Genomic DNA, 57,671 nt, shown 5'->3' with positions numbered 1-57,671 from the left:
GATGCGGCCGTTCGGCACCACCATCTTCGCCGAGATGTCGGCGCTGGCGGTCCGCACCGGCGCGGTCAATCTCGGCCAGGGCTTCCCGGACACGGACGGCCCGGCCGAGATGCTGGCCGCGGCGGTCGAGGCGCTGCGCGGCGGGCAGAACCAGTACCCGCCGGGGCCGGGCATCCCCGCGCTGCGTGCCGCGATCGCCGCGCACCAGCGCCGGTTCTGGGGGCTCGACTACGACCCGGACGGCGAGGTGCTGGTCACCGCCGGGGCGACCGAGGCGGTCGCCGCCGCGATCCTCGGCCTGGCCGAACCGGGTGGCGAGGTGGTCTGCTTCGAGCCGTACTACGACTCGTACGCCGCGTCGATCGCGCTGGCCGGCGCGGTCCGTCGACCGGTGACACTGCGTCCCGGCCCCGACGGGCGGTACGCCTTCGACCCGGCCGAACTGCGGGCCGCGTTCGGGCCGCGTACCCGGCTGGTGCTGCTCAACTCGCCGCACAACCCGACCGGCAAGGTCTTCGCCGCCGACGAACTCGCCCTGATCGCCGAGTTGTGCCAGGAGTACGACGCGTACGCGGTCACCGACGAGGTCTACGAGCATCTCGTCTTCACCGACGCCGGCGTGCCGCACGTTCCGCTGGCCACCCTGCCCGGGATGCGGGAGCGGACGCTGCGGATCTCGTCGGCCGGCAAGACCTTCTCCTGCACCGGCTGGAAGATCGGCTGGGCCAGCGGCCCGGCGCCGCTGGTCGCCGCGACGCTGCGGGTGAAGCAGTTCCTCACCTATGTCAACGGGGCGCCGCTGCAACCGGCGGTCGCGGTCGCGCTGGCCCTGCCGGACAGCTACTACCAGGGCTTCCTGGCCGACCTGCAGGTACGCCGGGACCAGCTGGTCGCCGGGCTGACCGACGCCGGGTTCGGGGTGCTGAGCCCACAGGGGACGTACTTCGTCACCGCCGACATCACCCCGCTCGGCGCGGACGACGGGCTGGAGTTCTGCCGCCGGCTGCCGCAGCGGTGCGGGGTGGTGGCGGTGCCGACCCAGGTCTTCTACGACCGCACCGAGGCCGGGCGCCGCCTGGTCCGGTTCGCCTTCTGCAAGCGTCCCGAGGTGCTGGCCGAGGCCGTCTCCCGGCTGCGCGGGCTGGCAACCGCGACCGCCTGATCCCCGCCGGGGCCGCTGGCCGACCGACACCCCGGTCAGCCGGTCGTCCCGGTTCAGGCGCTGTCGGCGAGGTCGGCACCGGAACCGTTCCGGCCTGTCGGCTCGCCGCCCGTACGGTGGGCCGGGCGGGCCGGGGCGCGGATCCGGTCCCCGTCGAGCAGCGCGGCCTCGGCGTCGTCGAGGAAGGCCAGGTCCGCCGCCACGTGTCGACCGGCGGCGGAGAGCAGCAGGCCGACCACCGGATCCGTCGCCTCCCGGCGCAGCGTGCCGAGATTGCGCAGCTCCCGCAGCAGGTGACCACGCTGGTTGGCGAGCACGGTACGCAGCACCCCGGCCGAATTGGACCGGGCGGCGGCGGTGAGTTTCAGGAAGAAGTCGTCGCGGAACCCGCCGCTGCGGGGACTCGGCTCGGCCAGCCACCGGTCCAGCTCGGCCCGGCCGGCCGGGGTGATCTCGTAGACCACCCGGTCCGGCTTGACCGGCTGCGCCTGCCGCTCGGCGCGGACCAGCTCGTCCCGGGAGAGCCGGTCGAGGATCTGGTAGAGGTGGCCGATGTTCAACGGTCCCCACTGTGGACCGACCGCCGCCTCGAAGGCGCCCTTCAGCTCGTAACCGTGGCTGCGTCCCTCGACGAGCAGCGCGAGCACCGCGTGCTGGATTGCCATAACGCTCCCATCTGGCCGCATCCACGGCCTCTTGCATTGTGACAATGTATGGCGGAGAGTGTCTTCGGCGGCCGAGGAAGATTCTGCGACAGCCGAGGAGAACTGGTGTGTTCGGATTCATCTGGCGACACCTGCGGGCCCGACTCCGGCGGTCGCTCGCCCTGCTCGCCGGCGTGCTCGTCGCGACCACCGGCTTTGTGGTGCTGACCAACGCCACCACCTCCGCCCACCTGCGGCTCACCGAGCAGGTTCAGTACGAGACCCGCGCCGCGTACGACATCCTGGTCCGGCCGAACGGCACCCAGACCACGCTCGAGACGCAGCGCCGGGTGGTCCGCCCCAACTACCTCTCCGGTCTCTACGGCGGCATCAGTCTCGCCCAGTACGAACAGATCCGGCAGACCCCCGGCGTCGACGTCGCGGCGCCGGTGGCGATGCTGGGCTACACGATCCACCCGATGTTCGCGTACTTCGACCTCACCGACGCGGTGGACCCGACCGCCGATCGTCAGGTGATCCGGGTCGACCCCACCTTCCTGGGCGAACGCGGCCTGTCCAAGACCGCCGCCAAGCCCCGGTACGTCTACCTGACCCGCAACCGGCTCGCCTATCCGATGGTGGAGGACGGCGGCTTCGGGGCGGACACCCTCTACACCGACGGCGAACGTTACCCGCTGAACGCCTGCACCAACGGCTACATCTCGCCCCGGGAGATCTTCCCGGACGGGCACACCGAACCGGTCTGCAACACGCTGGCCGAGGCCACCACCACCCGTACCGCCCCGGAAACCGACGTCAGCGAGGTGCATGCGGTCCGCCTGCTGCCGGACGGCCGGTTCGAGAACCCGCCGTACAACCCGACCCTCCCGGACTCCGCAGAACCCGCCGTCGACGAACGGCTGGTGCTACCGGTCCGCTGGCTCGTCCCGTTCCTGCTCGCCGCCGTCGAGCCGGAGGCCGAGGACAAGCTCGTCGGCCTCGCCGACGCGGTGGTCGACGGCCGGCCGCTGACCGCCCAGGACGTGACCGTCGAGGACACGCTGCTCGGCAACACCGTGCAGAACCTCCCGGTGCTGGCCGCCAGCCGCCCGTACGTCGACGGCACGGTCAGCGCCACCTACACCCGGTTGCGCCCGGACCGGGTCGCCGGCCTGCAACAGACCGAACTGCTCAGCACGCTCGGCGCCCTGCAGGGCGGCGAACCGACTGGTAGCGGCAGCGTGGAACTGGTCGAGAGATACCAGGAGGACATCCGGACCGCGATCGAGCGGGAGACGACCCTGTGGGGCTGGCTGAGCCCGCTGGTCCAGGCCGGACCCGTCGACCACGACCAACTGCCGGACGGCAGCCTGCGTCCCCGACCCACCGAGGGAGACCCGACGGTCTATCGCAACGACGGGTCCAGCACCGTCCTGGTGCCCTGGCTCACCGGCGACCTCGCCTTCCGGTCGATGCGTCGGCTCGCCGTGCCCGATCCCAACGGCCCGAGCCTCCTCGAACCCATGGCCTGGGCACCGGTGGGCATGTTCGACCCCGAACGGCTGACCGACTTCAGCACCCTCTCCGAGGTCCCGTTGGAGACGTACGCGGTGCCGTCGGCGGTCGGCGCCGACCAGGACAGCCGGGACGCGCTCGGCGACCGGCCGATGCTGCCGAGTGGCAACCCCGGTGGTTACCTCTCCAGCCCTCCCCTGCTGCTGACCAGCCTCGCCGGCGCGTCGAAGCTGCTCGAGAGCCGCAAGGACCAACAGGCGGCGGCCCCGATCAGCGCGATCCGGGTCCGGGTCGCCGGGGTGGACGGCTACACCGAGGGGGCGGAACAGCAGGTCCGGCAGGTCGCCGCCCAGCTCGCCGAACGTACCGGGCTGGACGTGGACGTCACCTTCGGCTCGTCCCCGGCTCCGCAGACCGTCGAACTGCCCGCCGGGTCGTTCGGCCGGCCGGAACTGCGGCTGACCGAGGGCTGGTCCTCGATCGGCGTGGCGTCGGTCATCGTCCAGGCCGTCGACCGCAAGAGCGTCGTGCTCTTCCTGCTGGTCCTGGTCGTCTGCACGCTGTTCCTGGCCAACGCGGTCTCCGCCGCCGTCCGGGACCGTCGCGGCGAACTGGCGGTGCTCGCCTGCCTCGGTTGGCCGGCCCGACGGATCGCCGCGGCGATCCTCGGCGAGGTCGCGTTGATCGGGCTCGCCGCCGGGCTGCTGGCGCTGCTCCTCGCCGCCCCGCTCGGCGCCGTCCTCGACGTCGACGTCGGCTGGCGGCGGGCGCTGCTCGCCGTACCGGTGGCGTTGCTGGTCGCGGTCGTGGCCGGTGCGGGTCCGGCGCTGCGGGCCGCGCGGGCCCACCCGGCCGCCGCCCTCCGCCCGGCGGTCACCCCGGTGCGCCGGGCCCGACGGGTACGTGGCGTACTCGGACTCGCCGTGGCCAACCTGGTCCGGGTGCCGGGACGGGCCCTGCTCGGCGCGACGGCCCTCGGCATCGGCGTCGCCGCGCTGACCGTGCTCGCCGCGATCAACCACGCGTTCCGGGACACCGTGCTGGGCAGCCTGCTCGGCGACACCGTCTCGGCGACCGTCCGGACCACCGACCTGGTCGCCGCGATCGCCACCGTGCTGCTCGGCGCGGCGGCCGTCGCCGACGTGCTGTACCTGAACATCCGCGACCGGTCGGCCGAGCTCGCGGCCCTGCGGGCCACCGGCTGGACCGAGGCCGCGCTGACCCGGCTCGCCGCGTACGAGGGGATCGGGATCGGCCTGCTCGGCGCGGCGGTCGGTGGCGCGCTCGGGCTCGCCGGCGCCGCCGTGCTGATCGGTGACCTGACCGGCGGGGTCCTGCTCACCGGGGCGGGCACCGCCGCCGCCGGGGCGCTGGTCGCCTGCCTCGCGGCGCTCGTCCCGGCGGCGCTGCTGCGCCGCATCCCCACCGGCCAACTGCTCGCGGAGGAGTGACCATGGCGAACACCGGGGTCCCGATCACGATCACCGGCCTGACCAAGACGTTCCGGAGTGGCGACCTCCCGATCGTCGCGCTCGACAACCTGTCGCTCGCGGTCGCCGCCGGTTCGGTGGTGGGGCTGACCGGACCGAGCGGCTCCGGGAAGTCGACCCTGCTGCACCTGGTCGGCGCGATGGAGGCGGCCGACGAGGGCACGGTTGTCGTCGGCGGCCAGGAGATCACCAGGCTCTCCCGGCGGGCCCTCGCCGGATACCGCCGGAGCGTGGGATTCGTCTTCCAGCGCTACCACCTGCTGCCCGCGCTCACCGCGCTGGACAACGTGGTCGCGCCGGTGCTGCCGTACCGGGTCGGGTTCGACCGGGTCGCCCGCGCCCGCGAACTGCTCGACGCCGTCGGCCTGGCCGGCCGGGAACAGGCGCTGCCGGCCCAGCTCTCCGGCGGTCAGCAACAGCGGGTCGCGGTGGCCCGGGCGCTGATCGGCGAGCCGGCGCTGCTGCTCGCCGACGAGCCGACCGGCAACCTCGACTCGACCACCGGCGCGGAGATCATCGACCTGCTGCTCCGGCTGCACGACGAGCGGGGGATGACGATCGTGCTCGCCACCCACGAGCAGCACGTGGCGGCCCGGTGCGACCGGCTGGTCCGGCTGCGCGACGGGCGGATCGCCGAGGAACTCGACCTCACCGGCGGCGACGACCCGGCCGAAACCCTGCACCGGGCGACCCAGCTCCGGCTCTGACCGCTCGTGGGAGGTCAGAGCCGGAGCGCCGTCAGACCCGGCGGGGCGCCGTCAGCAGGGGCTGGCGGCACGGACCTCGGCGGCGATCCGCTCGGCGATCTCCTGGGCGAGATCCAGGGTCAGTGCCTCGACCATCACCCGGACCAGTGGTTCGGTCCCGGAGGGGCGGAGCAGCACCCGACCGGTCTCGCCCAGTTCCGCCTCGGCCCGCGCGACCTCGTCGAGCACCCCCTGCGCCCCGGCGCCCACGGTCCGGTCCCCGACCGGCACGTTGATCAGGACCTGCGGCAGCTTCGTCACCACCGACGCCAGCTCGGCCAGGGACCGGCCGGTCGCCGCCACCCGGGACATCAGGTGCAGCCCGGTCAGGATCCCGTCGCCGGTGGTGGCGTACGCGGGCAGCACCAGGTGGCCGCTCTGCTCGCCGCCGAGCGCCAGCCCGGACGCCCGGAGCTCCTCCAGCACGTACCGGTCGCCGACCTTGGTCTCGACCAGCCGGATGCCGGCCGCGGACATGGCGAGGCGGAGGCCGAGGTTGCTCATCACCGTCGCGACCAGGGTGTCCCGGGTCAGCGTGCCGGCCTCCCGCATGGCGAGGGCGAGGATCGCCATGATCTGGTCGCCGTCGACCTCGTCGCCGTCGGCGGTGATCGCGACACACCGGTCCGCGTCGCCGTCGTGCGCGATGCCGAGGTCCGCCCCGTGCTCCTGCACCGCGGCGCGGAGCGCGTCGAGGTGGTTCGACCCGCACTCGTCGTTGATGTTGAGACCGTCCGGTTCCGCGTGGATCGCGATCACCTCGGCGCCGGCCTCCCGGTACGCCACCGGCGCGACCTCCGAGGCGGCGCCGTTCGCGCAGTCGACCACGATCTTGAGCCCGTCGAGGCGGTGCGGCACCGTCCCGACCAGGTGCTGTACGTAGTGCTCGGCACCGTCCAGCAGGTCGTGCACCCGGCCGATGGCGGCCCCGGTCGGCCGGGTCCAGCCGGCTGTGTCGTTCGCCTCGACGGCCGCCTCGATCCGCAGTTCGATCTCGTCGGGGAGCTTGTGCCCGCCGGCGGCGAAGAGCTTGATCCCGTTGTCCGGCATCGGGTTGTGCGAGGCGGAGAGCATCACCCCGAAGTCCGCCTTGGCCTCGCTGACCAGGAAGGCCACCCCGGGGGTCGGCAGCACGCCGACCCGGACCACGTTGGCGCCCGCGCTGGTCAGTCCGGCGACCACCGCCGCCTCCAGCATCTCGCCGCTGGCCCGGGTGTCCCGGCCCACCACCGCGAGCGGCGGATGGCTGCGGTCGGACTCGGCGAGGGTGTGCGCGGCGGCGACCGCCACCGCGAGCGCCAGCTCGGGAGTCAGGTCGGCGTTAGCGCGTCCGCGTACGCCGTCGGTGCCGAACAGCCGCCCCATGGTTGAAACCTCCGTCAGAGCGCACCCGTGGAAAAGACCTGGAAAGACCTGGAAAGCCCGAACGGCCGGTACCGCCACCGCAGAAAGGGGGGCGGTACCGGCCGTCCGGTCAGTAGTACAAAGGTGTGAAGCTGGTGATCAACGCTTCGAGTACTGGGGCGCCTTGCGGGCCTTCTTGAGACCGTACTTCTTGCTCTCCTTGACCCGGGCGTCCCGGGTGAGGAAGCCGGCCTTCTTGAGGGCGGGGCGGTCGTCCGGGTCGTTCGTGATCAGGGCCCGGGCGATGGCGAGCCGCAGCGCACCGGCCTGGCCGGTGATGCCGCCGCCACGGAGGTTGGCGATCACGTCGAAGGCCTCGGCCTTCTCGGCGGTCACCAGCGGCTCCTTGATCAGCTGCTGGTGGACCTTGCTGGGGAAGTACGCCTCCAGCTCACGGCCGTTGCAGGTGATCTTGCCGCTGCCGGGGACGATCCGGACCCGGACAATCGCCTCCTTGCGGCGGCCCACGGTCTGGATCGGGCGGTCGCCGCGCGGGGCCCGGACCACCGGGGCGGGCACCGGAGCGTCGGCGGTCGCGATGGTGTCGGTCATGCTGTTTCCTTCGCCCGCGCTCACTGCGCGATCTGCTTGATCTCGAACGGCACCGGCTGCTGCGCGGCGTGCGGGTGCTCGGCACCGGCGTAGACCTTCAGCTTCTTGATCAGCTGACGGCCGAGCTTGTTGTGCGGCAGCATGCCCTTGACGGCCAGCTCGATGGCCCGGTCGGGACGCTTGGCCAGCAGCTCCTCGTAGCGGACCTGCTTCAGACCGCCCGGGTAGCCGGAGTGCCGGTAGGCGATCTTCTGCTGACGCTTGTTACCGGTCAGCGCCACCTTGCCCGCGTTGACGATGACGACGAAGTCACCGGTGTCGACGTGCGGCGCGAAGGTCGGCTTGTGCTTGCCCCGCAGCAGCGTGGCGGCGTGGGTGGCCAGTCGGCCCAGCACGACGTCAGAGGCGTCGATGACGTGCCACTGACGCTCAATTTCACCCGGCTTCGGGCTGTACGTACGCACAGGTCTACCTTGTCTCGTCGTCGGTCTGGGGTCACGCACCGGTCGCCAGGCGCGTACGAACGACCAAGCGTACCTGAGGTACGTCCGCACCACCTGCTCGGGGCACGTCCGCTCTTGTCGGCACGCTTTCGGCTGTCACGTGAAAAATTGCTTGTCACACAACAGCAGGCAACGATACCCGGTCGCCGGCCTCGGGGTCAAAACGACCCCGGGCCAGCCGGTCCGGCGCCGGGCCCAGCTCACGGGCAGTCCGGAACCAGCCCTTTCCGGCGCCACGGACACCCGGCACGCGGTCGGCCGAGATCGAGCGCGGGACGACTCCGGCCGCCCCTCTCGTCACACCCCCGGCAGGGCGTGTCGGCGGGCCGGCCGGAGGTAGACCACCCAGGTGACCGCGAAGCAGAGGGCGTACCAGACGATGAAGGCGAGGTACGCCGCGTCGGCGGTCTGGTAGGCCAGGAACGACTGCCGGAAGGCGATGTTGACCAGCACACCGCCGAAGGCGCCGACCGCGCCGGCGATCCCGATCAACGCTCCGGAGAGCCGCCACGCCTGCCGCTGCGCGGTGGCCGCGTCGAGCCGGCCCGACGAGACCGCCAGCCCCGCCTTGGCCCGGAAGATCGCCGGGATCATCTTGTACGTCGACCCGTTGCCCACCCCGGAGAAGACGAAGAGCCCGATGAAGCCGATCAGGTAGAGCGGCAACGACCGCTCGCCGGAGGCGAAGTACACCAGCGCCGCACCGGCGGCCATCGCGGCGAAGTTCCAGAGGGTGACCCGGGCCCCGCCGAACCGGTCGGCCAGCCAGCCGCCGACCGGGCGGATCAACGAGCCGACCAGCGGCCCGAGGAAGGTCAGGTACGCCGCGTCGATCGGAGTGGCGAACTGCTCCCTGAACTGCACCTGGAGCACCTGACCGAAGGCGAAGCCGAACCCGATGAAGGAGCCGAAGGTGCCGATGTACAGCACCGACATGATCCAGGTGTGCGGGTCACGGGCGGCCTCCCGCATCGCGCGCTTCTCGTTGCGGACCCCGGTGATGTTGTCCATGTACCGGGCCGAGGCGAGCGCGGCGAGCACGATCAACGGGAGGTAGACAGCCGGCACCAGCCTCGGGTACGCGGCGCCCGCGGTCGCCAGCACCGCCAACCCGACCAGCTGTACCGCGGCGACCCCGATGTTGCCGCCGCCGGCGTTCAGCCCGAGCGCCCAGCCCTTGAGTCGTTGCGGGTAGAAGAGGTTGATGTTCGCCATCGACGAGGCGAAGTTGCCGCCGCCGACCCCGGCGAGGCAGGCCAGCACCATCAGCGTGCCGTACGACACGCCCGGCTCGATCAGGATCGTCATCGGCACCGCCGGCAGGAGCAGCAGCAGGGCGCTGACGATCGTCCAGTTCCGCCCCCCGAACCGGGCCACGGCCAGGGTGTACGGCAGCCGCAGGGCCGCGCCGAGCGCGGTCGGTACCGCGGTGAGCAGGAACTTGCCGGCCGGGTCGATGCCGTACTCGGGGCCGAGGAAGAGCACCATCACCGACCAGAGACTCCAGACGGAGAAGCCGATGTGCTCCGAGGTGATCGAAACGATCAGGTTGCGCCGGGCGATCGGCGCCCCGGTGGTACGCCAGAAGTCCGGGTCCTCCGGACGCCAGTCGTCGAGTTGGTGCCGGCGACCCGGTGGGCTGGCCTCGGTGGGATGCACCGCCGGGGCGGTGGCCGTACTGTCGGTGCCGCCGGGAGCGGCCGTCGTGCCCGTACGGGCGGCGGTGTCGGTCATGCCGCCCGAACGTAGGAGTCGGCGGTTTCCCGACCGTTCGCGTCACGGGTCGGGCCGGCAACGGTCCGCGCACGACCCGTCCGGCCAGGTGGTGAGACGGGCCCGCCCGACGACCTCAGTCCAGTTCGCGCCGGCCGCCGAAGACGGCGAACCGCCACGCCTTGTAGAAACAGTCGACGCCGACGAAACCGGCCTCGCCCAGCCAGCGGCACTGGTCCGGCACCGGGGCCGGCCGGTCGTGCGCCATCCGCTGCCGGGCGCCGGCGATCTCCTCCTCGGTGGCGCCGAGCGCGGTGATCTGCGCCTGCCACACCTCGTCGTAGCGCAGGTCGAGGTCGGGGGTCGGGCCGGCGACCTGGTCGGCGTTGACGAAGACGCCGCCGGGCACCAGGACCTGCCGGATCCGCCGGTACAGGTCGCGCTTGGTGACGTCGTCCAGGTGGTGGATGGCCAGGGCCGAGACGACCGCGTCGTACGGCCCGCCGGGCAGCGGCCCGGCCAGGTCGGCGACGACCGTCGTGTACGGCATGCCGCGCCGGACGAGGTGCCCCTCGGCGACCGCGAGCATCGCCGGCGCCGCGTCGAGCAGGGTCGACCGGATTCCGGGCACCGCACCGGCGAGCAGCAGGGTGAGTAGTCCGGTGCCGGCGCCGAGGTCGAGCACCGTCGGGACACGTCCGGAGGCGAGCGCGCGGCGCAGCGGCGGGGCGGCCACCTCCACCGCCGTGCCGTAGAAGTCGTCGAAGCAGGGCAGCAGCCGACGCCGGGATTCGTCGTACGTGCCGGCCGCCGCGTCGAAGAGGGAGGCCACCGCCATCACGCTTCTCCTGACAGGTGGAAGATCGGTCCCAGATACCGAAGCCGATCTTAGTCCCGGCCGGGGTCGGCGCCACCATCGTGCCACCGGGATACCGGCCGACCGGCTGCCCCGGCTCTGTGTGAGCGGCTCTTGACAGGCCCGAAACACACGGGACCCGGCAGTGAAACCGGCCGCCGGCACGCTTCCGGACATGACAGACGGTGCACGAGCTGCGACGCATTCGGGTGATGTGTCCCAGGACGTCGCCACGCACTGCCCGTACTGTGCCCTGCAGTGTGGCATGACGCTGCGCGCCGCCGGGCCCGGCGGCCGGGTCGAGGTACTGCCCCGGCAGTTCCCCACCAACCGCGGCGGGCTCTGTCAGAAGGGCTGGACCGCCGCCGAACTCCTCGACCACCCGGACCGGCTCACCACCCCGCTGCTACGGGACCGTCCCGGCGCCGAGCTGCGCCCGGCGAGCTGGGCCGAGGCACTGGACCGGATCGAAGGCGGGATCCGCGGCGTACAGCAGACGTACGGCCGGGACGCGGTGGCGGTCTTCGGCGGCGGCGGCCTCACCAACGAGAAGGCGTACGCGCTCGGCAAGTTCGCCCGGGTGGCGCTCGGCACCCGGAACATCGACTACAACGGACGGTTCTGCATGTCCTCGGCGGCGGCCGCCGGGATGCGGGCCTTCGGCGTCGACCGGGGGCTGCCCTTTCCACTGGCCGACCTCGGCACCGCCGACACCCTGCTGCTGGTCGGCGCCAACGTCGCCGAGACGATGCCGCCGCTGGTCCGCTACCTGGTGGAGCAGCGGCAGCGCGGCGGCACCCTGATCGTGGTCGACCCCCGGGCCACCGCGACCGCCCGGCAGGCCGACCTGCACCTGCAGCCCACCCCGGGCACCGACCTCGCGGTCGGCAACGCGCTGCTGCACATCGCCCTGGCCGAGGGCCTGCTCGACAAGGACTACATCGCCGCCCGGACCACCGGATTCGACGAGGTCCGCCGGGTCGCGGCCGGCTACTGGCCGGCCCGGGTCGAGCAGCTCTCCGGGGTGCCGGTGGCCGACCTGGAGGCGGCGGCCCGGGCGCTCGGCACCGCCGAACGGGCGGTCATCCTGACCGCGCGCGGCGCCGAGCAGCACGCCAAGGGCGTCGACACCGTCAGCGCCTTCATCAACCTGGCCCTGGCGCTCGGGCTGCCCGGCCGCCCCGGTTCCGGGTACGGCTGCCTCACCGGCCAGGGCAACGGCCAGGGTGGCCGGGAGCACGGGCAGAAGGCCGACCAGCTTCCCGGCTACCGACGGATCGACGACCCGGCGGCCCGGGAGCACGTCGCCGGCGTCTGGGGGGTCGCGCCGGAGGCGCTGCCCGGGCCGGGTGTGTCGGCGTACGAGCTGCTGGACGCGCTCGGCACCGCCGACGGCCCGAAGGCGCTGCTGGTCTTCGGCTCCAACCCGGTGGTCTCGGCGCCCCGGGCAGCCCGGGTCACCGACCGGCTACGCGCCCTCGACCTGCTGGTCGTCGCCGACTTCGTCCGCTCCGAGACCGCCGAGCTCGCCGACGTGGTGCTGCCCACCGCGCAGTGGGCCGAGGAGGACGGCACGATGACCAACCTGGAGGGCCGGGTGCTGCGCCGCCGGGCGCTGCGTCCGCCGCCGCCGGGGGTCCGGACCGACCTGGCGATCCTCGCCGAGCTGGCGGACCGGCTCGATCCGCCCTCGACGGTCGGTGCCGGGCCCCGGTTCCCGACCGAGCCGGACGAGGTCTTCGCCGAACTGCGCCGGGCGTCGGCGGGCGGGATCGCCGACTACTCGGGGATCAGCTGGGACCGGATCGACGCCGAGCAGGGGGTCTTCTGGCCCTGTGCCGCACAGGACCGGCCGGGCACGCCGCGCATGTTCACCGACCGGTTCCCCACCCCGGACGGCCGGGCCCGGTTCGTGCCGGTGGAACACCGGCCGGTCGCCGAGGAGGTGTGCCCGGACTATCCGGTGTACCTCACCACCGGCCGGGTGCTGGCGCAGTACCAGTCGGGGGCGCAGACCCGGCGGATCGACCCGCTGCGTCGGGCCGCGCCGAACGCCTTCGTGGAGCTGCACCCCGACCTGGCGGCCCGGCTCGGCGTCGACGACGGCGACGAGGTACGGGTGACCAGCCGGCGCGGCGAGATGCGGGCCCCGGCGCGGTTGAGTCCGACGATCCGCCCGGACACCGTCTTCGCCCCGTTCCACTGGGCGGGTACGGCCCGGATCAACTCGGTGACCAGCGACGCCCTCGACCCGGTCTCCCGGATGCCGGAGTTCAAGGTCTGCGCGGTCCGGGTCGAGAAGGTCTGAACGAGGTCGGGGCGCAACGGCGGTGGGGGCGCGACAGAAGCGGGGTCCACGAGGGCGTGGACCAGGGGTGTGGAGGACGGACGGGAACGAGCGAGAGGCGAGCAGCGTGGGCAACCCAGGCAACCGGATCGTCATCGTCGGACACGGCATGGCCGGCGCCCGGCTGGCGGCCGAGCTACCGGCCCGGTCGCCGGACGTGAAGGTGACCGTCCTCGGCGCCGAGCCGCACCGGGCCTACAACCGGATCATGCTGTCCAGCCTGCTGGCCGGCAAGGTCGACGAGGCGGGTGTGGAGCTGGCCGAGGCGGCCGGGCACGGGATCGACGTACGACCGGGGGTCGAGGTGACCTCGATCGACCGGGCCGCCCGGACGGTCCGCACCGACCGGGGTGACGTGCTCGGCTACGACCACCTGGTGCTCGCCACCGGTGGCCGGGCGCTGATCCCGCCGCTGGCCGGTCTGGACCCGGACCGGCTGCCGGAGCGGATCGCGGTCTTCCGTACCCTCGGCGACTGCCGCCGGATCCTCGCGATCGCCGACGCCGCCCGCCGGGCGGTGGTGCTCGGCGGCGGGCTGCTCGGTCTGGAGGCGGCCCGGGGCCTGGCCACCCGGGGTCTGGACGTACAGGTGGTGCACCCGGTCGGCCACCTGATGGAACGGCAACTGGATCCGGCCGCCGGGGCGGTGCTGGCCCGGACCCTGGCCGGGCTCGGCGTCACCACCCACCTGGAGGTGGCGGCGACCGCGGTCGAGACCCGCGGCAACGAGGTGGTGCTCACCCTCTCCGACGGCCGGCAGATCAGCACCGACCTGCTGGTCCTCTCCTGCGGGATCCGTCCGGACGTGGCGTTGGCCCGGTCCGCCGGGCTGACCGTGAACCGGGGTGTGGTGGTCGACGACCGGCTGCGGACCAGCGACCCGGACATCTCGGCGATCGGCGACTGCGCCGAACACGACGGCATGGTGGGCGGCCTGGTCGCTCCGGCCTGGGAACAGGCCCGGGTGCTGTCCCGGGTGCTGACCGGGGACAACCCCGGCGAGCGCTACCGGCCCCGGCCGCCGGTGACCCGGCTGAAGGCGGCCGGGATCGACCTCGCCGCGATGGGCGACCCCGGGTTCGGCGGTGGCGCCGACGTCGAGGAGCTCAGCTTCTCCGATCCGAGCCGGGGGACGTACGCCCGGTTGCGGATCGTCGGCGAGCGGCTGACCGGCGCGATCATGCTCGGCGACAACCCGGCGGTCGGCACCGTGATCCAGCTCTTCGACCGGGGTACGCCGGTGCCGCTGGACCGCCGGACCCTGCTGCTGGGCCGCAGCCGCGACGCGGCGGCTCCGGCCGCCGTCGAGTCTCCGGCGCTGATGCCGGACGCGGCGACGGTCTGTCAGTGCAACACCGTGCGCAAGGGTGCGCTGGTGCGCTCCTGGCGCGCCGGGGCCCGGTCCATGGACGAGCTGGTCGCCGCCACCCGGGCGACCACGGGCTGCGGCAGCTGCCGGGACGCCGTCGAGGGGATCCTCGGCTGGCTTTCCACAGTAGACACGCCGGACGCGGCGGAGGAGGTGGCGGCCTGATGGGGACGTCGGAGCGGGTTGTCGTCATCGGCAACGGCATGGTGGGACAACGGTTCGTCGAGGCACTGCGGGCCCGGGACACCGCCGGCCGCTGGCAGGTCACCGTACTCGGCGAGGAGGGTCGACCGGCGTACGACCGGGTGCGGCTCTCGGCGTTCTTCGACGGGGTCAGCGCCGAGGAACTCAGCCTGCACCGGCCCGACGGCGGGGTCGACCTGCGGCTGGGCGAGCCGGTCACCACCATCGACCGGGAGCGTCGGGTGGTCCGGACCGGAGCCGGCGAGTACCCGTACGACGCGGTGGTGCTGGCGACCGGCTCGTACCCGTTCGTGCCGCCGATCGACGGCGCGTACGTCGACGCCGGGCCGGACGCACTCGGCCCGACGCCGGCGCTGCGTCCCGGGGTCTTCGTCTACCGCACCCTGGACGACCTGGCCGCGATCCGCGACTTCGCCAAGGGCCGGCGGACCGGGGTGGTGATCGGCGGTGGCCTGCTCGGCCTGGAGGCGGCGAACGCGCTGCGGCTGCTCGGGCTCAACACCCACGTGGTCGAGTTCGCCCCCCGGCTGATGCCGGTCCAGGTCGACGAGGCCGGCGGTGCGATGCTGCGCCGGTACGTCGAGGAGCTCGGCGTCGTCCCGCACCTCGGGGTGGCCACCACCGCGATCCGGTCCCGCCCGGACGGCGGGCTGGCCGGGCTGACCCTCTCCGACGGCGGCTGGCTGCCTGCCGACCTGGTGGTGGTGGCCGCCGGCATCCGTCCCCGGGACGAACTCGCCCGGGCCGCCGGGCTGGACCTCGGCGACCGCGGCGGGGTACGGGTCGACGACACCTGCCGCAGCGCCACCGACGAACGGATCTGGGCGGTCGGCGAGTGCGCCGCCGTCGACGGGGTCTGCTACGGCCTGGTCGCGCCCGGCTACGCGATGGCCGAGGTGGTGGCCGACCGGCTGGTCGGCGGTACGGCGAGTTTCCCCGGCGCCGACACCTCGACGAAGTTGAAACTGCTCGGGGTAGACGTCGCCGCGTTCGGCGACGCGCACGGGCAGACCCCGGGCTGCCTCGACGTCACGTTCGTCGACCCGGCCACCCGGGTGTACGCCAAACTGGTCCTCTCCGACGACGCGAAGACCCTGCTCGGCGGGGTGCTGGTCGGGGACGTGACGGCGTACCCGACGCTGCGGGCCAGCGTCGGCGGTGCGCTGCCCGGCGCCCCGCTCGCGCTGCTCGCCCCGGCCGGGGACGGCGCCGGGACCGGGGCCGGGATCGCCGCGCTGCCCGGCACCGCCCAGGTCTGCTCCTGCAACGGGGTGACCAAGGACCAGCTGGTCGGGGCGATCGCCGAGGGCTGTGCGGACGTACCGGCGCTGAAGGAGTGCACCCGGGCCGGGACGAGCTGCGGTTCCTGCGTACCGATGCTGAAGCAGCTGCTGGCGGTCTCCGGGGTACAGCTCAGCAAGGCGCTCTGCGAGCACTTCGACCACAGCCGGCAGGAGCTGTTCGACATCATCCGGGTCCGCGGCATCACGACCTTCTCGCAACTGGTCGCCGAGCACGGGCGCGGCCGGGGCTGCGACATCTGCAAGCCGGCGGTCGCCTCGATCCTGGCCTCGCTCGGCAACGGCTACGTGCTCGACGGCGAGCAGGCGACGCTGCAGGACACCAACGACCACTTCCTGGCCAACATCCAGCGGGACGGGACGTACTCGGTGGTGCCGCGGATCCCGGGCGGGGAGATCACCCCGGAGAAGCTGATCGTGATCGGCGAGGTGGCCCGGGACTTCAACCTCTACACGAAGATCACCGGCGGGCAGCGGATCGACCTGTTCGGCGCCCGGGTCGAGCAGCTGCCGAAGATCTGGAGGCGACTGGTCGACGCCGGTTTCGAGTCCGGCCACGCGTACGGCAAGGCGCTGCGCACGGTCAAGTCCTGCGTCGGCTCCACCTGGTGCCGGTACGGAGTGCAGGACTCGGTCGGGCTCGCCATCGCGCTGGAACTGCGCTACCGGGGACTCCGCGCCCCACACAAGATCAAGTCTGCGGTCTCCGGCTGCGCCCGGGAGTGCGCCGAGGCCCGGAGCAAGGACTTCGGGGTGATCGCCACCGAGGGCGGCTGGAACCTCTACCTCGGCGGCAACGGCGGCTTCCGACCCCGGCACGCCGAACTCTTCGCCACCGACCTGTCCACCGAGGAACTCGTCCGCTACGTCGACCGGTTCCTGATGTTCTACATCCGCACCGCCGACCGGTTGCAGCGGACCGCCGCCTGGGTCGAGGCGATGGACGGCGGGCTGGACCACCTGCGGGCGGTCATCGTCGACGACTCGATCGGACTCTGCGCCGACCTCGACGCCGCGATGGCCCGGCACGTCGGGTCGTACGCCGACGAGTGGCGGGAAACCCTCGCCGACCCGGACCGGCTGCGCCGGTTCACGTCCTTCGTCAACGCGCCGGACGTACCGGACCCGTCGATCACGTTCGAGGTGGAACGGGGACAGCCCGTTCCGGCCCTGGGAGAACGCCGACCGGTGGCGCTCGGCCTCCCGACGAGCATGGGGGTACCGAATTGACCCGGGACACCACGATCAACGACGGCCGTCGGTGGACGCCGATCTGCCCGTACTCCCGGTTGGAGCCGGAACGCGGGGCGGCGGCGCTGGTCGACGGCGAGCAGGTCGCCGTCTTCCGGACCTACGACGACCAGCTCTTCGCCATCGGCCAGCGGGATCCGATCGCCGGCGCCCACGTGATGTCCCGGGGCATCGTCGGCAGCCGGGGCGACATTCCGACCGTCGCCTCCCCGCTGCACAAGCAGGTCTACGACCTGCGGACCGGCGAGTGCCTCGACGTGCCCGGCGTCCGGGTGCCGACCTACCCGGTGCGCTGCCGCGACGGCCTGGTCGAGGTGGCCACCGGGCCGGCCCCGACGCCGGATGCCACCCGCGGCGACACCGGGCCACCGGTGGCGGCCGGGGCCGGTCGGTCCGGCCAGCGCCCCGGAGAGCGCTGATGGCCGACGAACTCTCCGGGTTCACCATCGGGGTGACCGCGGACCGGCGTCGCGACGAACTCACCGCGATGCTGGAACGACGCGGCGCCCGGGTGGTGCTCGCCCCGGCCCTGCGGATCGTGCCGCTGGCCGACGACACCGAACTGCGCGCCGCGACCCGAGCCTGCCTGGACAACCCACCGGACATCCTGATGGCCAACACCGGCATCGGGATGCGCGGCTGGCTGGAGGCGGCCGAGGGCTGGGGGCTCGCCGAACCGCTGCGCTCGGTGCTCTCACACGCCTACATCGTCAGCCGGGGGCCGAAGGCGCGCGGCGCGATCCGGGCCGCCGGCCTGCACGACGAGTGGTCACCCGCCTCGGAGAGCTGCGACGAGGTGATCGAACACCTCCGGCAACGCGGGGTACGCGGCCAGCTCATCGCCATGCAGCTGCACGGCGAGCGGCAGCCGGAGTGCACCGCCGCCCTGGAGGACGCCGGCGCCACGGTGATCGAGGTGCCGGTCTACCGGTGGGCGCCGCCGACCGACCCGGCACCGCTGCACCGGCTGATCGACCTGATCGCCGGACGGCTGGTCGACGCGGTCACCTTCACCTCCGCGCCGGCGGTCACCGCGCTGCTCCGGGCCGCCGGGCCGAGCAGCGACGCGGTGCTGGACGCGCTGCGCACCGACGTACTGGCCGCCTGCGTCGGGCCGGTCACCGCGGCCCCGCTGCGCCGGCACGGCGTACCGGTGGTCGCGCCGACCCGGGCCCGGCTCGGCGCCCTGGTCCGCACCATCGTGGACGAACTGCCGCCCCGGGCGGTCAGCGTCAAGGTCGCCGGACACCTGCTGACCCTGCGCGGGCACGCGGCGATCCTGGACGGTGAACTGCGCCCGCTGGCCCCCGCGCCGATGGCGGTGCTGCGGGCGCTGGCCAGTACCCCCGGCCGGGTGATGTCCCGGGCCGCCCTGCTGCGCACCCTGCCCCGGGGCGCCGACGAACACGCCGTGGAGATGGCGGTGGCCCGGCTGCGGGCCGGACTCCGTACGCCCGGTCTGGTGCAGACCGTGGTCAAACGCGGCTACCGGCTGCCGGTCGACTGAGCCGGGTAGCCGCTGCGGTGGCACGGCCGGCCGGGGCCGCCCGACCGCGCGACCTCACGCCGGTCGTACGCCCTTGACGGGCCGTCGCCCGGTTGGCAGTGTGGTGCCCAGTGCATCGACAGATCTCTGTCCGTTGCCTCCACGGTCCTGTGCCACGTCCCGACCGGCCTCTCCCCGCCGAGGAGAACCATGATCACGCGTCTGCGCGCGCTGGCGGCCGCCGTACTGGCCACCGCCCTGGTCGCCACCGTCGGCTGCTCCGACTCCGGACCGGAGCCCGGCGGCGGGAGCGACGGACCCGACCGGGTGACGTACCTGACCGGGTTCGGCACCGGCGGCCATGACGCGTTCGCCTGGGTGGCGAAGGAGAAGGGCTTCTACCGGGACGCCGGACTCGACGTCGAGATCCAACTGGGTGCGCCGGCCACCAACGCCCAGGGGCTCATCTCCGGCCAGGCCCAGTTCACCTACAGCGACGTGACCCAGCTGATGATCCAGGCCGGCGCCCGCCGGATCACCGACCTGCGGATCATCGCCGCCGTGCACCAGAGCACCCTGGTCGCCATCCTCGCCCCCGAGGGCTCGGGCGTCCGCACGCCGAAGGACCTGGCGGGGAAAAAGGTCGGGGTGGCGGCCGGTTCGATCACCAGCACGCTGCTGCCGGCGTACGGCCGGCTCGCCGGCTTCGACGCCAACACGCTGGAGTTCGCCGAGGCGACCCCGCAGAACCTGGTGGGCCTGCTCGCCAGCGGCCAGGTCGACGTCCTCAGCACCTTCGTCATCACCCAAAACACCGTCGAGACGGTGACCGGGAAGAAGATGGTCGTCCTGCCGGTCGCCGACCACCTGCCGGACCTGCTCGGCACCGGGCTCACCACCACCGCCGACTACGCCCGGCAGAACCCGGACCTCGTCCGGCGGTTCCGGGAGGCGTCGATGGCGGGTCTGCGGTACACGATCGAGCACCCGGACGAGGCCGCGAAGATCATGAAGGCCAACAACCCGGCCGTCAACGAGCAGGGGGCCGCCGCCGAGATCCGGCTGATGACCCCGTACGTCACCGCGGCGCCGGGTGGCGTGGTCGGCGCCATCGACCCGCAGCGGGCCGCCCGGGCCGTCACCGTCCTGCAGCAGGCCGGACTGGTTCCGCCCACCCTCACCCCGGAGCAGGTCATCGACTTCTCCCTCGTACCGAAGGCCTGACCCCCCGCGTGCGGACCCGGCCGGGGCAGCCGCGGTGACCGACCGGCCGGCGCTCTCCCCCGGCGCCCGGATCGGACTCCCGATCGTCGGCGTGCTGACCACGATCGGCCTCTGGTGGCTCACCACGATCCTTCTCGACATCGAGCCCCTCTTCCTGCCGGCACCGCCGGACGTGCTCGACGCCTTCGCCTCGAACGCCGGCTACCTCGCCGAGGAGACCTGGTCGACGCTCTGGGCGACGCTGACCGGGTTCGGCCTCGCCGCGCTCGGCGGCCTGCTCGCCGGCATGCTGCTGACCAGCTCACGAGTGCTGGAACAGGCGACCCTGCCGATGATCGTGGCGTTCAACGCGGTCCCCAAGGTCTCCCTCATCCCGCTGCTCGTCCTCTGGATGGGGTACGGCGCGAAGCCGCGGATCACCCTGGTCGTGCTGGTCGCGTTCTTCCCGGTCATGGTCTCGACCATGGCCGGGCTGACCTCGACCCCGACCGAACTGATCGAACTGACCCGGTCCCTGGACGCGTCACGGCTGCGGACCTATCGGACGGTGCGCCTGCCGTGGGCGCTGCCCCAGGTCTTCGTCGGGTTGAAGGTGGCGATGACCCTGGCCCTGATCGGGGCGGTGGTGGCCGAGATCCAGAGTCCGAACGCCGGCCTTGGCGCGATCATCCTGACCACCCAGCAGTCCGCGGACACCCCGCTGGCGTTCGCCGCGATCGGTCTGCTGGCGATCCTCGGGGTCAGCCTCTTCTACCTGGTGGTCGCCGCCGAACGGCTGGCCGTGCCGTGGGCCCGTCAGGTCACCGCGTGACCGGGCCGGTGCGCGCCGTTCAGACCGGGCCCCGGCGCACGCCGCTCAGACCAGGCCGGCGCCGCCGTTGAGGTTGAGGTTGACCGCGTTGGCGGCCGGGTTCTCCAGCAGGAAGACGGCGGCGTGGGTGACGTCCGCCATCGTGGTGAGCCGTCCGGTCGCGGTCCGGGCCCGGTACGTCTCGTGCAGCTGCGCCGGCTGCCCCGCCCAGAACGGGCTGTCGGCGACGATGCTCGGGTGCAGGGCGTTGACCCGCACCGGGGCAAGTTCGGCGGCCAGCACGTTCACCAGGCCGACCACTCCGGCGTTGACCGTGGAGACGGTCGCCGAGCCGGGGAAGGGACGGTCCTTCGAGCCGCCACCGAAGAGCAGGATCGACCCGTTCCGGACGATCCTGCCGTGCAGCGTGTGCGCCACCTCGGGGTAGCCGACCAGTTTCACCGTGACCAGGCTGACCGCCCGGTCGACCTGGTAGTCCACGACCCGGTTGACGTCCCGGACGAAGGCCGCGAGGACCAGGTGCCGGACCGGGCCGATCCCGGCCAGCGCGTCGGCGATCGTCGTCGGTTGGGCCAGGTCGACGGCAACGCCGGTGGTCCGGCCGCCGATCTCGGCCGCCACCGCCACGGTCCGGGCCGAATCCCGCCCGGTGACGACCACCTCGTCGCCCCGCGCCGCGTAGTGCTCGGCCAGGTGGCGCCCCAGGCCGGAGGTACCGCCCACGACCACGACAGCGCCGTCGCCCGAGCCACCTGACACCACCATCCGCCGCCCCTCTCGCCGTCACCGACCGGACCATCCGGGTCCCGACGTCCACCCGGCCGTAACGGTCGGGCGCCCGTTTCCCGTCCACCGGGGCACCCGGGTCCTCGACCGTCTCCCGTGGGCGACAGTCGGGCAGGCCTTCTCCGGGGTACGGCGTTGCCGCCGTACCCCGGAGCGGCACGAGGATCAGCCGACCGGGGTCGGACGCCCCCGGCCGTGCTCCGCGCGCAGCGTCGCCATGGCGTGCTGCACCACGTTCACCAGCACGTGCTTGACCGACTCCCGGTGCCGGGCGTCGCACATCACCATCGGCACGTGCGGCGAGATGGCCAGCGCCTCCCGGATCTCCTCCGCCTCGTACTGCGGGGCGCCGTCGAAGCAGTTCAACGCCACCACGTACGGGAGGTTCCGGTTCTCGAAGTAGTCCAGCGGCGCGAACGCGTCGGTGATCCGCCGGGTGTCGACAAGCACCGCCGCACCGACCGCGCCCCGGATGATCTCGTCCCACATGAACCAGAACCGGGTCTGTCCGGGCGTACCGAACAGATAGAGGATCAGGTCCTGGGCCATGGTGATCCGGCCGAAGTCCATGGCGACCGTGGTGGTCTCCTTGCCCGGCACCTTCGAGGGGTCGTCGATGCCGACCCCGGCCGCGGTCATCACCGCCTCGGTGGTCAGCGGGGTAATCTCCGAGACGGCGCCGACCAGCGTCGTCTTACCGACCCCGAACCCGCCGGCGATAACGATCTTGGCGGAGGTGATACCTCCCCCGCCGCCACCGCCGGGGCGTGACCGGGCCTGGTCATAGCCTGCGAAGTCCACTTAGCACCCTCTCAAGCAGTTCCATCCGCTCCTCGTACGCCTCCGACGGCGGAGCGGCACTGTGCAACGTCAGCAGGCTGTCCGCCACCATGTCGGCGACCAGAACCCGGGCGACACCCAACGGCAACCGGGCGTACGCGGCGATCTCCGCCAGCGACTGTGCCCGGCCCTCGCAGATCGTGGCGATGCGGTGCTTGTCGTGCCCGGCGAACCGGGACTCGACAACCGCGGCCGGACTCGCCGAGAGCACCGCCTCCAGAGCGATGTCCTGACGAGGCTCGGTACGACCGCGGGTGACCGCGTACGGGCGGACAAGAGCACCCCGCGGATCGTCACGTCGTCCCTCCATATCGCGGTCACCTCCTCGGATCTGTTACGCGGTCGCACCGGTCATTCCTGTCGAGCCGTACTAGGGACGCGTGACAGCCTCACGCGGCAGCGGCACCAGCGCCGCACCCACCCGCTCGACGAGCAGGGCCATCTCGTATCCCACCTGACCGACGTCACAGCTCCGGGCCGCCAGCACGGCCATCGAGGAGCCGTCGCTGATCGACATCAGGAACAGGTATCCGCTGTCCATCTCGATGACGGTCTGCAGCACACCGCCGGCGCTGAACATCCGCGACGCGCCGTCGGTCAGGCTGACCACCCCGGAGGTGATCGCCGCGAGCTGGTCCGCCCGGTCCGCGGGCAGGTCGCGGGACGAGGCGAGGAGCAGACCGTCCGCCGAGACCGCCACCACGTGGGCGATCCCCGCGACGCTGTCGGCAAAGTTGGTGAGCAGCCAACTCATGTCCTGCATCGCTGCTGGCCTGTTCATCCGCTGGTCTCCTTGGTTGAGGTGATGCCGTTCTGGTCCACCCCGGCCGTCCGGCCGCGCTGGACGCCCCGGTGGTAGGCCGACAGCAGACCGCGTACCTCGTCGGGGGTTCGCCGGGTCCGCTCTCGACCGGACTTGGTCTCGACGCCGCCGGGCACCAACTGTGCCTGCGGTACCCGCTTCGGCAGACCGGAGCGGGTGGTGCCGCCGGTGGAGGGCTCCGCCGCCCGGCTGGCCAGGGCCCAGCCCTCGTCGGCGGCGGTCCGCCAGGCACCGGCCGGCGGGCCGGCCGGCGCTGCCGCCGGAGCCGGGGCCGCCGCCGGAGCTGCCGCCGGGACCGGCGGCGGGCTGTACGGGGCCGGCGGCGGTGCCGACTGGCCCGGGGTACGGGCGGTCAGCGGTGCCCGTCCCGGAGTGGCGGTGCTCGCCGGAGCCGGCGCGGCCGCCGGCTTCTGCTGGTAGCCGCCCGGCGGGACGGTGAAGATCGCGGTCGCGTCCGATCCGTGGGAACGGAACCAGACCGCCTCCATCTCCCGGAAGATCGGCGAATCGCCGGTGTCCTCCAGCCGGGGCGCGACACTGCTCGCCGCGCTGGCCGCCGGCGCCCCCGCGACCGGCATCCCGGCGACCGGACCGGCCGGCAGGTGGGAGGCGGGTGCCGGGGCCGGCGGGTGACCGGCGAGCGAGGTCGGGTTGCCCGGGCTGCGCTGCGGCAGCGAGCCGACCGTCGGGTAGGCCACCGTCGGGGAGCTGAACCCGCCGCTGGCGGCGAGTCCCGGGTGCGGCGGCGGCGGACTCTGCGGCGACGGCACCATCGTCTGGTACGTCGGCATCGGCGCACCGGGGAGCTGGGTCGCGGTCAGCTGCGTCGGCGGCTGCGTCGGCGGCATACCCGCGTTGACCGGCAGCGGCCGGGACGGCTCCGGGGTCGACGGCGTGGTCTGCCACTGCGGCTGGGCCGGTGCCGCGCTGCGCCAGTTGTCGGTCAGGGTCGCGGCGCGGGACGCACCGGCCGGCGCCATCGGCTCCGACCAGCTTCCGCTCGACGCCGCTGACGTCGGGGCGGCCGACGGCCCGGGCTCGACGGCGAGCGGCTGCCGCGGCCGGCCGAGGATCTGCTCCCGACCCCGGGGCTTGGGCAGCACGATCGCGCTGGCCGGCAGTGTGACCTGTGCCACGGTGCCGCCGTCCACGTTGCGTCGCAGGTCGACCCGGATGCCGTGCCGGTGGGCGAGCCGACCGACGACGGCCAGACCCATCAGCCGGAAGGCCGCGACGTCGACCGCCGGCGGCTCCGACAGCCGACGGTTCAGCGCGTCCATCTGCTCCTCGCTGAGCCCGAGGCCCCGATCCTCCACCTGGACCAGCACGTAGTCCCGGATCCGGCGGGCGTCGGCGACGACGGTGGTGTGCGGGGGCGAGAAGCGGGTCGCGTTGTCGAGCAGCTCGGCGACGAGCCGGACCACGTCGTTGACCGCGTGCGCCGCGACCGAGATGTCCGTGTCGACGGTGCCGAACTCGATCCGGTTGTAGAGCTCGACCTCGGACTGCGCGGCCCGGAGCGCGTCGATCAGCAGGGCGTCCTCACGCCGGGGAGCGGTGGAGTCGGCGCCGGCCAGCACGAGCAGGTTCTCGTCGTTGCGGCGCATCCGAGTGGCCAGGTGGTCGAGTTCGAAGAGCTGGGCCAGCCGCTTCGGGTCCTCCTCGCCCCGCTCGATCGCGTCCAGCTCGCCGATCATCCGGTCGACCAGCGTCTGGCTTCGCCGGGCCAGGCTGAGGAACATCGCCGAGACGCTGGTCCGCAGGGCGGCCTGCTCGGCCGCGATCCGGACCGCCTCCTTGTGTACGACGTTGAAGGCGAGCGCGACCTGGCCGACCTCGTCCTTGTTGTTGAGCCGGATCGGGTCCCGGACCTGCCGGACGATCTCCTCGACACCGCCGTCGCCGACGTTGCCGACGTCACGCAGCCGCTTGACCGCCTCGGGCAGGTCGTGGTTTGCCACCGAGAGCGCGCCCTCCCGCAGCCGGCGCAGCGACTGGTTGAGCGAACGGGCGAGGATCACGGCGAGCGCCAGCGCGACGATGAGCGTCAGCAGCACGATGACCGACTCGACGATGGCCTGCTGGACCACTTCGGACCGGGCGGCGTCGGCCTGGTCGAGCAGGTCCGACTCCAGTCGCGTCTCGGCCCAGCGCATCAGGTCGTTGATCGCGCCGATCGCGATCGCCGCGTCGTTCGCGGAGAGCGGGGCGCGCTGGCCGACCGACCGGGTCAGGTCCTGGGTGACCTGGTCGACGAGCAGCGCCGCGTCGCCGGTGACCGCGCCGTTGAAGACCGCGGACTGCCGGGCGTTGGCGGACGCCGCGAAGGTCAGCAGCGCCTCCTGCTGGCTGGTCTGGGTGGCCACGAAGGCCGAGAACTGTTCCTCGTCGAGCTGCCCACCGCTGAGCGCGCTGAAGACGACCGCCTCCTCCTCGGCGACGGCCTTCTTGGCCTGCGCGAGGGCGGAGAGGGTACGCAGGCTGTCACCGACCGCGCTCTCACCGGAGAGCTGACCGAGGGCGTCACCGTACAAGACGAGCGCGTCGACGATGACGCCGTACCGCAGGACGGGCTCGGCGGCCGGCATCTCCCGCCGGTCCAGCACCTCCTGGCGGGTGCCGTTCAGCGTCGCCAGCCGGTCGTCGATGACCTCTAGCTGGGCCTCGACCGAGTCGGGTACGTCGCTGACCTCGGCCCGCCGGCTGTTGTAGGCGGCGATCCGCTCGTCCGTGTTCCGGACCGCGGTGTTGTAGGCGTCGGCGTTCGGCTTCGCGCTGGCCAGCAGCCGGGCCGCCGCCATCCGCTCGTGGTGCACGTCCTGGGTGAGCGCCGACACGTCGGTGGAGAGTTCGGTCAGTGACCGCACGACGGTGGCGTCGTAGGCGCCGCGTCCGATGTCGACGAGCCGGATCGACGCCAGCGCGATGACCGCGGCGACCGGTACGACAAGGATCAGCGCGAGTTTGGACCGGATCCGGGTGTCCCGGAGCCGGGGAAACCACCGCCGACGCGGTGCGGTCCCCTCCCGCGTTTTATTGGCGGGCAGGGTCGTAGGTCCGGTGCTCACGACATCGCCTCCGTCGTTTCTGTACGTGACCCGTCGACCGATGCCTGCAGCAGCGGATCGAGCCGCACGCGGCACGGCCGCGATTTCATCAGAAGAAGGCCGCTTTGTGAAGCGACGGTAGGGTAGCGAACGGACACCATAGCGCGTCCACTACCCTCGGACCGAGCGTATCGACAAACTGGCAAGCCTCTGATCAGGGCATGTATCGCCAGAGTGGTCGTTCGTATCTGTAAAGTTACGCCCCACCCGTACCCCCTCTTATCACTATGTGAGACCCGTCATCCCGAAACCAGCCCGGACTATCCCGCGCTTGACCCGGGAGCCCGGCATTGGCAAGGTTTTGCGGGTTTGAAGGCTTCGCGCGCACCGTACGGCATACCCGTCCTCACATCCATTGTGGAGGACGCTGTCGGCGACGCGGCCCGGCCCCCCACCCGCGCCGCATTCTTGGAGGACTGAGTTGAGGCCCATCCGCTCCGCGATACCCGCGCTACTCGCGTCGGTCATCATGGCGACCTCGCTGGCCGGATGCCAGTTCGGTGACGCCGAACAGGAGACCGGCGAAATCCTGATCGGCGCCGACCTGGAACTGTCCGGTGCGGCCGCACAGGTTGGCAAGGCCTACCAGCGTGCGCTGGAACTCAAGGTCGAACAGGTGAACAAGTCCGGTGTACTCGGTGGCCGGAAGCTCCGGCTGGACGTCCGGGACAACCGTTTCGACCAGAAGGTGTCGGAAAGCAACATCGGCGACTTCACCAGCAACCCGGCGGTCAACGCCATCATCATGGGCAGCTGCAACGAATGTGCCATCAGCGCGGCGAAAACCGTCAACGACAAGCGCGTACCGACCATCGCCCTGGCCCCCGCCAGCGAGGTCGCCGCCCCGGCCGTCGACCGCCGCTACATGTTCAAGCTGGGCCCCAACGCCCAGGACAACGCCGCCGCCCTGGTCTCCGAACTGACGACCCGCAAGGCCGAGCAGGTCGCCCTGCTGCACACCGACGACAAGTACGGACAGGAGGGACTGCGCACCCTCACCACCGAACTCGAGAAGGCCGACATCACCCTCGTCCGGGCCCGGGCCGTCCAGCCCACCGACACCGACGTCAGCCAGGCGGTCCGCGCCCTGCTCACCCCCGACCCCGACACGGTGATCGTCTGGACCCCGGCCGAGCAGGCCACCCTGGCCAGCGCCAGCCTGGCCGAGGCGAAGTTCACCGGCGACGTCTTCTTCGACGGGGTGGCCGCCGGTGACCTCTTCCTGGGCAGCGGTCCCCGCTCGGCGGAGAACACCACGATGGTCTTCACCCAGACCATGGCGATCGACGACGTGATCGCGACCACCCCGGCGAAGGCCGCCCGCAAGCAGTGGTTCCTGGACTACACCGCGCGGTTCGGCGGCTACTACGGCTACTCGTCGTTCGCCGCGGACGCCGTACAGCTGGTCGTGGACGCGATCCTCCGGGCCAGCGACCACGACGGCACGCCGAGTCGGGACACCGTCCGCGGTCTGCTGGAAACCTCGGAGACCGACGGACTCTCCGGCCCGATCCGGATGACCCCGGAGAACCACTCCGGGCTGATGCCGCAGGCACTCACCCTGCTGGTGGCCCGGGGCGGACGCTGGCGACTGGCCGGTTGACCGGTCGACGGGCGGGGTGGACGGTACGCCGTCCACCCCGCCCGTCTCGAGACTCTTCCTGGACCACCGACGCGGGTGGCGGGCCGGCCCACCGGATGCGTAACGTGCCCCGCATGGCCTTCCGGACCTGGGGCAAGGTGCTGCTGACCGCGCTCGGCATCGGGCTTGCCGCCGGTGCCGGCCAGCTCGGCATCGCGTACGGACTCGGTGTTGTCCGCTTCGACCGGGTGTTCGCGGCGACGCTGGCGAACCAGTGGCCGGCCCAGCTGGTCTGGGTCGGCTGGTTCGCCCTGGCCGCCACGGTGGCCGGCACGGTCGTCGCACACCGGCTCACCCAGCGGTACGACCTGCCGGACACGACCGGCACCCGCCTGGTCACCGCTGTCTCGGCGACGGTCGGCGCGCTCGTCGTCGCGCCGCTGTCCATGCGACCGGCCCGGACGGCGGAGGTCGCCGGAGTGGAGCCGGTCTCCGTGGTCGGCACCACGGCGCTGCTCGGCGCGGTCGTCGGGCTGGTCGTCGCGATCGCCACACTGCACTGGCGTACGGTCGCCCGCGATGTCGCCGTGTTTGTCGGATTCGGCTGGCTGCTCGCGCTCGTCTCGGTTCTGCCGTCCCTCGGCCCCACCGATCCGCTGCCCGCGGTACGCCTCGGTGTGCTGGACCCGGGTTGGCTGGACCACGGCACCGCCCAGCGACTCGCGGTGGTACTCCTGCCGGCGGCGGCACTGGTCGTCGGGGCGCTGCTCGGCGCACTGGCCCGTCGGGACGGGCACCCGGTGCCGGTGGTGGCCACCGCCGGTCTGGCCGGCCCGGCGACGTTCACCACCGTGTACCTGATCGCCGGTGCCGGTGATTCGACCGACGGCTACCAGGCGGCGCCGTACTGGGGGGCGCTGATCGCCGTCGCGGCCGGTGCCATCGGCGCCGGACTCGCCGCCGTGCTCCGCTGGCCCGCCGGTGTGGCGGAGACGGCGGACGGGGCGGATCCGGCGACCCCGAACCTCGACACCCCCGACGAGCCGACAGTGCCGATCGCCCGGGTCGACGGACCGACCACCAGGATCGGCGCGGTTGACCCGCCGACGGTGACGATCGCCCCGGTTGGCGGAGCGGACGCCGGGGACGACGAACCGACGGCGCCACCCGCGACAGCGACGGCGCCCGCCGGTCCGGAGCCGACGTCCGCAGCAACGCCGACACCGGTCGATCCGGAGCGGGCCGTCGTTCTGCAGGCGTCCGACCAGGGGGTCGATAAGGCACCGACGGACCGGGGTGGGCCGGGCGACGACCAGGACCGGGCCGGATCGCCCGGCCGGGTCCGGCGCGGTCTGTTCCGCCGCAACCGGTCCGGCCAGCCGGCCGGGTCCGAGCAGCCGGCCGGGTCCGAGCAGCCGTCGGCGTCCGGCCAGCCGTCGGCATCCGAGCAGCCGTCGGCATCCGGGCAGCCGGCCGGGTCCGACCAGCCGGCCCCATCCGACCAGCCCAACGGGTCCGACCTGCCGTCCGCGTCCGACCAGCCATCGGCGCCCGAGCCGACCGGGGAGCGGGCGTCCGGGCCCGGCGTACCCGGCCAGCGGCAGCCGCGCCGACGCGGGCGGTCGGACGAACCGGTGCCGGCCCGCGACGAGGAGTACGTCGACTGGGTCAGCGGCCTGAGCCAGCCCGACCCGACCGAACGGCTGGACGGGGGCGACGGCGGGCGGCGGACGTTACGCCAGCCCGGCCGTCACCACGCCGACTGACCGGTCAGGCCATCGGGAGATAGACCCGTCCGCCCGACTCCAGGAATTCGGAGGACTTCTCCTTCATACCCTGGGCGGCGTACTCCTTCAACTCCTGGGTGATCTTCATCGAGCAGAACTTGGGGCCGCACATCGAACAGAAGTGTGCGGTCTTGGCGGGCGCCGCCGGCAGGGTCGCGTCGTGGTACGACCGCGCCGTCTCCGGATCCAGCGAGAGGTTGAACTGGTCCTCCCAGCGGAACTCGAACCGGGCCTTGGAGAGCGCGTCGTCCCAGGCCTGGGCCCCCGGGTGCCCCTTCGCCAGGTCGGCCGCGTGCGCCGCGATCTTGTACGCGATCACGCCCGCCTTCACGTCGTCCCGGTCCGGCAGCCCCAGGTGCTCCTTCGGGGTGACGTAACAGAGCATCGCGGTGCCGTACATGCCGATCATCGCGGCGCCGATCGCCGAGGTGATGTGGTCGTACGCCGGGGCGATGTCCGTGGTCAGCGGCCCGAGGGTGTAGAACGGCGCCTCGTGGCAGACCTCCTGCTGCAGGTCGACGTTCTCCTTGATCTTGTGCATCGGCACGTGGCCGGGCCCCTCGATCATCACCTGTACGTCGTGCTCCCACGCCACCGTGGTCAGCTCGCCGAGGGTACGCAGTTCCGCGAACTGCGCCTCGTCGTTCGCGTCCGCGATCGAGCCGGGACGCAGCCCGTCACCGAGCGAGAACGTGACGTCGTACCGGGCGAGGATCTCGCAGAGCTCGGCGAAGTGGGTGTAGAGGAAGTTCTCCCGGTGGTGGGCCAGACACCAGGCGGCCATGATGGAGCCGCCTCGGGAGACGATGCCGGTGACCCGGTTGACCGCCAGCGGCACGTACGCCAGCCGTACCCCGGCGTGCACGGTCATGTAGTCGACGCCCTGCTCCGCCTGCTCGATGACGGTGTCCCGGAACACCTCCCAGGAGAGCTTGACCGGGTCACCGTCGACCTTCTCCAGCGCCTGGTAGATCGGGACCGTCCCGATCGGCACCGGCGAGTTGCGGACGATCGCCTCCCGGGTCTCGTGGATCCGCTTGCCGGTGGAGAGGTCCATCACGGTGTCCGCGCCCCACCGGGTCGCCCAGGTCAGCTTCTCCACCTCCTCGGCGACCGAGGAGGTGACCGCGGAGGTGCCGATGTTGGCGTTCACCTTCACCAGGAACGCCTTGCCGATGATCGCCGGCTCGCACTCCGGGTGGTTGACGTTGAGCGGCAGCACCGCCCGACCGGCGGCGATCTCGTCCCGGACGAACTCGGCCGGCATCTGCTCCCGGATCGCCACGAACTCCATCTCCGGGGTGACGATCCCGGCCCGGGCGTACGCGAGCTGGGTGGGACGGGCGTCGTCCCGGCCGGCGAGCGGGCTGCCGGCGCCCCGGACCGGGGCGACGTCGCCGCGTTCCGCGATCCACGTGCCGCGCAACGGCGGCAGTCCCACGGCGGGGTCCGATCCCGGGCCCGACGTGTCGTACAACCGGACCGGGGGTTCGTCCCCGGTCAGGTCCACCTCGGCGAACGGGACCCGGATGTCCGGCCGGCTTCCCTCGACGTACACCTTGCGACGAGCCTTCACGCGCCCCACCTCTCTCCTGACGGACCTGTCCGGTCCACCGTCGGCTCCCCACCGGACCATCCGTGGTGGTCCAGCGGTCCGTGGCCGCCGCCGAGCTCCCAGTTCCGAGAGCCGCGCAGCGCACGGTTGACGTACTCCTTGGCGAAGGCCACCGCCGCCGGCACCTCGGCACCGAGGGCGAGCCGGGCGGCGATCGCGGCCGAGAAGGAACAGCCGGTGCCGTGGGTGTTCCGGGTCGGCACCCACGGTCCACGCAGCAGCCGTACCCCGGCGCCGGTCCAGAGCGCGTCGACCGCGCTCTCCGGGACGGCGTCCGCGCCGGTCGCCTCCGCGTCCCCGCCGGTCACCACCACGTACCGGGTGCCCCGGTCGGCGAGCTGCCGGGCCGCCTCCGCCATCTCGTCCGGGGTCCGGACCGGCCAGCCGAGCAGCGCCGAGGCCTCCGCCCGGTTCGGCGTCGCGACCAGGGCGTACGGCAGCAGCCGGGCGACCGCCTCCGCCGCGCCGAGCCGGTGTCCACTGGTCGAGACGAGCACCGGGTCGACGACCAGGTTCGGCAGCAGGCCGGCGCGGGCCGCCTCCGCCACCGCCTCGGCAACCGCCGCGCCGCCGAGCATGCCGGTCTTCACCGCCAGCGGCGGCAGGTCCTCGACGACGGCGGTCAGCTGCTCGGTCACCATCTCGGCGGAGACCGGGGAAACGGCGCGGACCGCCCGGGTGTTCTGCGCGGTGATCGCGGTCAGCACCGAGGTGCCGTAGACCCCGAGCGCCGCGAAGACCTTTAGGTCGGCCTGGATGCCGGCGCCCGCGCCGGAGTCCGAGCCGGCCACGGTCAGCGCCACCGGCGGGGTCACCGGATGCCTCCGCCGACGCCCGCCGGTGCCGGCGGGGCGTCCGGGGTCTGGTCCGCCACCCCGGCCCCGGCCGCCGCGCACAGGGCGTCGACCACGTCCGCCGGGTCGTCGGCGCGCATCACCGCGCCCATCACCGCCACCCCGACCGCCCCGGCGGCCAGGCAGTCGGCGACCTGTCCGGGGGTGCCGACACCGCCGAGGGCGAGCGCCGGCACCGGGGTACGGGCGACCAGCCGGGCCAGTCCGGCCGGGGTCAGCGGCGGACCGTGGCCGGGCTTGGACGGGGTGGGGAAAACCGGCGACAGCGTGACGTAGTCCTCGGCGGAGAGACGCCGCAGCTCGGTCTCGTCGTGGCACGAGCGGCCGACCAGGCGCACCTCCGACGGCGGGTACGGCCCGGCGGCGGTCAGGTGCACCGCGTCGCCGCCGAGCGGGTCCGGGCCGGCGACCAGCAGTGTGCCGCCGACCGGGGCGAGCACCGCCCGCAACCGGTCAGCCAGGGTGCGCCGCTCGGTGTACGGCAGGTCCCGCTCGCGCAGCAGCACCCAGCGGGCACCGCCGTCGACCGCGTCCCGGATCACCTCGGGCAGTGGCCGGCGCGCCTGGCGGCGGTCGGTCACCACCACGACTCCACTCGGGACGCTGGTGCCGGTCACAGGTCGGGCCGCCCGTCGTCCGGGGTGGAGGCCAGGGCGTGGAACCGGCGCGGAATCCGACCGGCTCCGGCCGCCAGCCGGCCGGCCTCGACGGCGTGCCGCATCGCGGTGGCCATCCGTACCGGGTCGGCGGCCCGGGTCACCGCGCTGGCCAGCAGCACCCCGTCGCAGCCGAGTTCCATCGCCAGCGCGGCGTCGGAGGCGGTGCCGATGCCGGCGTCCAGGATCACCGGTACGTCGACGGCCTGCCGGAGCAGCCGGATCTGGTGCGGGTTGCCGATGCCGAGGCCGGAGCCGATCGGCGCGCCGGCCGGCATCACCGCGGCGCAGCCGAGGTCGGCGAGCCGCCGGGCCAGCACCGGGTCGTCGGTGGTGTACGGCAGCACGGTGAAGCCGTCGGCGACCAGCTGTTCGGCGGCGGCGACCAGTTCGACCGCGTCCGGCAGCAGGGTGCGCTCGTCGCCGATCACCTCGAGTTTGACCCAGGTGGTGTCGAACGCCTCCCGGGCCAGGTGCGCCGTGGTCACCGCCTCGGCGGCGGTACGACAGCCGGCGGTGTTCGGCAGCAGCCGTACCCCGCACCGGCCGAGTACGTCGAGCAGCCCGCCGCCCATCGTCGCGCCGCTGTCGATCCGGCGCAGTGCGACGGTGACCAGTTGGCTGCCGCTGGCCCGGATCGCCTGCTCCAGCGCGTACGGGCTGCTGGCCCCGCCGGTGCCGAGGATGAGCCGGGACCGGAACGTCTCGCCGCCGAGCCGGAACTCGTCGGTGGCGGTCTCTCCAGGTGTGGCCAGGGTCGTCATCCCGGTCACCCGCCCTGGGCCGCGGTCAGCACCTCGACCCGGTCCCCGTCCCGCAGGGTCCACGTCGGCCAGCCGGTACGCGGCACCACCTCGCCGTTGACCGCCACCGCCACGCCCTGGCTCTGCGGGGTGAGTTCGGTGACCAGGTCGGCCAGGGTCTTCTCGCCGGGCAGCCGGTGCCCGACTCCGTTGACGGTCAGTTCCATGTTTCCTCCCGGCTCTGGGACTACTCGGTATCGGGTCGCCCACCAGGGCCGACCCGGTCAGGGCCGATGCCGGCACGTCCGGACCGGCCGGGGTTCGGCGGGCCGAACCGGTCCGGGGCGAACGGGGCGAGCAGTGGATCGGGCACCCCGGTCACCAGCAGGTCGGCGACCAGGTCGGCGGTGAGCGGGGTGAGGACGATGCCGTGCCGGTAGTGGCCGCCGGCCACCAGCACCTCCGGCCGGCCGGGCAGCGGCCCGATCAGCGGCGCGTTGTCCGGGGTGCCGGGGCGCAGCCCGGCCCGCGCCTCCACCAGGTGGTACTCGCCCAGTTCCGGCAGCAGGTCGGTGGCGGCGCGGAGCAGTTCCAGCACGCCGGAGGCGGTGACGTCGAGGTCGCCGCGTTCCTCGACGGTCGCCCCGACCACCACCTCGCCGTCGTGGCGGGGCACCAGGTAGACGTCGCGTCCGTCGACGTACCCGTTGATGACGTGCCGGAAGCCGGGCGCCGCGCCGCCGGGCGCCCGCAGCCGCAGGACCTGGCCCTTCACCGGTCGGACCGGCAGGCCGGTGAGCTGGGCGGTACCGCAGCCGGCGGCGACCACCACCCGGGCCCCGGCCGCGGTCACCTCGTCGAGGCTGCCGACCGGTCGGGGCAGCACCGTCGCCCCGGCGGCGGCGACCGCGACCCGCAGCGCGGCCACCAGCCGGCGGGGATCCACCTGGTGGTCGCCGGGCGCGTAGGCGCCGCCGCGCAACCGGGTCGCCAGCAGCGGCTCGCGGTCCCGCAGTTCGGCCGGCCGCAGCGGGGTGATCGGCAGGCCGAGTTCCCGCTGGTACGCCCAGAGCCGTTCCGCCTCGGCCAGGTCGTCGGCGGTGACCGCGACCGAGAGGGTGCCCTCGGTGCGGTAGCCGAGGTCGAGGCCGGTCCGTTCGGTCAACCGGGCGGCGAAGTCGGGCCAGCCGGCCGCCGAGGCGACCAGCAGCCGGGTCAGCGCCCGCTCGCCGAAGTGCGCCTCGGAGACCGGGGCGAGCATGCCGGCGGCGACGTCGGCGGCACCCGAGCCGGGGTCCGGGTCGTGGACGGTGACCCGCATGCCCCGCTCGGCACACCGCCAGGCGGTGGCCAGCCCGATCGGGCCGGCACCGATCACCACGACGTCGGGAGAGCCGCCGGTCAGCATGTCGCCACTCCGGTGGAGTGCGCGTCGGCGCCTCCCCCGGGTGGCGAATGTCGGTCGGCTCCGGCCGCTGGCCCGGCGGCCGGCTCCGGCGGGACGGCGGCCGGCAGCGTCGGCTCAGTCGGCAGCGGCGCACGCAGGGCGGCGAGCAGTTCGGCGGTGGCCCGGGCCGGGTCGACGGCGACGGAGAGCGCACCGACCACCGCCACCCCGTACGCCCCGGCGGCGCGCAGCGCCGGCACCTGGGCGGCGGTGATGCCACCGATCGCGATCACCGGGACCGGTACCACCGAGGCGACCCGGCGGATCCCGGCCGGTCCGATCGCGTTCGGCAGCCCGTCCTTGGTACGGGTCGGGTAACACGGGCCGACCCCGAGATAGGTGGCCCCGGCGGCGACGGCGGCGAGACCGGTCTGCGGGTCCCGGGCGGTCGCGCCGAGTACGGCCGTCGGACCGAGCACCCGCCGGGCGGCGTCGACCGGCAGGTCCAGGGCGCCGACGTGCCCGCCGTCGGCGCCGACCGCGAGCGCCACGTGCAGTCGGTCGTTGACCAGGCAGGTCGCTCCGGACCGGGCGCACCACGCGGAAATCTCTCGGGCCAGCTCGTACGCGGTCCGGTCGTCGACGCTGTCCTCGACCCTGATCTGCACGACCAGCTCCGGGCCAGCTACGGAGAGTGCCGCCCGAACCGTCGAGAGTGGATCCCGACCGGGCCGGGTGTCGGTGATGAGGTGGAGTCGACCGAGAGACGACATGGCAACGCTCCTCCCTGCGCCGGCATTACCCGGATCAGGTTCGACGGTCGGGGGCTTCAGCCCCCCTCTCAGCCCGGTGCACCGGGCTCCCGTGGGTTACTTGCCGGCGACGATACGCGCTTCGTCACGCTGACGTAAAGCCCCGTGACCCAACGCACATCCACCGCGACCAATCGACAGACCCGGATGCATGGCCGCGACCAGCGTCGATGCCGGGGCGGACCCGACATCCGGAGCGTCGACTTGGACCGTCCTATCCGGTAAGTCGCACGCCGTTACTCAACCGTTACCCGAATTAACCTCGCGGTCGTATTCCGGTACCCCCGGTACCCGCCCTAATTTGTTCAATGACAAGGCAGAATCCGGCCGGTCGGGGCCTCGGCGGGCCACGGTCGGCCCCGCACCCCGAGGCGGACCTTCGGCGAGCCGTACCCGGGATCCCCCGCTGTCCTCATCGGACGAAGGAGATCCTTCGTGGCAGTCCCGCGCCGCGTCCGCGGCACCCCCACCACTGACCGTGCATCCGGCCACCGTCGCAACCCCCTCACCCGCGCCCTGCTCGGCACCGCCGCCGCGGTGGCGCTGACCAGCACCATGCTGGTCGGCAGCCCGGCCTCGGCCGCACCGGCCGGGCAGCCACTCGCCGCACCGGCCCAGGCCCAGGCCCAGGCGGAGCCCTTCTCCGTGCTGGTCTTCTCCAAGACCGCGGGTTTCCGGCACGACTCCATCCCGGCGGGCATCGCCGCCATCCGGCAACTCGGCACGGAGCACGGCTTCACCGTCGACGCGACCGAGGACGCCGGTGCCTTCACCGACGAGAACCTGGCCCGCTACCAGGCGGTCGTCTGGCTCTCCACCACCGGCGACGTACTCGACGCCAACCAGCAGGCGGCGTTCGAGCGGTACATCCGGGCCGGCGGCGGCTACGCCGGCGTGCACGCCGCCTCGGACACCGAGTACGACTGGCCCTGGTACGGCGACCTGGTCGGCGCGTACTTCGCGTCCCACCCGGCGAACCAGCAGGCCACCATCAAGGTCGAGGACCACGCGCACGAGTCCACGAAGTCGTTGCCGGACCAGTGGTCCCGGTACGACGAGTGGTACAACTTCCGAGAGAACCCGCGCGCCGACGTACACGTGCTGGCCTCGCTGGACGAGACCAGCTACTCCCCCGGCGCCGGGGCGATGGGGCAGGACCACCCGTTCGCCTGGTGCCAGGACTACGACGGCGGGCGGGCCTGGTACACGGCGGGTGGGCACACCCAGCAGTCGTACGCCGAACCGGAGTTCCTGGCCCACCTGCTCGGCGGCATCCAGACCGCGGCCGGCGTGGTCGACGCCGACTGCGCCGCCTCGCTGACCAGCAGCTTCGAGAAGGTGACGCTGGACAGCAACACCAGCAACCCGATGGAACTGGACGTGGCGCCGGACGGCCGGGTCTTCTACGTCGAGCGGGACGGTCGGGTCCAGATCGTCAAGCCGGACACCGGCACCACGGTCACCGCCATCGACCTCGACGTCTTCACCGGCAACGAGGACGGCCTGATCGGCATCCGCCTCGACCCGGACTTCGCCACCAACCGGTGGGTGTACCTGTACTACGCACCCAACGACGGCACCCCACACAACTTCCTCTCCCGGTTCACGGTCGTCGGTGACACCCTCGACCCGGCCAGCGAGAAGGTCGTGCTGACCGTCGACACCCAGCGCAACACCTGCTGCCACGCGGGCGGCAGCATGACCTTCGACAGCGCGGGCAACCTCTACCTGGCGACCGGGGACAACACCAACCCGTTCGAGTCGAACGGCTACAGCCCGCTCGACGAGCGGCCCGGCCGGCAGGACTACGACGCCCAACGCACCTCCGGCAACACCAACGACCTGCGCGGCAAGGTGCTCCGGATCCACCCGGAGGACGACGGGACGTACACCGTCCCGGAGGGCAACCTGTTCCCGCCGGGCACGGAGAAGACCCGACCGGAGATCTTCGCGATGGGCTTCCGGAACCCGTTCCGGATCGGCGTCGACCCCGGCACCGACACGCTCTACGTCGCGGACTACGGCCCGGACGCCGGCTCGGCGAACCCGGACCGTGGGCCGGGCAACACCGTCGAGTGGAACATCGTCGGGCAGGCCGGCAACTACGGCTGGCCGTACTGCGTCGGCGCCAACGCCGCCTACCGGGAGTTCACCTTCCCGTCCGGGCCGGCCGGTGCCGCGTACGACTGTGCCGCACCGGTGAACAACTCGCCGAACAACACCGGTCTGACCAACCTGCCGCCGGCGATCCCGGCCACCGTGGACTACGACTACAACGGCAACCCGGAGTTCCCGGAGCTGGGCGGCGGCGGGGCGCCGATGGGTGGACCGGTCTACCGGTACGACCCGGAGAACCCCTCCGACCGCAAGTGGCCGGCGTACTTCGACGGCAAGGCGATGGTCGGCGAGTGGAACCAGAACAAGATGTACACCTTCCAGGTCAGCCAGGACGGCCGGTCGCTTGTGGACATCAACCAGCTGCTCGCCGGGATGACCTTCGTCCGGCCGATGGACTTCGAGTTCGGGCCGGACGGCGCGTTGTACCTGATCGAGTGGGGCAGCGGGTTCGGCGGCAACAACGACAACTCGGGGGTCTACCGGATCGACTACATCGCCGGTGACCGGGCCCCGATCGCGGTCGCCGAGGGTACGCCCACCTCCGGCCCGTCGCCGCTCACCGTGGCCTTCAGCAGCGAGGGCTCCCGAGACCCGGACGGCGGACCGCTCACGTACGCCTGGACGTTCGGGGACGGCGGCAGCTCGACCGAGGCCAACCCGACGCACACGTACGCCGCACCGGGCAACTACAACGCGCAGCTCACCGTCACCAACGACGGCGGCCGGACCGCGGTGGCGAACGTGCCGATCACGGTCGGCAACACCGCCCCGACGGTGACCATCGAGTTTCCGCCGGAGGGTGGCTTCTTCTACTGGGGCGACCAGGTCCGGTACACGGTCACGGTGACCGACCCGGAAGAGGAAACGATCGACTGCGACCGGGTGAAGCTGCAGTACTACCTGGGTCACGACGAGCACGCCCACCCGCTCGACGAGTACACCGGCTGCACGGGCCTGGTGCAGACCTCGCTCGCCGCCGGGCACGGCGAGGACGCCGACATCTTCGCGGTCTTCGAGGCGACGTACACCGACGGCGGCGGCGCCGGCGGCTCCAACGCGCTGACCGGCCGGGCGATCGAGGTGTTGCAGCCGAAGCGGAAGCAGGCGGAGTACTTCGCCGCCACCGGCCGCGCTCCCGGCGGGGTCGGCACCGGTGACCCCGGGGTGCAGAGCCAGGAGACCAGCGACCCGCAGGGCGGTTTCCAGAACATCGCCTTCATCGAGGACGGCGACTACTGGACGTTCGACCCGGCGAACCTGACCGGCATCGACGCGCTCCGGTTCCGGGCCTCCTCGGCCGGCGGCGGCGCGCAGATCGAGGTACGGGCCGGCGCGGCCGACGGTCCGCTGCTGACCACCGCCACCGTGCCGGACACCGGGGGCTGGCAGACCTGGGTCGACGCCACGGCACAACTGGCCACCCCGAGCACGGTGAGCGGACCGCTGTTCTTCGTGGCGAAGAACCCGGTCGGCTCGACCGGCACCGGCGCGATCCTCAACGTCAACTGGGTCGACTTCGTCGGCCGGGGCGTCACCGAGAACGCGCCTCCGGTGGTGTCGGTCAGCGCCGACCCGAGCACCGGCATCGCGCCGGTCCGGGTGGAGTTCGACGGCACCGCCACCGACGCCGAGGGCGACGACCTGACGTACGCCTGGGACTTCGGGGACGGCGGCACGGCGGACACCCTCGACGCGGCGCACACGTACACCGTGGCGGGGAACTTCGTGGCGACCCTGACCGTGACCGACGCCCGGGGCGCGCAGGCCTCCGCGTACGTCCCGGTCCGGGTGCAGGCACCGAACACCTCCTGCCTCGGGGCCCGCTCGGACGACTTCTCCGGCACCGAGCTGGACAAGTCGCGCTGGTCGACGGTGGTCCGGGAGAACCAGCTGTACGCGGTCCGGGACGGCAACCTGGCGCTGCCGACCTCGGTCGGCGACCTGTACGGCAGCCGTAACGACGCCACGAACCTGGTGCTGCAACCGGCGCCGGACGGCAGTTGGCAGGCCACCACCCGGGTCACCCTGGCCGTGGCGGCGAACTACCAGCAGGCCGGTCTGATCGTCTACGGCGACGACGACAACTACGCCAAGCTGGATCTGCTCTACAACGGCAGCCGGCGGATCGAGTTCATCCGGGAAACCGCCGGTACGCCGCGCAACGAGTCGGGCGACTCGGCGGCGGCACCGGCCGGTGACTCGGTCTACCTGCGGTTGACCAGCGACGGGACGAACCTGACCGCGGCGTTCTCGGCCGACGGGCAGACCTTCACCCCGGTCGGGCAGTCGGCCGCGCTGGCCGGCATCACCGAGCCGAAGGTGGGGCTGTTCGCCCTGAACGGCGGCACCGAGGCGCCGGTGGTCGACGCCGAGTTCGACCTGTTCCAGTTCTCGCCGGACGCCCCGGCCGGTCCGGTCACCCCGTCCGACGAGTTCACCGGCGACACGCTCGACCGGTGCCGGTGGGACGGCATCGTCCGGGAGGACCCGGCGGCGTACCGGGTCGCCGACGGCGCGCTGCACGTCGACGTGCCGAACGGTGACATCTACGGCACCGGCAACACCGACCCGACGAACTTCGTGCTGCAGACCGCGCCGGAAGGCGACTGGACCGTGCAGACGAAGGTCGACGGCAGCCTCTTCACCGAGCAGTACCAGCAGGCCGGCCTGATCGTGTACGGCGACGACGACAACTACCTGAAGTTCGACTTCATCGTCGACAACCAGGTGGGTCAGCCGTTGTCCCGGCGAATCGAGTTCCGCAGCGAGGTCGGCGGTACGGTGCAGAACCCGCAGCCGGAGGCGGCCGGCCTGGAGTCCTCGGTCTGGCACCTGCGGGTGGCGAAGGTCGGGGACACGTACACGGCGGCGTACTCGGCCGACGGTACGACCTGGTCGGAGCTGGCTCCGCTGACCAGCACCGCGGTCGGTGACACGCCGAAGGTGGGTCTGTTCAGCCTCGGTGGCGCGCAGACCGAGTCGAAGACCGTCTCGTTCGACTACTTCCGGCTCAGCACGGAGGTGGCCGACGAGGTCGCGCCGGTGACCACCGCCGAGGTGTCGGGGACCCCGACCGCCGGCTGGTACCCCGGTCCGGTCACGGTCACCCTCGCCGCCAGCGACAACAGCGGTGGCAGCGGGGTGGCGGAAACCGAGTACCAGCTCGACGGCGCGACCACCTGGACCGCGTACACCGAGCCGGTGGCGGTCAGCGGTGACGGTGACCACGAGCTGCGGTTCCGCTCGACGGACGAGGCGGGCAACGTCGAGGAGACGAAGTCCGTGGCGGTGCGGATCGACGCCACCGCGCCGGTCAGCAGCGCCTCCTTCGCACCGCCGACCGACGACGGCTGGCACGGCGGCGGCAGTGTCCCGGTGACGCTGACCTCGACCGACGCCGGTTCCGGGGTGGCCCTGCTGGAGTGGTCGCTGGACGGCGGCGCCTGGACGGCGTACACCGAGCCGGTGACCGTGACCGGGGACGGACAGCACGAGCTGCTCTACCGGGCCACCGACGCGGCCGGGAACGTCGAGACGCTCAAGTCCGCGGTGCTGAAGATCGACGGGGTGAAGCCGACCGTCCTGGTCTCCGGGCTGGCCGACGGCCAGCTCTACGGGGACAGCCAGGACGTCCGGGTGAACTGGTCGGCGGTCGACCCGACGTCGGGGATCAAGGCGACGGTCGGCACGCTGGACGGTCGGCCGTACCAGCCGAACACCCTGCAGGCCATGTACGAGCTGCCGCTCGGCCTGCACGAGCTGACCGTGACCGCGACGGACAGGGCGGGCAACAGCACCACCTCGACCGTCCGGTTCTTCGTCACCACCTCGTTCCGGGACATGCAGCAACTGCTGGACCGGTTCAAGGCGACGGGTCGACTGTCGGCGAAGGCGCACAAGCAGTTGTCGGCCAAGCTCGACGCGGTCCGCCAGGCCGAGGCGAACGGCAACGACAACAAGGCGATCAAGCAGCTCGGCCAGTTCAAGGCGCTCGCCGCGGACACCGCGCTGGTGACGGAGGCGGAGATCCGGGACGTGCTGGTCCGGGACGCCGACGCGATGATCGTGCGGCTCGGCGGCGACCCCAGCGCCGCCGGCGTCCGGGCCAACGACGGCAAATCGGTGCAGGGCACCGGTCGGCTGGCCGGTGACCCGACCCGGATCCACCGGGGCGGCCGGCTCTAGGCAACGGTACGGGGGGCGGTCGTTCGGCCGCCCCCCGTACCACCACCGGGGCGGGACCTGGCCGGGTCCCGCCCCGGCACGCTTCGACGTGAGGAGTTACCGATGAGGTCACGGCACCGTCTCTCCCGGGTACCGGCGACGCTGCTCGTCACCCTGGTCGTCGCCGGGCTGGTGACGCTCGGACCGGCCGGACCGGCCGCCGCCCGGGACGGGAAACTCAGACTGGCGGTGGCCGGCGACGGCGCCACCGGCGTCACGGTCCAGCTCAGCTACGCCGACACCGGTGATCCGGTGGAGACCGGCCTGCGACTGGTGCTGCGGGCCACCGGCGAGGGCGGCCGGCAGGTCGGCCCGCTCCAGCTCGGTCCGGCCGGTGAGGGGCGGGGCTTCTACAGCAGTGGCCCGATCCTCACCCCGGGGCGCTGGGAGGTCAGCGTCAGGGCGCCGGAGCCCGACCCGGCCGAGGCGACGGTGGTGGTGCAGGCGCGTGCCCCGCAGTCGGCTCCGGCGGTGGTGGCGGACGCGCCGAAACGGTCCGAAGCCGACAGCGGTGGCAGCACCCGGAACCGGTGGCTGGTCGGGGCGGGGGTGGTGACCATGCTGGCCCTGGCCACGCTCGGCGTACTCGGGCTCCGCGCCCGCCGGTTCCCGGCCGACGGTGGGTAGCCGCCTCGGACCGCCCGACCACGCCATGACCCCGGCCGGGATCGGACCGCCGCTCCGGGAGCAGGCGACGGCCGTCCAGTCGGCCACCCCGGCGCGGCGCTCCGGGTCAGAGGAGGGCGCGCAGCGCGGAGAGGTCCTCGGCGGACGGCCGCCAACGGCCCGCCGCCGCGTTCGTCCGGACCTGCTCCGGGCTGGTGGCTCCGGCGATCACCGAGGTCACCGTGGGGAGGGCGGCCAGGCCGCCGATCGCCACCTCCACCATCGACAGTCCACGCTCGGCGGCGTACCTCTCGAGGGCCTCGATGGTGTCCCAGGGTGCGGTGGCGAGCCGCTGGGCGTACCGGGGCATGGATCCGGCGAGCCGGCTGCCGGCCGGCGGCTCGGCATCCCGCTGGTACTTGCCGGTGAGCAGACCGTCGGCGAGCGGGAAGAACGGCAGCACGCCGAGCCCGAACCGTTCGGCGGCCGGTACGACCTCGCGCTCCGCCTCCCGGTGCAGCAGGCTGTAGTGGTTCTGGGCGCTGACGAACGGGGTCCAGCCGTTGGTCCGGGCGGTCCAGTCGGCGTCGGCGATCTGCCACCCGGTGAAGTTGGAGTTGCCGAGGTAGCGCACCTTGCCGGCCCGGACCAGGTCGTCGAGGGCGCTCAGCGTCTCCTCGATCGGGGTGCCCGGATCCGGTTCGTGCATCTGGTAGAGGTCGATCCAGTCGGTGCCGAGCCGGCGCAGCGACGCCTCGACGGCCCGGACGACGTACCGGCGGGCACCCCGGGCGCCATGGTCCGGGCCGTTCAACCCGCCCATGTCCATGCCGAACTTGGTGGCCACCACGACGTCGTCCCGGCGCCCCCGCAGCGCCGCGCCCAACTGTTCCTCGGAGCCACCCTTCGGATCCCCGTAGATGTCCGCGGTGTCGAAGAAGTTGATGCCGGCGTCCAGGGCGGCGTCGACCACCGCCCGGGTGCCGGCGGTGTCCAACTTGCGGCCGAAGTTGTTGCAGCCGATCCCGACCACGGACACCACCAGCCCGGAGTCGCCCAGTCGGCGGTAGTTCATCTCACTCATAAGATCAACTTACCAAGGCCGGTGCCATCATTACCGGTTTCGGCGCGGCCGACGCCCAGGATCCGGGAGCCCGGCCGGAGGGGCGCCACCGCCACGAACACGTCGACAGCCCGGTCGACCAGGAGACGGGCCACGTCAGTAACACCCGAATTGACTTCGCAAAACTGATTCACGAATAGCGTGAATCGCCGTACGACGACACCTCGAACGTTATTCCGGGGACCTGCTATATCGTGAGCGAAATCCGGCGACCAATACGATCTTCCCTACCGTCCCAGGTCGCCGCGCGACGCTGGAGAGGCGTGGGTTCCATGGCGGTGACGGGCCGATTCGACCATTCCGGTACGGACCTTTCCCGGGTCCCCGCACAACTTCCCCGGGACGGCACCGGTACGACGTTGGACGTCACCGTCGTCCTGCCCTGCTACAACGAACAGGCGCACGTCCTGGCCGAGATCGACCGGATCACCGCCGCCCTCGACGCCAGTGGCCTGCGGTACGAGGTCCTCGCGATCGACGACGCGTCGACCGACGGCACCCTGCAACTCCTCCGCGAGGCGACCGGCCGCTGCCCGCACCTGCGGGTGCTCGCCTTCCACCGCAACGGTGGCTCGGGCACCGCCCGGCGGATCGGCACCCAGCAGGCCCGGGGCAACATCGTGGTCTGGACCGACGCCGACATGACGTATCCGAACGAGCGGATTCCCGAATTCGTCCGACTGCTGCTCGGCCAGCCGCAGATCGACCAGGTGGTCGGCGCGCGTACCAGTGAACAGGGCAGCCACAAGTTTCTCCGGGTGCCGGCGAAGTGGCTCATCCGGAAAATCGCCGAACGGCTCGCGGGCACCCGGATCCCCGACCTCAACTCCGGACTCCGGGCATTCCGCCGGGACGTGTCGTTGCCGTACCTGCGGCTACTGCCACCCGGCTTCTCCTGCGTCACCACGATCACGATGGCTTTCCTGCACAACCAGCACGAGGTGCGGTACGTGCCGATCGACTACGCCCGCCGGTCGGGGAAGTCGAAGTTCCACTTCGTCCGGGACGCCTACCGGTACATCCTGCAGGTGCTGCGGATGGTGATGTACTTCAACCCGCTCAAGGTGCTGATGCCGCCCTCGCTGTGGCTGATCGCCGTCGGCACGGCGAAGATCGGGTACGACCTGGTCGCCCACCCGGTGCGGATCGCGACCAACACCGTGCTGCTGCTCTGCGCCGGTCTGATCATCGGGGCGGTCGCCCTGCTCGCCGACCTCATCGTCCGGTCCCGGATCGACTGGCCCAGCGGAAACCGCCCATGACCAGCGCCGACACCACCACCGCCGACCTGGTTGGCACCGCACCCGCTGCCGCCGGCGCCGCCGACAGCCCCGCCGGACCGGACCGCACCGGGCGACACGGCTGGTACGCGGTGGGCGCGCTCACCGGCCTGGTCGCGCTGACCTGGCTGCCCCGGCTCGACGCGGCGTTCGGCGACGACCACCTGGGCCGGATCATCGGCCGGTACGCCCTGCACCTGCGGAACCTGCAGGAGCAGGGGCTGGTCGGCTCCCACTTCGGCGCCGACTGGGCCCCGTACGCCTCGACGCCGTACGCCCACCACCCGCCGCTGCTGAACCTGCTCACCGCGCTGACCGGCCTGCTGCCGGGCGACGGGGAGTATCAGGTGTGGCTGCCGCCGTACCTGCTCGCCCTGCTGATCATCCCGGCCGGGGCGGCGCTGCTGCGCGGGCTCGGCATCCGCTGGACCGGCACCCTGCTCGCGCTCTGCCTCACCGTCGCCACCACCTTCTACTGGGTCTACAGCCCGCTGATGATCGACCTCGGGCCGGTCCTGGCCCTCTCCGCCGGGATCGTCCGGCTGCGCCGGCAACCGGACCCGTCGCGTCGGCTGGTCGCGGCCACGTGTGTCGCCGCGCTGCTCAGCACCCTGGTCTCCTGGCCGGGAATCGCGCTCGCCGGCGTACTCGGGATCTGGCTCGTGCTGGGCCGGCGCCGCCTCGACCGCACGGTGCTGCTGGTCGGCGCGACCATGCTGGTCGGGGTCGCGGTCAGCCTGGCGTTCGTGGTCGGGGTCACCGGGCTGACCCTGCTCGGCGGCCAGGCCGAACTGCGCAGCAGCGGTGGCGGTTTCACCGTCCGGCAGTTCCTCCGCCGGCAGTGGCAGTACGCCCGCGACCTGCTCCCGGTCTGGTACCTCCTGCTGCTGCCGCTCGGCGGCCTCGCCGCCATGCTCGACCGACGGACCCGGGGCTACCTGGTGATCGCCGCCGGGTTCACCGCCGGCTGGGTCCTCGGCCTCAGCCACGGCGCCTTCGTGCACTCGTACTGGTCGTACCCGGTCCTGCTGGTCGGCCTGGTCGGGGCGGGCGTGCTGGTCGACCGGCTCGGCACCGAGTTCACCACCCCGGTCGCCACTCGACGGGCCGTCCCGGTGGTGGCCGTCGCCGGGCTCGGCGCGTACCTCGGACTGCTGGTCCTCGGCCCGGTCGGCGACCGGCTGGTCACCGGGCCGGCCCGGGCCGGCCGGCTCGTCGCCGAGCACCGGCCACCCGCCGAGCAGCGGTTCGCCTGGGTGGTCGGCAGCGGTCTGAACAGCCCACGGTGGCTCGCCTACTACTGGAACCGGCCCGCCCGGCTGCTCACCGTCGAGGAGTTGACCGCTCCGACGACCCGCACCGACGAACTGGTGCTGGTGAACCTGGACAACCGCCCGAACTGGATCCCCGACTCGGTCGGAGCGGTCGCGGTCGTCCGCGACGGACCGTACGCCCTGGTCGCGGTCGCCGCTCTCCGGGCCAGCGTGGTCCGCCCCTGAAGCCCGGGCCGCCCACGGGTCGGGCCACGCCGGTCGGGTGGCCACGGGTCGGGCTACGCCGGTCGGGTGGCCACCGCCACCAGCCCGGGACCCCGGTCGGGTCGCATCCGCTGCAGCATCGCGAACGGTGACACCGCCATCCGGATCATCCCGCCGGCGAGCACACCGCTCGGCTGCAGGATCCGGCCGGAGGTCGAGGTACGTTCCTCGGCCGTCTCCCCCGGCACGGCGTTCCCCACCGGACCGCCCGCCCACCGGTCCCGGACCGTGTCCAGCAGATAGCCGAGTGGCCAGCCATAGTGGACGAGCCGGATCTCCGTCGCCCCGGCTTCGGCCAGCCGCTGCCGGAGCTGCCCGGCGGAGTACCGCCGGTAGTGTCCGACCAGGGCGTCCCAGGCCCCGAACCGCTCCGGGTCGGCGGGTACCGAGAGCAGCAGACGACCGCCGGGGCGGACCAGGGGCAGCCACTCGGCGAGCGCCGCCGCGTCGTCGGCGAGATGTTCCAGCACCTCGAACGCACAGACCAGGTCGTACCGCCCCGGTGTCGGGGCCTGCCGGTGGTCGCCGTTGCACACTGTCCCGCCGAGCGGGGAGATCCGCTGGTACGCCACCTGGTAGCTGCGCGGATCCGGCTCGACGGCGGTGTACGTCGCCATCCGGGCCAGCCGGGTCCCGACCGCACCGAGACCGCAGCCGAGTTCGAGAATGCTGGCCGGCCGCCGTTGCGTGACGATCCGGCGGACGACCTGCCAGCGCAGCGCCGCCCGGGGCGGCAACGGCGGATCCGCTACCCGGCTAACCATCAGACCGACTCCCTTCGACCGCACCGGTCAGCCCCACGCCGGCCGCCCCTTCCGGCAACGTGCTGTGCGCTCCGGCGCCCCGAACCGGATCCGGATCCCCCGTCACCGGCACCGGCCTTGCCGGCTCCGGCATCGGATGCCGCGTTCCTGCGGCGAGACGATGCCGCAGCGGCGCGACGACGGTCGCCGGAGCGAACCGGTCGACCGCCCGACGCCGGGCGGCCCGACGCAGCCACGCGACCCGGAGCGGATCGTCGGCCAGTTCACGCAGTACGGCGGCGAGCGCCTCCGGATCCCCGGGCGGGACGAGCAGCGCCGCGTCGCCGAGGGCGCGTCGCTGCGGTCCGGTGTCGGAGGTGACCACCGCACAGCCTGCCGCCGCGCCCTGGAAGACCTTGGTGGGCACGACCCGCAGTGCCTTCGCGGTGGTGCCGAAGATGCCGAGCGAGACGTGGTGACCGGCGACGAACGCCGGGAGTTCGGCAGCGGGTATCCAGTCGTACCAGGTGATCCGGGGATTGCCGGCGGCGGCCCGACGGCAGGCCGGGTGGTCCTGCCCGGTGCCCACCATGGACACCTCGATCCGCTCGTCGGCGGCGAGCCGGGCCAACGCCGCCCCCACCGTCACCGTGCCGTGCAACGGGGTGAAGAGCCCGACAAAAACCACCCTGAGCCGTCCCGCCCCCTGGCCGGACCGTCCCCGGTCAGCTCCGTGGCCGCTGCCGCCCCGGTCAGCTCCGGTCCCGGCGGCGACCCGGTCAGCTCCGTCGCCGCTGCCGACCTGGTCAGCTCCGGCCCCGGCGGCGAACCAGTCGGCTCCGGCCCCGACCGGCACCACCACCGCCCGGTCCCGGTTGTGCTCCGGCAGCCCGGCCACCTGCTCCACGGTGTCCAGTACGACCAGGTCAGCGCGGCCGAGCGAAGCCACGTCGATCAAGCGCATCAGCCGGTCCCGGACGCCGCCCCGCGCGGCCAGACCGCGGTCCGCGGCCGTGCCGGCGGCGGAGACAAGATGGTCGAGCACGATCGGGGTGCGGCGGAACAGCCAGCGGGCCAGGTGGACGTCGAAGTGCCCGAGGTAGCCGACCAGGACCGCGTCCACCCCGTCCGTCGAACCACCACGCCCCCACCTGCGGTACGGTCGGGCCCGCCGGCGGTACGGTCGGGCCCGCCAGGCCAGCAACCACCAGCAGCGGGCCAGTTTCCCGACCAACAGGGGCAGCCGCCACGGCTGCCGGAGCACGGCCACCCGGGCGGCGGTGTCCAGGGCCAGCGGCACGTTCACCTCGTCGACCTGGTCACCGGCGGCCCGGAGTCCCTGCACCAGCACGCCGACCCGGGGATGTCGGCGTACGTCGTAGCTGCCGAAAACCAGCCAACGCACGGCAAGCAGCGTAGCTTGCCGTACAGCAATCAGCACGTTCCGTGGTCATCGCTGGCGCGTCGCCGTCCGGCACGGCCGGTCCCGATCACATCTGTCAGCGGACGGGGGCCCTCCCTAACAGTCGGGCAGGACGGGGGTACGCCCGGCGGACGGTGCCTTCTCCGCCGGCGGGCCGGGCCTCCCGGCAGGCCCACCAACCGGATGTCCCGACCGGACCCGCTCCGTCAGCACCGCGCACAGTGGGCAGAGCAGGTCCACCACGGTCATCAGCAGCCGGGACACCACGGCGGCGACCAGGGCCACCGGCGCGGCGACGGAACCGGCCAGGAGCAGCGGCACCGCGACCTCCCGCGCCCCGACCCCGGCCGGCGCGACCGCGAGCAGGAACCCCAGACACCACGAGCCGGCGAACGCGCCCACCGCGACCAGCGGCAGGGTCGCCCCGGTGGCACCGGCGTCGCGCAGCAGCAGCCACAGGTGGACGCCGTAGGCCAGCCAGCCCGCCACCGACCAGCCGACCGCCGGACCGATGCCCCGCCCGGTCAGCGGCCGGGGCAGCGGCTCCCGACGGGCCAGCCGCAGCAGCCGGGCGAACAACCGGTTCAGCAACGGTGGCCAGAGCGCCACCAGAGCCGCCGGCAGCACCAGCACCGTCCACCAGAACCGGTCGAACGCCCGGTCACCGAGCGCCGGAAGCAGCCCGACGGTCACCAGCAGGCCGGTGCCGAGCGTGACCAGCAGGGCGAGCAGTCCGGCCGCCGCCGAGGTCCGCCCCGGCACCTGGTACGCCCGCCCGAGCCGGGCCTGGAACAGGATCGGCCAGACCTTGCCCGGCAGGTACTTCGCCAACTGCCCGACAAAGAAGATCCGGGCCGCGCCGGTCACCGGCACCGGTGCCCCGAGGTCGGTCAGCAGCACCCGCCAGGAGAGGAAACCGCAGCCGTACGCGACCGTGGCGGCGAGGCCGGCGAGCACCAGGCCACCGGCGGACAGATCACCGAGCACACCGCGTACCTCGTCCCAGCGGCCCGCCACCGACCAGCCGAGGAACCCGAGCAGCACCACGGTGACCACCACCTGCGCCGTACGACGCAGCACCACCCTGACCGCTGTGCCCGACGTCACAGCACGGACGATAACCCGCCGGCCGGTCCCGACCGGTCGGCCACGCGGCACGGAACAGCGCTGGTCAGCCCACGTCCCAGACCGGCTCCGGCGTCTCCACCACCTCGCCGTCCCCCTGGAACAACACGAACCGGTCGAACGAGCGGGCGAACCACCGGTCGTGGGTCACCGCCAGCACGGTCCCCTCGAACGCCCGCAGCCCGGCCTCCAACGCCTCCGCCGACGCCAGATCCAGGTTGTCCGTCGGCTCGTCGAGCAGCAGCAGCGTCGCCCCGGACAACTCCAGCAGCAACACCAGAAACCGGGCCTGCTGACCGCCGGAGAGCGTGCCGAACCGCTGGTCGCCCTGGCCGGCAAGCTCGTAGCGGTTGAGCGCCCGCATCGCGGCGTGCCGGTCCATTCCGGCCCGGTGCTCGTCGCCACGCCACAGCACCTCTACCAGGGTCCGGTCGGTCAACTCCGGACGGTCGTGGGTCTGTGAGAAGTGGCCGGGCTTCACCCGGGCACCGAGCCGGGCCATCCCGCCGTGTTTCACCGGCGCCAGTGCGGCGAGCCCGTCGAGCGGAACCAGCCCCGGATCCGGGTCGGTGCCACCCCGGGCGAGCAGCCGGAGGAAGTGCGACTTCCCCGTCCCGTTCGCACCGAGTACGGCGACCCGGTCGCCGTACCAGACCTCCAGGTCGAACGGGAAGGTCAGGTTCTCCAGCTCCAACCCGGTGCAGACCAGTGCCCGCTTGCCGGTCCGGCCGCCGGTCAGCCGCATCCGGATGTCCTGGTCCTTCGGCGGCAGCGGCGGCGGCCCCGCCTCCTCGAACTTCCGCAGCCGGGTCTGCGCCGCCTGGTAGCGCGACGCCATCCCGTCGTTGTACGTCGCCTTCTGCTTCAGCGTCAGCACCAGTTCCCGCAGCTTCTGGTGCTCCTCGTCCCAGCGGCGGCGCTGCTCCTCCAGCCGGTCGTGCCGGGCCACCCGCGCCTCGTGCCAGCTGGCGAAGCCGCCCGGATGCACCCAGGCGCCGCCGCCCTCGACCGCGACCACCCGGTCGGCGGTCTGGGAGAGCAGTTCCCGGTCGTGCGAGACGTACAGCACCGACTTGGTCGACTCCCGCAGCCGTCCCTCCAGCCACCGCTTCCCCGGTACGTCGAGGAAGTTGTCCGGCTCGTCCAGCAGCAGCACCTCGTCGGTGCCCCGGAGCAGCAACTCCAACGCGAACCGTTTCTGCTGCCCGCCGGAGAGCGTACGCACCGGACGGGTCCGACTGGTCTCCCACGGCAGGTCCAGGACAATCGTCGAGACGGTGTCGAAGAGCACCTCGGCGTCGTAGCCACCGGTCTCGCCCCAGGCGGCCAACGCCCCGGCGTACGCCAGTTGGGCCTTGCCGGCCGCGTTGCTGAACTTGCCGCGGACCTCGGCCGCGTGCAACGCGGTCTCGGCGGCGGCCAGCGCCGCACCCGCCGCCCGCACCGCCGGCGGGGAGAGCGACAACGCCAGGTCCTGCAGTGTCGTCTCGTCCCCGATCATGCCGATGAACTGGCGCATCACGCCGAGCCCTCCGGAACGCGCGATGCCGCCGGTCCGGACCGGCAGGTCACCGGCGACCATCCGCAGCAGGGTCGTCTTGCCCGCGCCGTTCGGTCCGACCAGCGCGATCTTCATGCCCTCGCCGACCCGGAACGACACGTCGGCGAAAAGCTCGCGCCCGTCCGGCAGTGTGTGCCCGACCCCGGCGACGTCCACGTAACCCACGCCCGGCATCCTGCCGGACGGGGAGGGCCATCGGTTATCGCTTTTTGTCGAGGAAGGGACCCCTCCCCACACCTACGGCGTCAATGTGTGACCCGAAACACCCGGTAGCCCTTCTGGCTGGCGTGCCGCTCGACGCGCCAGCCGGCCTCGTCGAGCCAGCGTTGCAGCGAGTCGCCGCCGAGGTGGCGGGCCACCACCAGCCACGCCACGCCGTCCGGGGTCAGCCGGGGCAGCCATCGCCCGAGCATCTCGTGCAGTTCGGCCTTGCCGACCCGGATCGGCGGGTTCGACCACAGTTCGGCGAACGAGACGTCGTCCGGTACGTCGTCCGGCGCACTGACCCGGATCCGGTCGGCGAGCCCGAGCCGGGCCGCGTTCTCCGAGGTCAGTTCCCGGGCCCGGGCGTTGACGTCGACCGCCCAGACGGTCGCCGCCGGCGCCCGGCTGGCGAGCACGCAGGCGATCGGCCCGTACCCGCAGCCCAGGTCGAGCAGCGCGCCGGAGGTCGCGGATCCGGGCAGGGCGGCCTTGCGCAGGAGTACGGCGGTGCCGGGATCGAGCCGGGCCGCGGAGAAGACGCCGGACGACGCGGTCAGGGCATACTCCCGACCGTCGACGGCGAAGGTCACCTGCCGCCGGTGGGTGTCGACGGCAGGTTCGGTGCTGAAATAGTGGTCCCCGGTCACGCCACGCATTCTTGCCTACCCGGCGGTCCCGGCTGGCGCGGGCGGTACTCCGGAGCAGCCGGTACCCCCACCGACCTTGATCACCTTTGCGGACAGATGTCTCCTCTTTCGCCAGGCGTGATTCATCGGCGGAAGCGAGCCTCCATTCATTTCCGTTACCCTGTGCGACATGGTTTACGGGCACGGGCCGCAGCCGGGCGACGGAGCGCCACGGTCCCGGCGTGATCCCGCCGTCCAGCCCCCGGCGGACCCGGCGCTGCCCGTCGAGCCGGGCGGGCCGGCCGAACGGGTCGGCCGACGCCGTGCCCGGGACGAGGAGGGTGCGGCGGATCCGGGGCTTCCCCCGCTCGAACCGTCCCTCCGGGATCCGTCCGGTCCCGCCGGGCCGTACGGCCAGCGGCCCACCGACGGCCCCCGACGGGCCCGGCACGGGGCGCCAGCGCCCGATGATGCCGGCGCGGCCGGCGGCCTTCCACCGGGTCCGGGCCATCCGGGCCGGTCAGCACGTCCACCAGTTGGCGGACGCCACCTCGCCGCTCCGGTCGAGGTTCCCGCCGACAGCCACTCGTTCCCCGGTGCGCCCGTTCCCGGTCGTCAGGCCCGCCCGGAGGACCCACCGCTCACCGGCCGCCGTGCCCGGCCAGACGAACCACCACCGGCCGGCCGCCGCGCCCGGCCTGACGAACCACCGCCGACCGGGCGGCGCCTCGGAGTTGAGGAGCAGCCGGGGACCGGACGGCGGAACCGCCCTGGCGAACCACCGGTGCCCGGCCGACGCGCCCAGCCTGACGAGCCGGTGAGCGGGCACGGCGCCCGGCCTGACGAGCCACCAGCCGCCGGTCGGCGCGGCCGGCCGGAGCTTCGGCCCGGCTCCGGCGGCCGGCCCGATCCCGACCGTTCCCCGGCCCCGTGGGCATCAGCGGCCGCCACCGGGCGTCCACTGTCCACTGACGGGACGCCACGGCCCGCCGAGGACGCGGCCCCGGCCGGTCGCCGACGGGCCCGTTCCGAGCCGACCAGCCCCGCCGAGCCCTTCGGGCGCCCCGACCGGGCGATACCCGACGCTGCCGGTCCCCGACCGAACCCCATACCGAGGCAACGCCGCTCCGGCCCGGCTGATCCGGCCGCGCCGCCCCCGCTCGCACCGGACCTCTCCCCACCAACGGGACGACGCAGAGCCGCTGACCCGTCAGCACCGCCGCCGGTCGCCGGCCCGAACGGGCCCCGTACCGGCCGGGGCGCCCGACCTGGCGCTCCGTCAGGGCGACCACCGGTGTCCCCAGCGGCCGGACCAGCCCCGACCGCGGGACCTGCTGGTGGGCCTGGCCTTCCCGACCCGGCGCTCCGCCGGCCGGATGCCCCTCGCGCCGCGGGCGCCAGCCGTCGAGGCGGCCCACCGACCGACGACCCCCGCACCGGGGGCGCCAGCCGTCGAGGCGGCCCACCGCCGGTGCCGTCCCGGCAGCCGATGCCGCCGGGTCCTCCACCCCGCCCGGGCAACCGCACCCCTGGTGACGCCCCGCCTCCAGGTGTTGAACCCGAACGTCGAGGGCGGGCGGAGGCCGGGCCCGGGCGGCGCACCGGCGTGCCCCGTACCCCGGCAGGCGAGCGGCCGCCCGGCTCACCCGCCGGCCCCCCTGGCGGCTCCCGTCCCCTGCCACCCACCGGCTCACCCGTCGGTCCCCCCAACGGCTCCCGTCCCCTGCCACCCACCGGCTCACCCGTCGCGCCCGGCGGCAGGCCGGCTGGTCCGCCCCGCTCCGGCCCGCCCGCCGGCGCACGGCCCGGCCCACCCGGGGGGTCGCCCATCGCACCTCGCTCCGGCCCGCCCGGCGTACGTCCGGCACCGTCGAACGGTCCCCGACCATCGCCCGGGGACGGGGTGCCGCCGGCCGGCCGGCCGGCGAAACGGCCCGCGGCCACCGCATCGGCGGCCCCCGCGCCGCCCGCAGCCAGGTCGGAGAGCGCGCCGAGCACCGTGGCGCCGGCACCGGCGGGCCCCGACGAGGTACGGAAGCCGCCGATCGCGTCCAAGCGCACCTGGCAGTGGGTCGTCGGTTCGCTCGGCGTAATGGTGCTGCTCGGCCTCTGTGGGCTCAGTGGGTACTTCGTCCTCGCCGGCCCGGAGTACGGCGAGGACAGCCGGCCGGCCGACAGTGCCGCCGCCCCCGTCGGCCCCCGGGACATCAGCTCACGGGCAGCCGATCCGACGCCGCTCACCGTCGAGGAGGTGTTCCCGGGCAAGCAGATCCTCATCGACGTGGAGGATTCGCCGTACCCGGTACGCAAGACGCAGGCCTCGGAGGACTGCGAACTCGTCGCTGACGGTGAGATCCGGGAGTTGCTGCTGAGTCTCGGCTGCAGCCAGTTCGTCCGGGCCACCGTGCTGTCGCCGCCGGAGACGTACGTCGCCACGGCCGGCATCGTCAACCTCGAGGACGCGGCCGGGGCGACCGGCGCACACGAGAAGATCAAACCGATCGTGGACGGCAAGAAGGGACGATTCCTCGGCATGGCGGCCGGTGGGGACACCGGGGCCGTCGAAGGGCGCTCGGCCCAGGTCGGCTGGCACGTACGCGGCCACTACCTGATCTACTGCGTGGTGGCCCGGACCAACGGGCAGACCATCGGCAGCGACGATCCGTTCGCCCGTCAGGTCATGTTGGACATGATCGAGGTGTATCTCCGGGGCAAGGTGCTGGACCGTCGGGTGACCGCCTCCGCCGCCCCACCCGCCGGCGTCGACCCGAGTCAGCCCAACTGAACCCGAGGTACGACGTACCGGCTGGCTCAGGCGGTGGTGGTGATCCGCAGCCGCCGGGTACGCGACGCCCGCTCGGCGTACCCGGCCGGGTCCTCGGGATAGCCGACCTCGACCAGGGTCAGCCCGTGCGGCGGTACGACGCTCACCTCGCTGGCCCGTTCCCGCCGGTCGAGCAGCCCGCCGGGCCAGGCCGCCGGCCGCCGACCGTCGCCGGCCACCAGCATCGCGCCGACCAGGCTCCGCACCATCGACTGGCAGAACGCGTCGGCCTGTACGGTGGCGACCAGTACGCCGTCCGGGTCACGTCGCCAGTCCAGTCGGGTGACCTCCCGTACCGTCGTCGCGTGCTCCTTACGCCGGCAGTACGCGGCGTAGTCGTGCTCGCCGACCAGCCCGGCCGCGGCCTCGTTCAGCGCCGCCAAATCCAGCGGACGCGGCCAGGCGAGGATCTCGTGCCGGCGCAGTGGGTCGGCGCCGTGCGGGGCGTCGGTGACCCGGTACTCGTACCGGCGGAACGTCGCCGAGAAGCGGGCGTCGAACTCGGCCGGCACCTCGGTCAGGGCACGTACCCGCACGTCGGTGGGGAGCAGCCGGGCCAGCCGGCGCAGCAGTGTCCCGGTGTGCTGCCGCCAGAGCGCGGCGGGCAGGTCGACGTGGCAGACCTGACCGGTCGCGTGCACGCCGGCGTCGGTCCGACCCGCCACGGTCAGGCCGGTCGCCCGGTCTGCGCCGAGGACCAGGTCGAGCGCCTCGGTCAGCACACCCGCGACGGTACGTCGGCCAGGCTGCGCGGCCCAGCCGGAGAAGTCGGTGCCGTCGTAGCCGACGTCCAGCCGGACCCGGGTACGCACCTCCGGCTCGTGTTCCACGTCCCACCTCTTTGTCGACAGGTTCGGAAGGGTGGCCGGGCCGGCGTGGTCGTACGGCTCGAGCCGGCCCGGAAAAGCCGCGGCCCGACATCCCCGTGGGAATGCCGGGCCGGGCTGTGTCCGTAGGTGTCGGGACCTCAGGACTTCGAGTTGTCCGCCTCGTCGGTGTCCTCGCGGGCCTGCGCGGTGTCACCGGAGACCGACTCCGGAGCCTCGGCGTCCTGGTCGGCCGGAGCGGAGGACGACTGCGGGGTCTCCTCCTCCGGGGCCAGGGCCTCGACCTTGTCCTGCTGCGCCGCCTTGCGGGCGGCCGTCTTCTTGGCCGGGGCCGCCGGGGCCACGGTCAACTCCTCGACCAGCTCGATGATCGCCATCGGGGCGTTGTCACCCTTGCGCGGAACCGTCTTCACGATCCGGGTGTAGCCACCGGGGCGGTTGGCGAACCGGGGCGCGATCTGGTCGAACAGGGTGAAGACCACGTCCTTGTCCCGCACCACGGTCAGCACCCGGCGACGGCTCGCCAGGTCACCGCGCTTGGCCTTGGTGATGAGCTGCTCCGCGAGCGGACGCAGCCGCTTGGCCTTGGTCTGGGTCGTGGTGATTCTGCCGTGCTGGAACAGCGCGGTGGCCAGGTTGGCCAGGATCATCCGCTCGTGCGCGGGGCTACCGCCGAGGCGGGGGCCCTTGGTGGGCGTGGGCATTCTTGGTGCTCCTCAGTAGTGGGTGGCCGGATATCCAGTGGGTGGCCGGATGTCCGGCTAGCCCCGGACTAAAGCTGCTCGGTCTCGCGGTAGTCGTCGGTGTCGTAGTCGGCCTCGCCGAACGTGTCCACGACGTGCGCCGGGTCGAAGTTGGGCGCCGAGTCCTTCAGCCCCAGCCCCATGCCGGCGAGCTTCATCTTGACCTCGTCGATCGACTTCTGACCGAAGTTCCGGATGTCGAGGAGATCGGCCTCGGTACGCCCGATGAGCTCACCAACGGTGTTGATGCCCTCGCGCTTGAGGCAGTTGTACGACCGGACGGTCAGGTCGAGCTCCTCGATCGGCAGGGCCAGATCGGCGGCCAGCTGCGCGTCCTGCGGCGACGGGCCGATGTCGATGCCCTCGGCGCTCTCGTCCAGCTCCCGGGCCAGCCCGAAGAGCTCGACCAGGGTGGAGCCGGCGGAGGCGAGCGCGGTGCGCGGCCCGATCGACGGCTTGGTCTCGACGTCGATGATCAGCCGGTCGAAGTCCGTGCGCTGCTCGACACGGGTGGCCTCGACCCGGTAGGTCACCTTCAGCACCGGCGAGTAGATCGAGTCGACCGGGATCCGGCCGATCTCGGCACCGGCCTGCTTGTTCTGCGCCGCGGTGACGTAGCCCCGGCCCCGCTCGACGGTCAGCTCCATGTCGAGCCGGCCCTTGCCGTTGAGGGTGGCGAGCTTCAGGTCGGGGTTGTGCACGGAAACCCCGGCCGGCGGCTGGATGTCACCGGCGGTCACGTCACCGGGGCCCTGCTTGCGCAGGTACATGCTGACCGGCTCGTCGTGGTCGGAGCTGACGCAGAGCTCCTTGACGTTCATGACGAGCTCGACCACGTCCTCCTTGACGCCGGGGATCGTGGTGAACTCGTGCAGCACGCCGTCGATCTTGATCGACGTCACCGCCGCGCCCGGGATGGACGACAGCAGCGTACGACGCAGCGAGTTGCCCAGGGTGTAACCGAAACCCGGCTCGAGCGGTTCGATGGTGAACCGCGACCGGGTCTCGCTGATCGACTCCTCGGTGAGGGTCGGCCGCTGGGTGATGAGCACTGTCTTTCTCCTTGGGTCGGGGCGCCCGCCATATGACGCCCGAACTGTGGCGCCCGGTGGTGGGCGCCGAGGCGGCCCCCACCC

General features: G+C 72.8%; 42 protein-coding genes, 2 pseudogenes and 1 riboswitch (1 of these 45 running past the window's edge). Of the genes and pseudogenes, 17 read left to right on the top strand and 27 right to left on the bottom strand.

Annotated features, from left to right (window positions below):
* On the top strand, nucleotides 1-1,162 hold the 3' portion of the coding sequence (locus ABGB05_RS12090; protein WP_347653334.1) for a pyridoxal phosphate-dependent aminotransferase. Its footprint begins 35 nt before the window's first position; the window shows 1,162 of its 1,197 coding nt (coding positions 36-1,197); its start codon lies beyond the left edge, outside the window; the stop codon is at nucleotides 1,160-1,162.
* A 53-nt stretch (nucleotides 1,163-1,215) separates the two neighbouring features.
* On the opposite strand, the gene ABGB05_RS12085 is transcribed toward ABGB05_RS12090, so the two are convergent.
* Nucleotides 1,216-1,827, bottom strand: coding sequence for a PadR family transcriptional regulator (locus ABGB05_RS12085; protein WP_347653333.1), 612 nt, complete (start codon nucleotides 1,825-1,827; stop codon nucleotides 1,216-1,218).
* Nucleotides 1,828-1,934: 107 nt separating this feature from the next.
* Here ABGB05_RS12085 and ABGB05_RS12080 point away from each other — a divergent pair, with 107 nt between their 5' ends.
* Both ABGB05_RS12080 and ABGB05_RS12075 read left to right on the top strand, forming a co-directional pair.
* Nucleotides 1,935-4,772: an FtsX-like permease family protein gene (locus ABGB05_RS12080; protein ID WP_347653332.1), complete on the top strand. Its 2,838-nt coding sequence runs from the start codon at nucleotides 1,935-1,937 to the stop codon at nucleotides 4,770-4,772.
* A gap of 2 nt (nucleotides 4,773-4,774) precedes the next feature.
* On the top strand, nucleotides 4,775-5,518 hold the full coding sequence (locus ABGB05_RS12075; protein ID WP_347653331.1) for an ABC transporter ATP-binding protein: 744 nt from the start codon (nucleotides 4,775-4,777) through the stop codon (nucleotides 5,516-5,518).
* Between the two features lie 51 nt (nucleotides 5,519-5,569).
* On the opposite strand, the gene glmM is transcribed toward ABGB05_RS12075, so the two are convergent.
* The 5 genes from glmM to ABGB05_RS12050 form a co-directional block, all read right to left on the bottom strand.
* The gene (glmM, locus tag ABGB05_RS12070; protein ID WP_347653330.1) at nucleotides 5,570-6,922 is read right to left on the bottom strand and encodes a phosphoglucosamine mutase; all 1,353 of its coding nucleotides are present in this window, start codon (nucleotides 6,920-6,922) and stop codon (nucleotides 5,570-5,572) included.
* Between the two features lie 138 nt (nucleotides 6,923-7,060).
* The gene (gene rpsI, locus ABGB05_RS12065) at nucleotides 7,061-7,513 is read right to left on the bottom strand and encodes a 30S ribosomal protein S9 (RefSeq protein WP_347653329.1); all 453 of its coding nucleotides are present in this window, start codon (nucleotides 7,511-7,513) and stop codon (nucleotides 7,061-7,063) included.
* Between the two features lie 20 nt (nucleotides 7,514-7,533).
* Nucleotides 7,534-7,977, bottom strand: coding sequence for a 50S ribosomal protein L13 (gene rplM, locus ABGB05_RS12060; protein ID WP_347653328.1), 444 nt, complete (start codon nucleotides 7,975-7,977; stop codon nucleotides 7,534-7,536).
* Nucleotides 7,978-8,313: 336 nt separating this feature from the next.
* Nucleotides 8,314-9,750 carry a nitrate/nitrite transporter gene (locus tag ABGB05_RS12055; protein WP_347653327.1) on the bottom strand — a complete coding sequence of 479 codons (1,437 nt, stop codon included), beginning with the start codon at nucleotides 9,748-9,750 and terminating at the stop codon, nucleotides 8,314-8,316.
* Nucleotides 9,751-9,865: 115 nt separating this feature from the next.
* Entirely contained in the window at nucleotides 9,866-10,567 is a 702-nt protein-coding gene (locus tag ABGB05_RS12050; RefSeq protein ID WP_347653326.1) for a methyltransferase domain-containing protein, read from the bottom strand.
* Between the two features lie 193 nt (nucleotides 10,568-10,760).
* Between ABGB05_RS12050 and ABGB05_RS12045 the strand changes: the two genes are divergently transcribed.
* From ABGB05_RS12045 to ABGB05_RS12015, 7 genes and pseudogenes are all read left to right on the top strand, one after another.
* Entirely contained in the window at nucleotides 10,761-12,893 is a 2,133-nt protein-coding gene (locus tag ABGB05_RS12045; RefSeq protein WP_347653325.1) for a molybdopterin oxidoreductase family protein, read from the top strand.
* 106 nt (nucleotides 12,894-12,999) lie between these two features.
* Nucleotides 13,000-14,466: an FAD-dependent oxidoreductase gene (locus ABGB05_RS12040; protein WP_347653324.1), complete on the top strand. Its 1,467-nt coding sequence runs from the start codon at nucleotides 13,000-13,002 to the stop codon at nucleotides 14,464-14,466.
* Nucleotides 14,466-17,036 (top strand): nitrite reductase large subunit NirB, encoded by a 2,571-nt coding sequence (gene nirB / locus ABGB05_RS12035; protein WP_347653323.1) that lies wholly within the window; start codon nucleotides 14,466-14,468, stop codon nucleotides 17,034-17,036. Before ABGB05_RS12040 ends, nirB begins: the two co-directional genes overlap by 1 nt.
* Before the next feature lie 14 nt (nucleotides 17,037-17,050).
* Nucleotides 17,051-17,374: pseudogene (nirD, locus tag ABGB05_RS12030) on the top strand (nitrite reductase small subunit NirD); the annotation flags it as partial.
* A 101-nt stretch (nucleotides 17,375-17,475) separates the two neighbouring features.
* A complete protein-coding gene (locus ABGB05_RS12025) occupies nucleotides 17,476-18,564 on the top strand; it encodes a uroporphyrinogen-III synthase (protein ID WP_347653322.1) in 1,089 nt (362 codons plus the stop codon).
* Between the two features lie 189 nt (nucleotides 18,565-18,753).
* A complete protein-coding gene (locus tag ABGB05_RS12020; protein WP_347653321.1) occupies nucleotides 18,754-19,767 on the top strand; it encodes an ABC transporter substrate-binding protein in 1,014 nt (337 codons plus the stop codon).
* A 34-nt stretch (nucleotides 19,768-19,801) separates the two neighbouring features.
* On the top strand, nucleotides 19,802-20,578 hold the full coding sequence (locus tag ABGB05_RS12015; protein ID WP_347653320.1) for an ABC transporter permease: 777 nt from the start codon (nucleotides 19,802-19,804) through the stop codon (nucleotides 20,576-20,578).
* Between the two features lie 45 nt (nucleotides 20,579-20,623).
* Here the strand turns inward: ABGB05_RS12015 and ABGB05_RS12010 are convergent, their stop codons facing one another.
* The 5 genes from ABGB05_RS12010 to ABGB05_RS11990 all read right to left on the bottom strand — a co-directional run bounded on the left by ABGB05_RS12010 (nucleotide 20,624) and on the right by ABGB05_RS11990 (nucleotide 26,095).
* On the bottom strand, nucleotides 20,624-21,343 hold the full coding sequence (locus ABGB05_RS12010) for an SDR family oxidoreductase (protein ID WP_347653319.1): 720 nt from the start codon (nucleotides 21,341-21,343) through the stop codon (nucleotides 20,624-20,626).
* 186 nt (nucleotides 21,344-21,529) lie between these two features.
* Nucleotides 21,530-22,105 carry an ATP/GTP-binding protein gene (locus ABGB05_RS12005; protein WP_347653416.1) on the bottom strand — a complete coding sequence of 192 codons (576 nt, stop codon included), beginning with the start codon at nucleotides 22,103-22,105 and terminating at the stop codon, nucleotides 21,530-21,532.
* Nucleotides 22,106-22,145: 40 nt separating this feature from the next.
* Nucleotides 22,146-22,514 carry a DUF742 domain-containing protein gene (locus ABGB05_RS12000; RefSeq protein WP_347653318.1) on the bottom strand — a complete coding sequence of 123 codons (369 nt, stop codon included), beginning with the start codon at nucleotides 22,512-22,514 and terminating at the stop codon, nucleotides 22,146-22,148.
* A gap of 60 nt (nucleotides 22,515-22,574) precedes the next feature.
* Entirely contained in the window at nucleotides 22,575-22,985 is a 411-nt protein-coding gene (locus tag ABGB05_RS11995; protein WP_347653317.1) for a roadblock/LC7 domain-containing protein, read from the bottom strand.
* A complete protein-coding gene (locus tag ABGB05_RS11990; protein ID WP_347653316.1) occupies nucleotides 22,982-26,095 on the bottom strand; it encodes a nitrate- and nitrite sensing domain-containing protein in 3,114 nt (1,037 codons plus the stop codon). Before ABGB05_RS11990 ends, ABGB05_RS11995 begins: the two co-directional genes overlap by 4 nt.
* Before the next feature lie 460 nt (nucleotides 26,096-26,555).
* Here ABGB05_RS11990 and ABGB05_RS11985 point away from each other — a divergent pair, with 460 nt between their 5' ends.
* Together ABGB05_RS11985 and ABGB05_RS11980 are read left to right on the top strand one after the other, a co-directional pair.
* Complete coding sequence (locus ABGB05_RS11985) at nucleotides 26,556-27,737, top strand: ABC transporter substrate-binding protein (protein WP_347653315.1); 1,182 nt, start codon at nucleotides 26,556-26,558, stop codon at nucleotides 27,735-27,737.
* Between the two features lie 113 nt (nucleotides 27,738-27,850).
* Nucleotides 27,851-29,482, top strand: a complete 1,632-nt coding sequence (locus ABGB05_RS11980) for a hypothetical protein (protein WP_347653314.1) — start codon at nucleotides 27,851-27,853, stop codon at nucleotides 29,480-29,482.
* A 4-nt stretch (nucleotides 29,483-29,486) separates the two neighbouring features.
* On the opposite strand, the gene thiC is transcribed toward ABGB05_RS11980, so the two are convergent.
* The 7 genes and pseudogenes from thiC to thiE all read right to left on the bottom strand — a co-directional run.
* Complete coding sequence (gene thiC, locus ABGB05_RS11975; RefSeq protein ID WP_347653313.1) at nucleotides 29,487-31,079, bottom strand: phosphomethylpyrimidine synthase ThiC; 1,593 nt, start codon at nucleotides 31,077-31,079, stop codon at nucleotides 29,487-29,489.
* Nucleotides 31,076-31,933: a bifunctional hydroxymethylpyrimidine kinase/phosphomethylpyrimidine kinase gene (gene thiD, locus ABGB05_RS11970; protein WP_347653312.1), complete on the bottom strand. Its 858-nt coding sequence runs from the start codon at nucleotides 31,931-31,933 to the stop codon at nucleotides 31,076-31,078. The genes thiC and thiD overlap by 4 nt, the downstream gene beginning before the upstream one ends.
* Nucleotides 31,930-32,589, bottom strand: coding sequence for a thiamine phosphate synthase (locus ABGB05_RS11965; protein WP_347653311.1), 660 nt, complete (start codon nucleotides 32,587-32,589; stop codon nucleotides 31,930-31,932). The genes thiD and ABGB05_RS11965 overlap by 4 nt, the downstream gene beginning before the upstream one ends.
* Nucleotides 32,586-33,392, bottom strand: coding sequence for a thiazole synthase (locus ABGB05_RS11960; protein WP_347653310.1), 807 nt, complete (start codon nucleotides 33,390-33,392; stop codon nucleotides 32,586-32,588). Before ABGB05_RS11960 ends, ABGB05_RS11965 begins: the two co-directional genes overlap by 4 nt.
* A 5-nt stretch (nucleotides 33,393-33,397) precedes the next feature.
* A complete protein-coding gene (thiS, locus tag ABGB05_RS11955) occupies nucleotides 33,398-33,598 on the bottom strand; it encodes a sulfur carrier protein ThiS (protein WP_347653309.1) in 201 nt (66 codons plus the stop codon).
* Between the two features lie 20 nt (nucleotides 33,599-33,618).
* A complete protein-coding gene (gene thiO / locus ABGB05_RS11950; protein ID WP_347653308.1) occupies nucleotides 33,619-34,779 on the bottom strand; it encodes a glycine oxidase ThiO in 1,161 nt (386 codons plus the stop codon).
* Nucleotides 34,780-34,913: 134 nt separating this feature from the next.
* Nucleotides 34,914-35,531, bottom strand: a pseudogene (thiE, locus tag ABGB05_RS11945) (thiamine phosphate synthase); the annotation flags it as partial.
* Nucleotides 35,526-35,634, bottom strand: a riboswitch (TPP riboswitch). (Overlaps the previous pseudogene by 6 nt.)
* 491 nt (nucleotides 35,635-36,125) lie before the next feature.
* Here thiE and ABGB05_RS11940 point away from each other — a divergent pair.
* Together ABGB05_RS11940 and ABGB05_RS11935 are read left to right on the top strand one after the other, a co-directional pair.
* Nucleotides 36,126-41,873, top strand: a complete 5,748-nt coding sequence (locus ABGB05_RS11940; protein WP_347653415.1) for a ThuA domain-containing protein — start codon at nucleotides 36,126-36,128, stop codon at nucleotides 41,871-41,873.
* Between the two features lie 102 nt (nucleotides 41,874-41,975).
* The gene (locus ABGB05_RS11935; protein ID WP_347653307.1) at nucleotides 41,976-42,539 is read left to right on the top strand and encodes a hypothetical protein; all 564 of its coding nucleotides are present in this window, start codon (nucleotides 41,976-41,978) and stop codon (nucleotides 42,537-42,539) included.
* A gap of 106 nt (nucleotides 42,540-42,645) precedes the next feature.
* Here ABGB05_RS11935 and ABGB05_RS11930 read toward each other — a convergent pair whose 3' ends face one another.
* Nucleotides 42,646-43,593 carry an aldo/keto reductase gene (locus ABGB05_RS11930; RefSeq protein WP_347653414.1) on the bottom strand — a complete coding sequence of 316 codons (948 nt, stop codon included), beginning with the start codon at nucleotides 43,591-43,593 and terminating at the stop codon, nucleotides 42,646-42,648.
* Between the two features lie 326 nt (nucleotides 43,594-43,919).
* On the opposite strand from ABGB05_RS11930, the gene ABGB05_RS11925 reads away from it, so the two are divergent.
* The gene (locus tag ABGB05_RS11925) at nucleotides 43,920-44,903 is read left to right on the top strand and encodes a glycosyltransferase family 2 protein (protein WP_347653306.1); all 984 of its coding nucleotides are present in this window, start codon (nucleotides 43,920-43,922) and stop codon (nucleotides 44,901-44,903) included.
* Nucleotides 44,900-46,420 (top strand): hypothetical protein, encoded by a 1,521-nt coding sequence (locus ABGB05_RS11920; protein ID WP_347653305.1) that lies wholly within the window; start codon nucleotides 44,900-44,902, stop codon nucleotides 46,418-46,420. Before ABGB05_RS11925 ends, ABGB05_RS11920 begins: the two co-directional genes overlap by 4 nt.
* 53 nt (nucleotides 46,421-46,473) lie before the next feature.
* On the opposite strand, the gene ABGB05_RS11915 is transcribed toward ABGB05_RS11920, so the two are convergent.
* The 5 genes from ABGB05_RS11915 to ABGB05_RS11895 all read right to left on the bottom strand — a co-directional run bounded on the left by ABGB05_RS11915 (nucleotide 46,474) and on the right by ABGB05_RS11895 (nucleotide 52,162).
* The gene (locus tag ABGB05_RS11915; protein WP_347653304.1) at nucleotides 46,474-47,223 is read right to left on the bottom strand and encodes a methyltransferase domain-containing protein; all 750 of its coding nucleotides are present in this window, start codon (nucleotides 47,221-47,223) and stop codon (nucleotides 46,474-46,476) included.
* Nucleotides 47,216-48,607: a glycosyltransferase gene (locus ABGB05_RS11910; protein WP_347653303.1), complete on the bottom strand. Its 1,392-nt coding sequence runs from the start codon at nucleotides 48,605-48,607 to the stop codon at nucleotides 47,216-47,218. Before ABGB05_RS11910 ends, ABGB05_RS11915 begins: the two co-directional genes overlap by 8 nt.
* A gap of 114 nt (nucleotides 48,608-48,721) precedes the next feature.
* Complete coding sequence (locus ABGB05_RS11905; protein ID WP_347653302.1) at nucleotides 48,722-49,732, bottom strand: lysylphosphatidylglycerol synthase domain-containing protein; 1,011 nt, start codon at nucleotides 49,730-49,732, stop codon at nucleotides 48,722-48,724.
* A 64-nt stretch (nucleotides 49,733-49,796) separates the two neighbouring features.
* The gene (locus tag ABGB05_RS11900) at nucleotides 49,797-51,476 is read right to left on the bottom strand and encodes an ATP-binding cassette domain-containing protein (RefSeq protein ID WP_347653301.1); all 1,680 of its coding nucleotides are present in this window, start codon (nucleotides 51,474-51,476) and stop codon (nucleotides 49,797-49,799) included.
* Between the two features lie 80 nt (nucleotides 51,477-51,556).
* Nucleotides 51,557-52,162 carry a methyltransferase gene (locus ABGB05_RS11895; protein ID WP_347653300.1) on the bottom strand — a complete coding sequence of 202 codons (606 nt, stop codon included), beginning with the start codon at nucleotides 52,160-52,162 and terminating at the stop codon, nucleotides 51,557-51,559.
* Between the two features lie 1,978 nt (nucleotides 52,163-54,140).
* Between ABGB05_RS11895 and ABGB05_RS11890 the strand changes: the two genes are divergently transcribed.
* Complete coding sequence (locus ABGB05_RS11890; RefSeq protein WP_347653299.1) at nucleotides 54,141-54,926, top strand: hypothetical protein; 786 nt, start codon at nucleotides 54,141-54,143, stop codon at nucleotides 54,924-54,926.
* Between the two features lie 26 nt (nucleotides 54,927-54,952).
* Here the strand turns inward: ABGB05_RS11890 and truA are convergent, their stop codons facing one another.
* The 3 genes from truA to ABGB05_RS11875 form a co-directional block, all read right to left on the bottom strand.
* Nucleotides 54,953-55,795, bottom strand: a complete 843-nt coding sequence (truA, locus tag ABGB05_RS11885) for a tRNA pseudouridine(38-40) synthase TruA (RefSeq protein ID WP_347653298.1) — start codon at nucleotides 55,793-55,795, stop codon at nucleotides 54,953-54,955.
* Between the two features lie 137 nt (nucleotides 55,796-55,932).
* A complete protein-coding gene (gene rplQ, locus ABGB05_RS11880) occupies nucleotides 55,933-56,496 on the bottom strand; it encodes a 50S ribosomal protein L17 (RefSeq protein ID WP_347653297.1) in 564 nt (187 codons plus the stop codon).
* 68 nt (nucleotides 56,497-56,564) lie between these two features.
* Nucleotides 56,565-57,587: a DNA-directed RNA polymerase subunit alpha gene (locus ABGB05_RS11875; protein WP_347653296.1), complete on the bottom strand. Its 1,023-nt coding sequence runs from the start codon at nucleotides 57,585-57,587 to the stop codon at nucleotides 56,565-56,567.
* Nucleotides 57,588-57,671: the final 84 nt, after the last annotated feature.

Origin of the sequence: Plantactinospora sp. B5E13, assembly GCF_039871775.1 — a bacterium.
GTDB lineage: Bacteria > Actinomycetota > Actinomycetes > Mycobacteriales > Micromonosporaceae > Plantactinospora.
Note: the sequence above shows the minus strand (reverse complement) of the source record. Positions and strands in the feature narration are given on the sequence as shown.

Coding starts and splice junctions, on each gene's coding strand:
- ABGB05_RS12085 (WP_347653333.1), bottom strand. CDS start 1,827: ATGGCAATCCAGCACGCGGTGCTCGCGCTGCTCGTCGAGGGACGCAGC.
- ABGB05_RS12075 (WP_347653331.1), top strand. CDS start 4,775: ATGGCGAACACCGGGGTCCCGATCACGATCACCGGCCTGACCAAGACG.
- glmM (WP_347653330.1), bottom strand. CDS start 6,922: ATGGGGCGGCTGTTCGGCACCGACGGCGTACGCGGACGCGCTAACGCC.
- rpsI (WP_347653329.1), bottom strand. CDS start 7,513: ATGACCGACACCATCGCGACCGCCGACGCTCCGGTGCCCGCCCCGGTG.
- ABGB05_RS12055 (WP_347653327.1), bottom strand. CDS start 9,750: ATGACCGACACCGCCGCCCGTACGGGCACGACGGCCGCTCCCGGCGGC.
- ABGB05_RS12050 (WP_347653326.1), bottom strand. CDS start 10,567: ATGGCGGTGGCCTCCCTCTTCGACGCGGCGGCCGGCACGTACGACGAA.
- ABGB05_RS12045 (WP_347653325.1), top strand. CDS start 10,761: ATGACAGACGGTGCACGAGCTGCGACGCATTCGGGTGATGTGTCCCAG.
- nirB (WP_347653323.1), top strand. CDS start 14,466: ATGGGGACGTCGGAGCGGGTTGTCGTCATCGGCAACGGCATGGTGGGA.
- ABGB05_RS12025 (WP_347653322.1), top strand. CDS start 17,476: ATGGCCGACGAACTCTCCGGGTTCACCATCGGGGTGACCGCGGACCGG.
- ABGB05_RS12020 (WP_347653321.1), top strand. CDS start 18,754: ATGATCACGCGTCTGCGCGCGCTGGCGGCCGCCGTACTGGCCACCGCC.
- ABGB05_RS12010 (WP_347653319.1), bottom strand. CDS start 21,343: ATGGTGGTGTCAGGTGGCTCGGGCGACGGCGCTGTCGTGGTCGTGGGC.
- ABGB05_RS12000 (WP_347653318.1), bottom strand. CDS start 22,514: ATGGAGGGACGACGTGACGATCCGCGGGGTGCTCTTGTCCGCCCGTAC.
- ABGB05_RS11995 (WP_347653317.1), bottom strand. CDS start 22,985: ATGAACAGGCCAGCAGCGATGCAGGACATGAGTTGGCTGCTCACCAAC.
- ABGB05_RS11980 (WP_347653314.1), top strand. CDS start 27,851: ATGGCCTTCCGGACCTGGGGCAAGGTGCTGCTGACCGCGCTCGGCATC.
- ABGB05_RS11960 (WP_347653310.1), bottom strand. CDS start 33,392: ATGACGACCCTGGCCACACCTGGAGAGACCGCCACCGACGAGTTCCGG.
- thiS (WP_347653309.1), bottom strand. CDS start 33,598: ATGGAACTGACCGTCAACGGAGTCGGGCACCGGCTGCCCGGCGAGAAG.
- thiO (WP_347653308.1), bottom strand. CDS start 34,779: ATGCTGACCGGCGGCTCTCCCGACGTCGTGGTGATCGGTGCCGGCCCG.
- ABGB05_RS11940 (WP_347653415.1), top strand. CDS start 36,126: ATGCTGGTCGGCAGCCCGGCCTCGGCCGCACCGGCCGGGCAGCCACTC.
- ABGB05_RS11935 (WP_347653307.1), top strand. CDS start 41,976: ATGAGGTCACGGCACCGTCTCTCCCGGGTACCGGCGACGCTGCTCGTC.
- ABGB05_RS11930 (WP_347653414.1), bottom strand. CDS start 43,593: ATGAACTACCGCCGACTGGGCGACTCCGGGCTGGTGGTGTCCGTGGTC.
- ABGB05_RS11920 (WP_347653305.1), top strand. CDS start 44,900: ATGACCAGCGCCGACACCACCACCGCCGACCTGGTTGGCACCGCACCC.
- ABGB05_RS11915 (WP_347653304.1), bottom strand. CDS start 47,223: ATGGTTAGCCGGGTAGCGGATCCGCCGTTGCCGCCCCGGGCGGCGCTG.
- rplQ (WP_347653297.1), bottom strand. CDS start 56,496: ATGCCCACGCCCACCAAGGGCCCCCGCCTCGGCGGTAGCCCCGCGCAC.